General features: G+C 39.7%; 57 protein-coding genes, 3 tRNA genes and 1 riboswitch (1 of these 61 running past the window's edge). Of the genes, 33 read left to right on the forward strand and 27 right to left on the reverse strand.

Annotation, left to right across the window (positions count from 1 at the left end; genetic code table 11):
• Nucleotides 1-148 precede the first annotated feature (148 nt).
• From BLQ05_RS00005 to rlmF, 7 genes are all read left to right on the forward strand, one after another.
• Nucleotides 149-790: a hypothetical protein gene (locus tag BLQ05_RS00005; protein WP_023575102.1), complete on the forward strand. Its 642-nt coding sequence runs from the start codon at nucleotides 149-151 to the stop codon at nucleotides 788-790.
• 100 nt (nucleotides 791-890) lie between these two features.
• The gene (gene thrS, locus BLQ05_RS00010) at nucleotides 891-2831 is read left to right on the forward strand and encodes a threonine--tRNA ligase (protein ID WP_023575103.1); all 1941 of its coding nucleotides are present in this window, start codon (nucleotides 891-893) and stop codon (nucleotides 2829-2831) included.
• Nucleotides 2832-2860: 29 nt separating this feature from the next.
• Nucleotides 2861-3409 carry a translation initiation factor IF-3 gene (gene infC, locus BLQ05_RS00015; protein ID WP_035653723.1) on the forward strand — a complete coding sequence of 183 codons (549 nt, stop codon included), beginning with the start codon at nucleotides 2861-2863 and terminating at the stop codon, nucleotides 3407-3409.
• A gap of 80 nt (nucleotides 3410-3489) precedes the next feature.
• Nucleotides 3490-3687, forward strand: coding sequence for a 50S ribosomal protein L35 (gene rpmI, locus BLQ05_RS00020; RefSeq protein ID WP_035653725.1), 198 nt, complete (start codon nucleotides 3490-3492; stop codon nucleotides 3685-3687).
• A gap of 182 nt (nucleotides 3688-3869) precedes the next feature.
• Complete coding sequence (gene rplT, locus BLQ05_RS00025) at nucleotides 3870-4214, forward strand: 50S ribosomal protein L20 (protein ID WP_023575105.1); 345 nt, start codon at nucleotides 3870-3872, stop codon at nucleotides 4212-4214.
• Nucleotides 4215-4314: 100 nt separating this feature from the next.
• Nucleotides 4315-4887, forward strand: a complete 573-nt coding sequence (locus BLQ05_RS00030; RefSeq protein WP_023575106.1) for a hypothetical protein — start codon at nucleotides 4315-4317, stop codon at nucleotides 4885-4887.
• Nucleotides 4888-5022: 135 nt separating this feature from the next.
• The gene (gene rlmF / locus BLQ05_RS00035) at nucleotides 5023-5937 is read left to right on the forward strand and encodes a 23S rRNA (adenine(1618)-N(6))-methyltransferase RlmF (RefSeq protein ID WP_023575107.1); all 915 of its coding nucleotides are present in this window, start codon (nucleotides 5023-5025) and stop codon (nucleotides 5935-5937) included.
• Here rlmF and BLQ05_RS00040 read toward each other — a convergent pair whose 3' ends face one another.
• From BLQ05_RS00040 to BLQ05_RS00050, 3 genes are read right to left on the reverse strand one after another with little or no spacing between them, the layout of a single operon-like run.
• Nucleotides 5938-6849, reverse strand: coding sequence for a glutaminase (locus tag BLQ05_RS00040; protein WP_023575108.1), 912 nt, complete (start codon nucleotides 6847-6849; stop codon nucleotides 5938-5940).
• A 15-nt stretch (nucleotides 6850-6864) separates the two neighbouring features.
• Nucleotides 6865-7707, reverse strand: a complete 843-nt coding sequence (locus BLQ05_RS00045; RefSeq protein WP_023575109.1) for an isoaspartyl peptidase/L-asparaginase — start codon at nucleotides 7705-7707, stop codon at nucleotides 6865-6867.
• 1 nt (nucleotide 7708) lies between these two features.
• Nucleotides 7709-8581, reverse strand: a complete 873-nt coding sequence (locus BLQ05_RS00050) for a cyanophycinase (protein WP_035653762.1) — start codon at nucleotides 8579-8581, stop codon at nucleotides 7709-7711.
• Nucleotides 8582-8919: 338 nt separating this feature from the next.
• Here BLQ05_RS00050 and cphA point away from each other — a divergent pair, with 338 nt between their 5' ends.
• Entirely contained in the window at nucleotides 8920-11544 is a 2625-nt protein-coding gene (cphA, locus tag BLQ05_RS00055; protein WP_023575111.1) for a cyanophycin synthetase, read from the forward strand.
• A gap of 61 nt (nucleotides 11545-11605) precedes the next feature.
• Here cphA and BLQ05_RS00060 read toward each other — a convergent pair whose 3' ends face one another.
• The 7 genes from BLQ05_RS00060 to tgt form a co-directional block, all read right to left on the reverse strand.
• The gene (locus BLQ05_RS00060) at nucleotides 11606-12868 is read right to left on the reverse strand and encodes a hypothetical protein (protein WP_023575112.1); all 1263 of its coding nucleotides are present in this window, start codon (nucleotides 12866-12868) and stop codon (nucleotides 11606-11608) included.
• Between the two features lie 417 nt (nucleotides 12869-13285).
• Nucleotides 13286-14026, reverse strand: coding sequence for a hypothetical protein (locus BLQ05_RS00065; RefSeq protein WP_035653728.1), 741 nt, complete (start codon nucleotides 14024-14026; stop codon nucleotides 13286-13288).
• Between the two features lie 698 nt (nucleotides 14027-14724).
• Complete coding sequence (gene dnaB, locus BLQ05_RS00070; RefSeq protein ID WP_023575115.1) at nucleotides 14725-16269, reverse strand: replicative DNA helicase; 1545 nt, start codon at nucleotides 16267-16269, stop codon at nucleotides 14725-14727.
• 143 nt (nucleotides 16270-16412) lie between these two features.
• The gene (locus tag BLQ05_RS00075) at nucleotides 16413-17366 is read right to left on the reverse strand and encodes an acetyl-CoA carboxylase carboxyltransferase subunit alpha (protein ID WP_035653763.1); all 954 of its coding nucleotides are present in this window, start codon (nucleotides 17364-17366) and stop codon (nucleotides 16413-16415) included.
• Nucleotides 17367-17443: 77 nt separating this feature from the next.
• On the reverse strand, nucleotides 17444-18328 hold the full coding sequence (locus tag BLQ05_RS00080) for a DMT family transporter (RefSeq protein ID WP_035653732.1): 885 nt from the start codon (nucleotides 18326-18328) through the stop codon (nucleotides 17444-17446).
• On the reverse strand, nucleotides 18315-19391 hold the full coding sequence (locus tag BLQ05_RS00085; RefSeq protein ID WP_023575118.1) for an LptF/LptG family permease: 1077 nt from the start codon (nucleotides 19389-19391) through the stop codon (nucleotides 18315-18317). The genes BLQ05_RS00080 and BLQ05_RS00085 overlap by 14 nt, the downstream gene beginning before the upstream one ends.
• A 73-nt stretch (nucleotides 19392-19464) precedes the next feature.
• Nucleotides 19465-20595, reverse strand: a complete 1131-nt coding sequence (gene tgt, locus BLQ05_RS00090) for a tRNA guanosine(34) transglycosylase Tgt (RefSeq protein ID WP_023575119.1) — start codon at nucleotides 20593-20595, stop codon at nucleotides 19465-19467.
• A 165-nt stretch (nucleotides 20596-20760) separates the two neighbouring features.
• On the opposite strand from tgt, the gene BLQ05_RS00095 reads away from it, so the two are divergent.
• Both BLQ05_RS00095 and BLQ05_RS00100 read left to right on the forward strand, forming a co-directional pair.
• Nucleotides 20761-21612, forward strand: a complete 852-nt coding sequence (locus BLQ05_RS00095; RefSeq protein ID WP_023575120.1) for a transketolase — start codon at nucleotides 20761-20763, stop codon at nucleotides 21610-21612.
• A 95-nt stretch (nucleotides 21613-21707) separates the two neighbouring features.
• Nucleotides 21708-22661 (forward strand): transketolase family protein, encoded by a 954-nt coding sequence (locus BLQ05_RS00100; RefSeq protein WP_023575121.1) that lies wholly within the window; start codon nucleotides 21708-21710, stop codon nucleotides 22659-22661.
• 62 nt (nucleotides 22662-22723) lie between these two features.
• On the opposite strand, the gene BLQ05_RS00105 is transcribed toward BLQ05_RS00100, so the two are convergent.
• Nucleotides 22724-23779 carry an FKBP-type peptidyl-prolyl cis-trans isomerase gene (locus tag BLQ05_RS00105; protein WP_023575122.1) on the reverse strand — a complete coding sequence of 352 codons (1056 nt, stop codon included), beginning with the start codon at nucleotides 23777-23779 and terminating at the stop codon, nucleotides 22724-22726.
• 81 nt (nucleotides 23780-23860) lie between these two features.
• Here BLQ05_RS00105 and BLQ05_RS00110 point away from each other — a divergent pair, with 81 nt between their 5' ends.
• The 3 genes from BLQ05_RS00110 (at nucleotide 23861) to BLQ05_RS00120 (ending at nucleotide 25424) form a co-directional block, all read left to right on the forward strand.
• Entirely contained in the window at nucleotides 23861-24253 is a 393-nt protein-coding gene (locus BLQ05_RS00110) for an RNA-binding S4 domain-containing protein (protein ID WP_023575123.1), read from the forward strand.
• Entirely contained in the window at nucleotides 24234-24821 is a 588-nt protein-coding gene (locus BLQ05_RS00115) for a methyltransferase domain-containing protein (RefSeq protein WP_035653735.1), read from the forward strand. The genes BLQ05_RS00110 and BLQ05_RS00115 overlap by 20 nt, the downstream gene beginning before the upstream one ends.
• A gap of 108 nt (nucleotides 24822-24929) precedes the next feature.
• Nucleotides 24930-25424, forward strand: a complete 495-nt coding sequence (locus tag BLQ05_RS00120) for a phosphoribosyltransferase family protein (RefSeq protein ID WP_023575124.1) — start codon at nucleotides 24930-24932, stop codon at nucleotides 25422-25424.
• On the opposite strand, the gene BLQ05_RS00125 is transcribed toward BLQ05_RS00120, so the two are convergent.
• Nucleotides 25416-25934, reverse strand: a complete 519-nt coding sequence (locus BLQ05_RS00125) for a shikimate kinase (protein WP_023575125.1) — start codon at nucleotides 25932-25934, stop codon at nucleotides 25416-25418. The two genes, BLQ05_RS00120 and BLQ05_RS00125, sit on opposite strands and share 9 nt — an antisense overlap.
• 128 nt (nucleotides 25935-26062) lie before the next feature.
• Between BLQ05_RS00125 and BLQ05_RS00130 the strand changes: the two genes are divergently transcribed.
• The 3 genes from BLQ05_RS00130 to BLQ05_RS00140 all read left to right on the forward strand — a co-directional run bounded on the left by BLQ05_RS00130 (nucleotide 26063) and on the right by BLQ05_RS00140 (nucleotide 26366).
• A tRNA-Lys gene (locus tag BLQ05_RS00130) sits at nucleotides 26063-26135 on the forward strand.
• A 33-nt stretch (nucleotides 26136-26168) separates the two neighbouring features.
• A tRNA-Lys gene (locus tag BLQ05_RS00135) sits at nucleotides 26169-26241 on the forward strand.
• Nucleotides 26242-26284: 43 nt separating this feature from the next.
• A tRNA-Leu gene (locus tag BLQ05_RS00140) sits at nucleotides 26285-26366 on the forward strand.
• 199 nt (nucleotides 26367-26565) lie between these two features.
• Here BLQ05_RS00140 and BLQ05_RS00145 read toward each other — a convergent pair.
• Nucleotides 26566-27714, reverse strand: coding sequence for a lycopene cyclase family protein (locus tag BLQ05_RS00145; protein ID WP_023575126.1), 1149 nt, complete (start codon nucleotides 27712-27714; stop codon nucleotides 26566-26568).
• Nucleotides 27715-27791: 77 nt separating this feature from the next.
• Here BLQ05_RS00145 and BLQ05_RS00150 point away from each other — a divergent pair, with 77 nt between their 5' ends.
• The 4 genes from BLQ05_RS00150 to BLQ05_RS00165 are packed head-to-tail and all read left to right on the forward strand — an operon-like array spanning nucleotide 27792 to nucleotide 31523.
• Nucleotides 27792-28697: a MerR family transcriptional regulator gene (locus tag BLQ05_RS00150; RefSeq protein ID WP_035653737.1), complete on the forward strand. Its 906-nt coding sequence runs from the start codon at nucleotides 27792-27794 to the stop codon at nucleotides 28695-28697.
• A 52-nt stretch (nucleotides 28698-28749) separates the two neighbouring features.
• Nucleotides 28750-30231: a phytoene desaturase family protein gene (locus BLQ05_RS00155; protein WP_023575128.1), complete on the forward strand. Its 1482-nt coding sequence runs from the start codon at nucleotides 28750-28752 to the stop codon at nucleotides 30229-30231.
• Nucleotides 30228-31067, forward strand: coding sequence for a phytoene/squalene synthase family protein (locus BLQ05_RS00160; protein WP_035653740.1), 840 nt, complete (start codon nucleotides 30228-30230; stop codon nucleotides 31065-31067). The genes BLQ05_RS00155 and BLQ05_RS00160 overlap by 4 nt, the downstream gene beginning before the upstream one ends.
• Before the next feature lie 12 nt (nucleotides 31068-31079).
• Nucleotides 31080-31523: a sterol desaturase family protein gene (locus BLQ05_RS00165; RefSeq protein WP_035653743.1), complete on the forward strand. Its 444-nt coding sequence runs from the start codon at nucleotides 31080-31082 to the stop codon at nucleotides 31521-31523.
• A gap of 31 nt (nucleotides 31524-31554) precedes the next feature.
• Here the strand turns inward: BLQ05_RS00165 and BLQ05_RS00170 are convergent, their stop codons facing one another.
• The 5 genes from BLQ05_RS00170 to BLQ05_RS00190 all read right to left on the reverse strand — a co-directional run bounded on the left by BLQ05_RS00170 (nucleotide 31555) and on the right by BLQ05_RS00190 (nucleotide 35668).
• Nucleotides 31555-32091 carry a DUF4252 domain-containing protein gene (locus tag BLQ05_RS00170; RefSeq protein ID WP_023575131.1) on the reverse strand — a complete coding sequence of 179 codons (537 nt, stop codon included), beginning with the start codon at nucleotides 32089-32091 and terminating at the stop codon, nucleotides 31555-31557.
• A 2-nt stretch (nucleotides 32092-32093) separates the two neighbouring features.
• Nucleotides 32094-32618, reverse strand: coding sequence for a DUF4252 domain-containing protein (locus BLQ05_RS00175; protein WP_023575132.1), 525 nt, complete (start codon nucleotides 32616-32618; stop codon nucleotides 32094-32096).
• A 7-nt stretch (nucleotides 32619-32625) separates the two neighbouring features.
• Entirely contained in the window at nucleotides 32626-33066 is a 441-nt protein-coding gene (locus BLQ05_RS00180; protein WP_035653746.1) for a hypothetical protein, read from the reverse strand.
• Complete coding sequence (locus BLQ05_RS00185; RefSeq protein WP_023575133.1) at nucleotides 33047-33562, reverse strand: RNA polymerase sigma factor; 516 nt, start codon at nucleotides 33560-33562, stop codon at nucleotides 33047-33049. The genes BLQ05_RS00180 and BLQ05_RS00185 overlap by 20 nt, the downstream gene beginning before the upstream one ends.
• A gap of 153 nt (nucleotides 33563-33715) precedes the next feature.
• Nucleotides 33716-35668: a TonB-dependent receptor plug domain-containing protein gene (locus tag BLQ05_RS00190; protein WP_023575134.1), complete on the reverse strand. Its 1953-nt coding sequence runs from the start codon at nucleotides 35666-35668 to the stop codon at nucleotides 33716-33718.
• Between the two features lie 79 nt (nucleotides 35669-35747).
• Nucleotides 35748-35949, reverse strand: a riboswitch (cobalamin riboswitch).
• A 108-nt stretch (nucleotides 35950-36057) separates the two neighbouring features.
• On the opposite strand from BLQ05_RS00190, the gene BLQ05_RS00195 reads away from it, so the two are divergent.
• The 4 genes from BLQ05_RS00195 to BLQ05_RS00210 all read left to right on the forward strand — a co-directional run bounded on the left by BLQ05_RS00195 (nucleotide 36058) and on the right by BLQ05_RS00210 (nucleotide 39901).
• Complete coding sequence (locus tag BLQ05_RS00195; RefSeq protein WP_023575135.1) at nucleotides 36058-37194, forward strand: ABC transporter substrate-binding protein; 1137 nt, start codon at nucleotides 36058-36060, stop codon at nucleotides 37192-37194.
• 1 nt (nucleotide 37195) lies between these two features.
• The gene (locus BLQ05_RS00200; RefSeq protein WP_023575136.1) at nucleotides 37196-38227 is read left to right on the forward strand and encodes an iron ABC transporter permease; all 1032 of its coding nucleotides are present in this window, start codon (nucleotides 37196-37198) and stop codon (nucleotides 38225-38227) included.
• A 68-nt stretch (nucleotides 38228-38295) separates the two neighbouring features.
• Entirely contained in the window at nucleotides 38296-39075 is a 780-nt protein-coding gene (locus tag BLQ05_RS00205) for an ABC transporter ATP-binding protein (RefSeq protein WP_023575137.1), read from the forward strand.
• A 52-nt stretch (nucleotides 39076-39127) separates the two neighbouring features.
• Nucleotides 39128-39901, forward strand: coding sequence for a dienelactone hydrolase family protein (locus BLQ05_RS00210; RefSeq protein ID WP_023575138.1), 774 nt, complete (start codon nucleotides 39128-39130; stop codon nucleotides 39899-39901).
• Nucleotides 39902-39945: 44 nt separating this feature from the next.
• Here BLQ05_RS00210 and BLQ05_RS00215 read toward each other — a convergent pair whose 3' ends face one another.
• On the reverse strand, nucleotides 39946-40371 hold the full coding sequence (locus BLQ05_RS00215) for a VOC family protein (protein ID WP_023575139.1): 426 nt from the start codon (nucleotides 40369-40371) through the stop codon (nucleotides 39946-39948).
• Nucleotides 40372-40584: 213 nt separating this feature from the next.
• Here BLQ05_RS00215 and BLQ05_RS00220 point away from each other — a divergent pair, with 213 nt between their 5' ends.
• On the forward strand, nucleotides 40585-41394 hold the full coding sequence (locus tag BLQ05_RS00220) for a DUF5602 domain-containing protein (protein WP_143000885.1): 810 nt from the start codon (nucleotides 40585-40587) through the stop codon (nucleotides 41392-41394).
• Between the two features lie 54 nt (nucleotides 41395-41448).
• Here BLQ05_RS00220 and BLQ05_RS00225 read toward each other — a convergent pair whose 3' ends face one another.
• The 3 genes from BLQ05_RS00225 to BLQ05_RS00235 are packed head-to-tail and all read right to left on the reverse strand — an operon-like array spanning nucleotide 41449 to nucleotide 43460.
• Nucleotides 41449-42417, reverse strand: coding sequence for an acyltransferase family protein (locus BLQ05_RS00225; protein WP_035653750.1), 969 nt, complete (start codon nucleotides 42415-42417; stop codon nucleotides 41449-41451).
• A gap of 9 nt (nucleotides 42418-42426) precedes the next feature.
• A complete protein-coding gene (locus BLQ05_RS00230) occupies nucleotides 42427-42882 on the reverse strand; it encodes a tRNA (cytidine(34)-2'-O)-methyltransferase (RefSeq protein ID WP_023575142.1) in 456 nt (151 codons plus the stop codon).
• A gap of 2 nt (nucleotides 42883-42884) precedes the next feature.
• Complete coding sequence (locus tag BLQ05_RS00235; RefSeq protein ID WP_023575143.1) at nucleotides 42885-43460, reverse strand: pseudouridine synthase; 576 nt, start codon at nucleotides 43458-43460, stop codon at nucleotides 42885-42887.
• A gap of 106 nt (nucleotides 43461-43566) precedes the next feature.
• Here BLQ05_RS00235 and BLQ05_RS00240 point away from each other — a divergent pair, with 106 nt between their 5' ends.
• The 5 genes from BLQ05_RS00240 to BLQ05_RS00260 all read left to right on the forward strand — a co-directional run bounded on the left by BLQ05_RS00240 (nucleotide 43567) and on the right by BLQ05_RS00260 (nucleotide 47194).
• Nucleotides 43567-43992: an SRPBCC family protein gene (locus tag BLQ05_RS00240; protein ID WP_023575144.1), complete on the forward strand. Its 426-nt coding sequence runs from the start codon at nucleotides 43567-43569 to the stop codon at nucleotides 43990-43992.
• A gap of 17 nt (nucleotides 43993-44009) precedes the next feature.
• The gene (locus tag BLQ05_RS00245; RefSeq protein ID WP_023575145.1) at nucleotides 44010-44417 is read left to right on the forward strand and encodes a VOC family protein; all 408 of its coding nucleotides are present in this window, start codon (nucleotides 44010-44012) and stop codon (nucleotides 44415-44417) included.
• A gap of 15 nt (nucleotides 44418-44432) precedes the next feature.
• Nucleotides 44433-45272 carry a VOC family protein gene (locus BLQ05_RS00250; protein WP_023575146.1) on the forward strand — a complete coding sequence of 280 codons (840 nt, stop codon included), beginning with the start codon at nucleotides 44433-44435 and terminating at the stop codon, nucleotides 45270-45272.
• A gap of 118 nt (nucleotides 45273-45390) precedes the next feature.
• Nucleotides 45391-46815: a sensor histidine kinase gene (locus tag BLQ05_RS00255; protein WP_023575147.1), complete on the forward strand. Its 1425-nt coding sequence runs from the start codon at nucleotides 45391-45393 to the stop codon at nucleotides 46813-46815.
• Complete coding sequence (locus BLQ05_RS00260) at nucleotides 46805-47194, forward strand: response regulator (RefSeq protein ID WP_035653752.1); 390 nt, start codon at nucleotides 46805-46807, stop codon at nucleotides 47192-47194. Before BLQ05_RS00255 ends, BLQ05_RS00260 begins: the two co-directional genes overlap by 11 nt.
• A 49-nt stretch (nucleotides 47195-47243) precedes the next feature.
• Here the strand turns inward: BLQ05_RS00260 and BLQ05_RS00265 are convergent, their stop codons facing one another.
• The 5 genes from BLQ05_RS00265 to BLQ05_RS00285 all read right to left on the reverse strand — a co-directional run bounded on the left by BLQ05_RS00265 (nucleotide 47244) and on the right by BLQ05_RS00285 (nucleotide 53290).
• Entirely contained in the window at nucleotides 47244-49430 is a 2187-nt protein-coding gene (locus BLQ05_RS00265) for a multicopper oxidase domain-containing protein (RefSeq protein ID WP_023575149.1), read from the reverse strand.
• 11 nt (nucleotides 49431-49441) lie between these two features.
• The gene (locus tag BLQ05_RS00270) at nucleotides 49442-49912 is read right to left on the reverse strand and encodes a DUF3347 domain-containing protein (protein ID WP_023575150.1); all 471 of its coding nucleotides are present in this window, start codon (nucleotides 49910-49912) and stop codon (nucleotides 49442-49444) included.
• Between the two features lie 3 nt (nucleotides 49913-49915).
• Nucleotides 49916-50137 carry a heavy-metal-associated domain-containing protein gene (locus BLQ05_RS00275; RefSeq protein WP_023575151.1) on the reverse strand — a complete coding sequence of 74 codons (222 nt, stop codon included), beginning with the start codon at nucleotides 50135-50137 and terminating at the stop codon, nucleotides 49916-49918.
• Between the two features lie 95 nt (nucleotides 50138-50232).
• Complete coding sequence (locus BLQ05_RS00280; protein ID WP_023575152.1) at nucleotides 50233-52647, reverse strand: heavy metal translocating P-type ATPase; 2415 nt, start codon at nucleotides 52645-52647, stop codon at nucleotides 50233-50235.
• Between the two features lie 82 nt (nucleotides 52648-52729).
• A complete protein-coding gene (locus BLQ05_RS00285; protein WP_023575153.1) occupies nucleotides 52730-53290 on the reverse strand; it encodes a helix-turn-helix domain-containing protein in 561 nt (186 codons plus the stop codon).
• Between the two features lie 1307 nt (nucleotides 53291-54597).
• On the opposite strand from BLQ05_RS00285, the gene BLQ05_RS00290 reads away from it, so the two are divergent.
• From BLQ05_RS00290 to BLQ05_RS00300, 3 genes are all read left to right on the forward strand, one after another.
• Nucleotides 54598-55965 (forward strand): RCC1 domain-containing protein, encoded by a 1368-nt coding sequence (locus BLQ05_RS00290; protein ID WP_023575156.1) that lies wholly within the window; start codon nucleotides 54598-54600, stop codon nucleotides 55963-55965.
• Between the two features lie 26 nt (nucleotides 55966-55991).
• Nucleotides 55992-57164: an MFS transporter gene (locus BLQ05_RS00295; protein WP_035653754.1), complete on the forward strand. Its 1173-nt coding sequence runs from the start codon at nucleotides 55992-55994 to the stop codon at nucleotides 57162-57164.
• A gap of 65 nt (nucleotides 57165-57229) precedes the next feature.
• A protein-coding gene (locus tag BLQ05_RS00300; RefSeq protein ID WP_023575158.1) for a DNA recombination protein RmuC crosses the window boundary here: on the forward strand, nucleotides 57230-57671 show its beginning. Its footprint extends 929 nt past the window's final position; 442 of the gene's 1371 nt are visible here — the first part of the coding sequence; its start codon is at nucleotides 57230-57232; its stop codon lies off the right edge, out of view.

Raw genomic sequence — 57671 nt, forward strand, 5'->3', positions numbered from 1 at the left:
ATCCCGGCTTTGGGAGATTGCAGCGCAAGCTCGCAAGGACGGATTGTAACGGAAAGCGGGAATATGGTCCGAAAAAAAGCCCGGAACTTTCGCTCTTAACACTTGTTTTCTATAAAAAAACAGTAAATTGCAGTAAAACCAATTGGAAATGCTATTAGGATTCGCCATCAGCCTCATTGGCTTGTTTTTATTATTACGCAATGTCCTGCTTTTTGCATTGGGACTAAAAGAGAAAAACAAAAAGGAACAGCTAATTACTGTTTATCTCACCCTATTATTTGTAGTCGAATTGTTTTGTCATATTATAGGATGGACAAATCCCGGTAACAATTTATTTCTTTCTCATTATTATTTCAATTCGCAATTTATCATCCTTAGCGTAGTTTTCTACCAATTACTCGAAAACAAAATTTTTAGAAAAATCATACTTTTCAATCTTTTCGCAATTTCCGGCGCAGTCCTATATAGTTATATTGAAGATCCAAGTCTTTACTACAGGTTCAACATAATTGAAGTCTCACTGACATCAGCTGCCTTATCATTATATTCCATACTGTACCTAATAAAAACGTTACGTCAGTCGGAGTCATTTTATTATTTCAACACAGGTCTTCTTTTATACCTTACCAATAGCTTGTTTATCTTCTTAAGCGGAAATACGGAAACGGTTTTCATTGAAGATCCTTATATCGATATCTGGATTTTCAATTCTCTTTTTTACATCCTATATCAGGCATTTATTTACAAAAACTGGAAGCTTATTAAAGATTCGAAAAAAGCCAACTTGTAAATACTTCAACACAAAAGCACAAAAGAGTTAACTTTCTCTGCTGTTTCTTTGCTAAACAGTTTTTCAAATGTTATATATTTGCATCTTATAATTTATAAATATGATAAAGATTACTTTACCGGACGGTTCGGTTAAGGAGTTTGCACAAGGTGTGACTCCTATGGATGTTGCGAAAAGCATCAGTGAGGGTTTGGCCAGAAATGTTATTTCGGCATCTTTTAATGGGACAACCATTGAAACGACCACCACGTTAACCACGGACGGCGCTCTTATATTATATACCTGGAACGATGCAGATGGCAAAAAAGCGTTCTGGCACTCGACTTCGCACGTGATGGCGCAAGCCCTGGAGGAAATGTATCCGGGAATTAAACTGACTATTGGTCCGGCGATTGATAACGGATTTTATTATGACGTTGATTTCGGAGATAAAAAAATCACCGATGCCGATTTCAAAGCCATAGAAGACCGCGTATTAGAAATCGCCAGAGAGAAACACGAATTCAAAATGCGTTCGGCTACCAAAGCGGAAGCCTTGGAACTATATAAAGGTAACGAATACAAAACGGAACTCATCCAGAACCTGGAAGACGGAACGATTACTTTCTGTGACCATGCCACTTTTACCGATTTATGCCGCGGTGGCCACATTCCGAATACCGGAATCATTAAAGCGATGAAAATCTTATCGGTAGCCGGAGCGTATTGGAGAGGTGACGAAAATAACAAACAGCTAACCCGTGTGTACGGAATCTCGTTCCCGAAACAAAAAGACTTAACGGATTACCTTGAATTACTGGAAGAAGCAAAACGACGCGACCACCGAAAACTGGGCAAGGAATTGGATTTGTTCCATTTCTCACAAAAAGTCGGACAAGGTTTACCATTATGGTTACCAAAAGGCGCTGCTTTACGTGATCGTTTGGAGCAGTTTCTAAAAAAAGCACAAAAGAAAGCCGGTTACGAGCAAGTGGTTACACCACACATCGGACAAAAAGAATTATACGTGACTTCCGGTCACTACGCAAAATACGGAGCAGACAGTTTCCAACCGATTAAAACGCCGGCAGAAGGCGAAGAGTTTTTATTAAAACCGATGAACTGCCCTCACCACTGTGAGATTTACAATGCAAGACCTTGGAGTTATAAAGACTTACCGAAGCGTTATGCGGAATTCGGAACTGTTTACCGTTATGAGCAATCAGGTGAACTACACGGTTTAACACGTGTAAGAGGATTTACTCAGGATGATGCACACATTTTCTGTACACCGGATCAATTGGATGCAGAATTTAAAAATGTAATCGACCTGGTATTATACGTATTCGGTTCGTTAGGATTTGAAAACTTCACGGCTCAGGTTTCTGTACGTGATTTGAACAATCCTGACAAATACATCGGATCGGTTGAAAACTGGGAGAAAGCAGAGCAAGCGATTATCAGCGCGGCAAAAGACAAAGGTCTGAACTATGTAATCGAAGCCGGAGAAGCCGCATTTTACGGTCCGAAACTGGATTTCATGGTAAAAGACGCTTTGGGTAGAAGTTGGCAGTTGGGAACGATTCAGGTAGATTACAACTTACCGGAGCGTTTTGAATTGTCGTACAAAGGTTCTGATAACGAATTACACCGTCCGGTAATGATTCACCGTGCGCCTTTCGGTTCGATGGAGCGCTTTATCGCTATCTTACTGGAACATACAGGCGGAAACTTCCCACTTTGGCTGATGCCGGAGCAGGCTATTATCCTGTCTTTGAGCGAGAAATATGAAAATTATGCCAAAAAAGTTTCAGAATTGCTGGAAATTCACGAAATTCGCGCCCTAATTGACAACCGAAACGAGACGATTGGTAAAAAAATCAGGGAGGCTGAAGTACAAAAACTCCCATTTATGCTGATTGTTGGTGAGGAAGAAGAAAAGAACGGAACGATTTCGGTTCGCCGTCACGGTGATGCCGGAAAGTCCAACGAAACGATGTCAGTTGAGCAATTCGCTTCTTTAGTGAAAGAAGAAATCAATAAAACATTAAAACAATTCTAAGTTTAACTTAAAATTTTAAAGCCATAGCAATAAGAAACAACAGAGGTTACCAGCCTCGAGTAGAAAAAAAAGATGCACACAGAATAAACAATCTTATTCGTGTACCTGAAGTACGTCTTGTGGGCGACAATGTAGAGCCGGGAGTTTTTAAAACTGCGGATGCTTTACGGTTAGCCGATCAATTGGAATTGGATTTGGTTGAAATTTCGCCAAATGCAGAACCACCGGTTTGTAAGATCATGGACTATAAAAAGTTCCTGTACGAGCAAAAAAGACGTGAAAAAGAGCTAAAAGCGAAATCGACACAGATTACCATTAAAGAAATTCGTTTCGGACCTCAAACCGATGAGCACGATTATGAATTCAAAAAGAAAAATGCGGAAAAATTCCTGAAGGAAGGTTCCAAATTAAAAGCTTTCGTATTCTTTAAAGGACGTTCGATTATTTATAAAGAACAAGGACAAATCTTGTTGCTTCGTTTAGCACAGGATTTGGAAGATTACGGTAAAGTGGAAGCGATGCCGGTATTGGAAGGTAAACGTATGATTATGTTTATCGCTCCGAAGAAGAAAAAATAAGCGCAAAGCTGACAGCTATTAGCTAACAGCAGAAAGCTTCAAAAATAGTAAGTAAGATAAATCTAATACCTAGGAAGAAAATGCCTAAAATGAAAACTAAATCTAGTGCCAAGAAACGTTTTAAAGTTACTGGTTCTGGAAAAATCAAAAGAAAGCACGCTTTTAAAAGTCACATTTTGACTAAAAAATCTAAAAAGCGTAAATTAGCTTTAACTCACTCAACTTTGGTTCACCCAACAGATGAGAAGAGTATCAAACAACAATTAAGACTTATCTAATCGGTAATTTTTAATTACCAATTAATCATTAATCGACAATTTTCAATTGTCAATTATTCCTTAATCGTTGTCGGTTAAAACAATTTAATAACCCTGGAGTGGGCCTTTTTAAATTCAGAAATTAGAATTTAGAAATTAGAAGTACTGAAAAGTCGCCTTACTGCAAAAAACAATTTAAAATTATGCCAAGATCGGTAAATTCAGTTGCTAAAAGAGCAAGAAGAAAAAGAGTATTAAAACAAGCCAAAGGTTTCTTTGGAAGACGTAAAAACGTTTGGACAGTAGCGAAAAACGCGGTAGAAAAAGCAATGCAATATGCTTACCGTGGAAGAAAGCAAAAAAAGAGAAACTTCCGTGCCTTATGGATCATGCGTATCAACGCTGGTGCACGTCTACACGGAATGAGTTATTCTCAATTCATGGGTAAAATAAAAGCTAACAATATCGAATTGAACCGTAAAGTTCTTGCCGATTTAGCAATGAACCACCCTGCAGCTTTCACAGCTATCGTGAATAAAGTGAAATAAGAAAAACGTTTGTTAAACACATATTTATCTTACTTACTACAAAACCCATTCGCAAGAGTGGGTTTTTTATTTCAAAAAAACTTTATATATTTCATAAAAAATGAAACACCTGATTACCTTATTGTTCTTCACCGGAATCGTTCAGGCGCAAGACATCATAAAAACAACATACAAAGCCAACTTAAACGTAAAAGTGCTTGCTGTTGACCAAACCATCGCCTATAAAACGGATGTAAATTCAGCAACAATATATTACATTGCAAAGAGTGAAGTGGATGAAATCCTTTACGAGAATGGTACATCTACAAAAATTGACCATCCGGTACTAACACTTGAAGAGGCAAAAAACAATTTGATAACACTGATTAATGCCTACGCCTACAGCACCGACTCACGGGATAAATTATCCGCAACCTTTGAAGAGAACAAACTTAAATTATCATCGAAGTCCGGCGCCAATGCTCGCTACAATATTGCCGTGGTAACACGATTTGATCAAATATCTTATAGAAAGGACAACCTTGCTTTTGTCAATTTTTGGACTGTCAAAGATAACAGGGGCAATTGGGAGAAGACAAAACTGATACTTAAAACACAAAATTTCGAACAGGCAACACTTCTTTTAGATGCTTTTATCCAATTAAATAAAGCATTCCGACGTGAAAAAAGCTAATCTTTTTTTGCACTAATACAATATTTCTTGACAGTGAATTGTTCGGAAAACATTTTGAAAGTCCTTTTTACAATCCCGAGTTTCCAAGTCTTTCAAGTATCCTTTCCAAACTGTCATTAAATCAATTCCAACTCCATGAAAAATATAAAAAACGATACGCCTCAAAAGAGCCTGCATCCGCGAAACAAACACAACGGCAATTACGATTTCAAAACATTAATCGAGACTTTACCCGAGTTGAAACCATTCGTAGGTCCAAACAAATTCGGAAACGAAAGTATCGATTTTGCCAATCCGGATGCTGTTCGTGCTTTGAACAAAGCCTTACTGAAACAGTTCTACAACATCAGTTATTGGGAATTACCCAAAACCAACCTCTGTCCACCCATTCCCGGACGTGCGGATTATATTCACTACATCGCCGATATACTGGCCGAAAACAATAATGGTGAAATCCCAACAGGAAAAAATGTTCGTATTCTCGATATAGGTGTCGGTGCGAATTGTATTTATCCCATCATCGGACATCAGGAATACGGTTGGGAATTCGTAGGAACCGAAGTGGACAAACCCGCAAAACATACTGCAGAAACCATCATCAGTAAAAATCCGGAACTGAACGGAGCGATTACTGTTCGTCTTCAACAAAGCAAACGCCAAATTTTCAAAGGCATCATCCAACCCGAAGAGCAATTTGATTTTACCATTTGCAATCCGCCGTTTCACAACTCCAAAGAAGAAGCCACAAAAGGAACCAATCGAAAACTGAAAAATTTAGGAAAAGCGGTGGAAAGAAAACCAATTCTGAACTTCAGCGGACAAAATAACGAACTCTGGTACGAAGGCGGCGAATTGGCTTTTATCACCAATATGATTTACGAAAGTGTGCATTTCAAAACACAATGCAAATGGTTTTCTTCCTTGGTTTCCAAAAAGGAGAATCTGAAACCGTTCTATACCATCTTAAAAAAGGTAAATGCCAAAGAGGTAAAAACGATTGAAATGGAACAAGGCAATAAAGTAAGTCGGATTCTGGTTTGGCGTTTTTAATTAAAAAATCGACATTCCGGTTTTGGTGGTCAGTTGTTCCAACGCATACATTCCCATTTCGGAATTTCCTTTTTCGTTCAAACGCGGACTCCACGTAGCCACCGAAAAATGCTGCGGAAACAAAGCACCGATACCACCACCGATACCACTTTTTCCGGGCAATCCCACCTTATACGTAAACTCGCCCGATTCATCATAAAACCCGCAAGTTTGCATTAAAGCGTTGAGTCGCTTTACTTGACTTCGGGTTAAAATCTGTTGGCCGCTTTTGGTTTTTCCTTCATTGGCAAAAAAGAAAAAGGAATGTGCCAGTTCCTTACAGGTCATTTCCAATGAGCATTGGTGGAAATAAAAATCCAAAACAACCTCCACATCATTCTCAATATTGCCGAACGACTTTAAAAAATTAGCCAAAGCCGCATTCCGGAATCCGGTATCTTTTTCCGATTGTGCCACTTTCAGGTTATAGGTAATGGTATCACAACCTGAAATCGTTCGGATAAAATCTAAAAAATCTTCTTTGGGATGTTCTAAATGGGTTACCAGCATGTCGGCAATCACCAATGCGCCGGCATTAATAAACGGATTGCGCGGAATCCCTTTTTCGTATTCCAACTGCACCAACGAATTAAAAGGATTTCCTGAAGGCTCCACACCTACCCGTTCCCAGACTTTTTCCCCTAAAAAAGAAAAAGCCAAGGTAACTGTCAGGGCTTTGGAAACCGATTGTATGGAAAATTTTTCGTTACTGTCACCAATCCCGAAATCCTGTCCGTCAATTGTCGTAAGGTGCATTCCGAATTTATTGGAATCAACATTCGCTAATTCCGGAATCGTCGAAGCCACATTTCCGATAACCGGAAGTGCTTTGGTCTCCTGATGGATTTCCTGTAAAATAGCGTTGTAATTCATCTTGAAAATTTTATTCTAATTGAAAACTTCTTCGTTTTCACCATCAAAACTGGCAAAAACCATACTTGGATGCGAATCCTGATGGAACATATTTCCGTCCTTATCAATCGCAATCGCTCCGGCAAAACCATCATACGGTTGCAATTCGCTGAACGTTTTCGCAAAAGCTTCCTGTAAGGAAAAACCATCGGTAACGCGGGTTACAATTTTGGCGGCGGTGGCATTACTCACAATATCTTCGCCTACGCCGGTTAAACTCACCCCGCAAAATGCATTAGCATAATTTCCGGCCACGGTAGCCGAATCCGAAATACGCCCCGGAATCTCAAATCCTTTTCCTCCGGTGGAAGTGGCTACCGCTATTTTTCCGTTGGTATCCAAAGCCACACAACCTACGGTTCCAGTGCCAAGGGATTTTACTTTCGCTTCATACTCGGCTCTTCGTTGCGGAATTTCAGTTGAAAACGGTTTGAAACCGTGCTTTCTTGCGAAATTCGTGGCGCCGCTTCCGCCTAAAATTCGGTCATCCACTTGCATCAAAACCTGAGCCACCTGAATCGGGTTTTTGGTTTCTTCAATATTGATAACACCACTCATCTTCTGTGTTTCACCATCCATTAAAGACGCACTCATTCTTATTTTTCCGTCACTCTGAATCTGCGATCCGATTCCGGCATTGAACAATTCGTCGTCTTCCAACTGCGAAACGGCAAAAACCACCGTTTCCAAAGCCGAATGTGTTTTCAGATAATCATACGAATCTTTTACAATGCGCAACAATGCCTGCTGTTTGGCTATTTTCGTTTCATTATTGGTTGATGATTCCGAAAAAAATCCACCGTGAATAATTACCTTCATCTTAAACGTATTGCGAATCGTGAATGCTCATTTTATGGGTGTGCAAATCAAATTTATCAAACTGACTCATCACGTGGGTTACCAAATGGCTGATAGAAATCGGTTGCCCTATTTCCACCTGAGTTAAATTGGTATCTTTTATTTCTCTTCCGTCAACGATAATCACCAATCCGGAGCCAATTGCTTCCATGTTCGTATTGTTCGTGATCAGCAAACCGGTATCTTCACCCAGTCCGATTCCCAATACTTTCGGATTCCCCACAACTGCCTGAAACAAACGTCCGATGCGCCCGCGCTGAACAAAGTGGGTATCGATAACCACATCATCAATCAGTCCTAAACCGGAAGTGATTTTCACCTCACCCTTCAGCAACGCTTCGTGACTGCTTCCCTGATAAATCATGTTATTGGAAGCGGCCGCTGCACCTGCCGAGGTTCCCGCATAAATAAAATCTTCGTTACGGTATTTGTCGAGTAAAATATCATGAAATGGTGTTCCTCCTAAAATAGACGTCAATCGCAACTGATCGCCACCGGTAAACATAACAATATCCGCAGCACGCAAACGGTCTAAAACTTCCTGTTCCATCGCCTGCTCGCGCTTTTCAAGATACAATACGTCTACATTTTTAGCATTCAGGTATTCGAACGCTCTGGCATATTCCGGTCCCACTTCACGCGGAATCTTAGACGCCGTCGTAATAATTTCAATTCTTGAATTCTCTTTATGTTTTGATTCGGTTATGATGCGTTTTAAAATCCCTTTCTCAAAAAAATTCAGATTATTTTCCACTTTTGCATCAAAACTGTTTTCTGTAAAACTCCCTTTATCAACAGCTCCTCCTATAATAACTAATTTTCCGTGTATTTTCATGTCGTAAAAGTAGCAAAAAGATAAAAAAAACCAAGTTATTTTCTGTTTTTGAAGCGAAGGGACAGTGATTATTTGGTCACCCTGTTCCCGCTTTCCGTTCCAATCTGTCATTGCGAGCTTGTACACAAGCTCACAAAGTCAGGATTTCCTCTACAATCGGGGCTAAAGAGGAAGGCCATACCTTTTTGAAAGTTCAGTAAAAATTTGAAAATCAGCACAAAAAATAATAGAAACACTACAATTTAAAAGGCTTTTATTATTTCTCTTAAAAAAATTGCGGCTATAAAATAAATATTGCTATTTTTAACAAAATCAGTAGAACCTTTTCAAAGAATAAAATGAAAATATTAAAAATCCAAGCCTTACGCGGCCCAAACATTTGGAGTGTACAACGAAAGAAATTAATCCAAATGCGATTGGACCTTGAAGAAATGGAACAATTCCCCACCAATAAAATAGAAGGATTCCGTGAACGTATCGAAGCCATGTTTCCTACGATGATAGAACACCGCTGTTCCGAAGGCACCCGTGGCGGCTTCTTTTCCCGCATTGAACGCGGCACCTGGATGGGACACGTTATCGAACACATTGCCTTGGAGATACAAACTTTGGCCGGCATGGAAACCGGTTTCGGAAGAACCCGTGAGACCAAAACCCCCGGAACCTACAACGTGGTTTTCAGCTATACGGAAGAAAACGTAGGTCTTTTTGCGGCCGAAAGTGCCGTAGCCATAGCCGAAGCTTTAATCGCCGGAACACCTTATGATGTCGATGCCGATATCCAGAAAATGCGTGAAATCCGAGAGCGCGTTCGTCTTGGTCCTTCCACCGGAAGTATTGTGGATGAAGCCGTTGCCCGCGATATTCCGTGGATTCGCTTAGGCACCAATTCCTTAGTACAGTTAGGGTACGGAGTAAATCAGATGCGTTTTCAGGCGACCATTACCTGTAAAACGAGTAACATCGCCGTTGATATTGCCTGTAACAAAGAAGAAACCAAACGAATGCTGGACTTAGCGTCCATCCCAGTGGCCAGTGGCAGTATTTGTGTGGATGAAGACGATTTGCAAAGCACCATCAAAAAAATCGGGTATCCTATCGTTTTAAAACCATTGGACGGTAACCACGGAAAAGGGGCTTCTATTAATGTAACCAATTATGAGGATGCTGTCGCCGGATTGGCCTACGCCCAAAAATACAGCCGAAGAGTCATCGTGGAAAAATTCATTACCGGTTATGATTTTCGAGTACTGGTAATCGACAATAAACTGGTGGCTGCCGCAAAACGCGAACCCGCACATGTGAAAGGTGATGGCAAACAAACCATCCAACAACTAATTGACGAAACGAATAAAGATCCGCGTCGTGGATACGGACATGAAAATGTATTAACGCAAATCGATGTCGACAGAGATACCACGGATTTACTGGATAAATTAGGTTACACTTTGGAAACGGTTCCGAAAGAAGACGAAATTGTTTATTTAAAATCGACGGCAAACCTTAGCACCGGCGGGACTTCAATAGATGTTACCGACATGATGCACCCCGAAAATATTTTCCTTTGCGAACGAATTTCACGCGTCATCGGATTGGATGTTTGCGGAGTCGATATCATGGCCGAAAACCTGACACAACCCTTAAAAGAAAACGGCGGTTGTATTCTGGAAGTGAATGCGGCTCCCGGTTTCCGTATGCACTTGGCTCCTTCTGAAGGTTTACCAAGAAACGTTGCAGCGCCGGTAATCGATATGTTGTATCCTCCGGGAAAACCAAGCCGTATTCCTATAATCGCGGTTACAGGAACCAACGGAAAAACCACCACGACCCGACTTTTAGCACATATCGTAAAAAATAACGGATTCAAAGTTGGTTTCACAACCTCAGACGGGATTTATGTTCAGAACCACATGATGGAAAAAGGCGACACGACCGGACCCATTTCTGCAGAATACATTTTAAAAGATCCAACTGTGGAATTTGCGGTTCTGGAAACAGCTCGTGGCGGAATTCTTCGCGCTGGCTTGGGTTTCAGTCGTTGTGATATCGCGGTGGTGACCAACATTCAGGAGGACCATTTGGGCTTAAACGATATTGACACGCTGGATGATTTAGCGCGTGTAAAAAGTACGGTGGCCCGAAGTGTGAAAAAAGACGGTTGGGTTATCCTTAATGCCGAAGACGAATACTGTCTGAAAATCGCAAAAGAAGTCAACTGCAACATTGCCTATTTCAGCATGACAGAAGACAATCCGACGATTCAGCAATTTGCGAAAGAAGGAAAAATTGTGGCGGTTTACGAAAACGGTTTCATCACCATCAAAAAAGGAGAATGGAAAATCCGCATCGAAAGAGCCACACACGTTCCTTTAACCTTGGGTGGAAAAGCGAAATTCATGATTGCAAACGTTTTGGCAGCTACCTTAGCGAGTTACCTTTGGGGTTTCAAAACAGAAGACATCAGTTTGTCGTTGCAGACATTCATTCCGAGTGCCGCGCAAACTCCGGGGCGTATGAACATTTTTGAATTCAAAAAATTCAAGGTATTGATTGATTTTGCGCACAATCCATCCGGATATAAAGGTGTGGAAGAATATTTGAGCAGTGTGGAAGCCACCAAAAAAATCGGAATTATTGCCGGTGTGGGTGACCGACGTGATGAAGACATCCGGGAATGCGCCACGATTGCCGCCCGAATGTTCGATCATATTATCATTCGTCAGGAAAAACATCTGAGAGGCAGAACCGAAGAGGAAATCATTGGTTTGATTCTGGAAGGTATTGCGGCATCGGGCAGAAACGTGACGCACGAAATCATAACCAAAGAAGTCGAAGCCATCAAACATGCTATCAACAGCGCGGAAGAAGGCAGTTTCATTACCGCTTTAAGTGACGTTATCACCAATGCGATTGACATAGTTCAGGAATATCTGGACAAGGAAAATGAAGAAAATCTGATTTAAAATCTCAGAATTAAAACTAAAAAAAGACGAAAGCAAATTCACTTTCGTCTTTTTTATTGTATTATGTTTTCAGTTTTTTCTTTCTGGCTGCCGGGAACAAGACGTTGTTTAAGATCAATCGGTAGCCCGGTGAATTTGGGTGCAGATCCAAAACGGTTGGCGCATCGCCCACTTTATGCTGATAATCTTCGGGATCGTGACCGCCGTAATAAGTGAACATTCCTTTTCCTTTGGTACCGTGAATGTAACGTGCTTCTCCGTTTTGCTTGTTTTCGCCCATTACCAAAATGTTTGATTTAATTAACTCCGCATTGAAAGCCGTAGTCTGTCCCATAAAACCTTTTATCAATTGTGTATGATTCTGGCATAACATGGTCGGAATCGGATCCCATTTTGCCGAATATTCCATCAGGGTAAAATAATCCACATCCGGTAAAACTCTTCTTGTATTGGTTACATCAATATTGGAAAACTCATACGCCATCGGATTGCGTTCCAGAATATAATCCTTAAATGCAAAAGTATTGTTGTAATCTATTTTGGTTTGGTAATTCGCATCGCTTTCATCGCCGTCAAACATCGGTTCACAAATATCCACCCCTTCTGCCGAAAGTGCAATATCGAAACTGTCGGTTGCGGAACACATGGCAAACATGAAGCCGCCTCCTATAACAAAGTTTCGGATTTTAGTCGCTACTGCCAACTTTTCCTCAGACACTTTACTGTATCCTAATTTTGCAGCTAAAGCTTCCGCTTCTTTTTTCTGTTCGATATACCAAGGGGCATTTCTGTAAGCGCCAAAGAATTTTCCGTATTGTCCGGTAAAATCCTCATGGTGTAAATGCAGCCAATCGTATAACAATAGGGCATCGTTCAAAACTTCCTCATCGTAAATCGGCGTAAACGGAATCTCCGCGTAGGTTAATACCAAGGTCACCGCGTCATCCCAAGGCTGTTTTCCTTTCGGAGTATAGACTGCTATCTTGGGGGCTTTTTCCAACACTACCGTTTCCATGTTTTGTGAAGGCGAACTGATTTCGTCCAAAATTCCGTTAGCGGCACCATCGGATAGCACTTCGAAACTCACCCCGCGAATCTGACATTCCTTACGGATTTCGGGAGCATCGGGCAATAAAAAGGAACCGCCACGATAATTCAGCAACCAACTTACTTTGTATTGTTTGTCCAAAGCCCAATACGTGATTCCGTATGCTTTTAAGTGATTTTGCTGTGTTTCGGGATCCATTGGTAATAATACAAACGAAGCTTTTGCCGATAGCGATATCAGAAACAGAACGATATATAGTGTCTTTTTGAGTTGCATTCCGAAAAATTTATTCTCAAAGATAAGTGATTTTAATGTGAAGATAATGATAAAAAAACAGGTAAAAAGCCTCGGTATCCAGAGTATATTGAATTCCAAATACGCCTAACCAAAAAACCAATAACCAGTCAAAGTGCTTTCCCTTGATAGATACTCATTCAGAGATTCAAATAAAAAGCGCAACAAAGCAAATTTAAGTATAAAATAAAATGAGACAGGAATAAATTATTGAAAGTCAATACCACATAAAACGTACTTCAATTTGAATCCAAAAAATTGGTAATCAAATAAATAACAGTCAGAAATCAAAAAGCTTTTCCTTTTTGGAAAAGCTTTTTGAAAACAATATCATATTAAGTAATAAATTAAACAACCTAAGTCTGAATATCACTAATAACAATTTTACAAAGTTTAAAATCAATCATAACAATTTTTTGGGCATGGAACTGTATGATCAAAAATAGATGGCGAATTAACACCTTCATTGGCAGAAAAAATAATACTTCTGTTTTCATTTAACCCCAACATTACAGTAGTTAGTTTTCCTTCAGGATTAACACCTAAAACAACACCTAAATATTTAAAATTAGGCAAATGACTCAGGTTATCCATTACTTCTCTTTCAATACTGAAATGATTGATCCTCATATTGTCATAGGAAATAACATCGTTTAAATCTCCATTTCCGGCCAATATTATATTCCACTTATTAATATAAGCATAGGCAGTTTCCGGATTTAAGATATGTTTACTGATAATTTCATCGTCACTCCTAAATTGTATTGCTGACGATGACAAACTATTAATTTGACTGTCGAAATTTTCATCCTCAATAATTGTCGAATTAATCATTCCAAGTTGCATTCCGTCACCATTAACTCCGACAGTTCTTAAATCCAATCTACTTTCAGTAAACCCTAAAACAAATCGAAACTTGTTCAATTGCTCATTTTCCAACAACTGAACCAATTCTTCCTTTGCAAACAGGTAACAAACTGTATTCTTATCGGATTTACTTATAACGGAATCCAATTTGGAATTTAACCACTCATTTTTAAAAGACGTTAAATTTGCAGCAGCATTTTTATCACCACCTTCTTCCTTCTGACAAGAAATCAGGACCAGCGCCATTAAAATTGTAAAAATTTTTTGTTTCATAATATAAATATAAAGGGTTTTTAGTTTTTAATGTTACCTAAATTTTCTTATAGCAAAAGTATCATATTTTTAAAATTTAACAAAAAAAATACTAATTATTTGATTTAAAAATAATAAATCAGAAATGTATCTCCTTAAAAAAACAAACCATTACACAATAATCACCTCTTAACACTAAAACTTCAATTTAAAAAAATGGCATTTACACTTATAAAAATGATAAAAACGGTTTTTAAACTTAAAACATTCAAATCGAGAACCAAAGTGGTATTTTATTAACCTTAAATTATACATCATGACGGAATCAAATTTACTAAATGAGGTTACAACAGCTCAATCTGTTCCTTTTCGAGCAACTTTCTCATTAGTCTTAAATCATTTGTAAAAGGGAACTCAACCGTTTATTCCTAATGCCAATTGTGTATTTTACTATTCCTGGAAATTCGGGGACAATTAGATTTTATATCTGATGCGTCTCCAACACCAGTAGTAATAGACGGACAAAGAGTGGTGTTAAACCGCATTATCTTAAACATTGAATTCGTCAACAACAAGAACAGCGGTGGTATCAAGTTCAATAAAACGTTAGCTACATAAAAACGACGGACAATTTTAATAATGAAAAGGCTTAGTTCTAATTACTTTGCTTTACTATTAAATAAAAAAAGCCTACAAAATGCAGGCTTAAAAGATTCTGATTAGAACGGAACATCGCTGTCGTCGTCAAAACTGTTCATATTACTTCCGAAAGCTTCGTTGGCAGAGGGAAGATTTTTGGTGATAAACGGATTATCATCCCTGTTCATACTGGAAGGCATTGCTTCAAATGGCGAATGGTGATCGTCTAAGTTATCAAATTTACCCAGATTACCGATGAATTTCAATCGGATGTTGTCCAAGCCACCGTTACGGTGTTTCGCTACGATAAATTCGGCCTGACCTTGCGTTGGTGAACGCTCTTCGTCATCCCATTCGTCAATTTTATAGTATTCCGGACGGTAGATGAACGATACAATATCGGCATCCTGCTCGATTGCACCCGATTCACGTAAGTCGGATAACAACGGACGCTTGCTCGCACCTCGCGTTTCCACGGCACGCGACAACTGCGACAGTGCAATAACCGGAACACCCAATTCTTTTGCTAAGGCTTTTAAATTTCGGGAAATCGTTGAAATCTCCTGCTCACGGTTTCCGCCACCTTTTCCGTTTCCTCCGGCGGTCATCAGCTGAAGGTAGTCGATTACAATCATCTTGATGCCGTACTGCGAGGCCAAACGACGGGCTTTCGCACGCAAATCGAAAATCGAAAGCGACGGGGTGTCGTCAATATATAACGGCGCTTTTTCTAAGTCTTTTACTTTAATGGAAAGTTGTTCCCATTCGTGTTTTTCCAGTTTTCCGGTACGCAGTTTTTCCGAAGACAAACCGGTTTCCGAAGAAATCAAACGGGTAATTAGCTGTACCGAAGACATCTCCAGAGAGAACAAGGCTACCGGAGCACCCGCATCAATAGCCATGTTTCGGGCCATCGACAATACGAAGGCGGTTTTACCCATACCCGGACGCGCTGCAATAATAATCAAATCCGAAGGCTGCCAACCCGAGGTTAGTTTGTCCAAATCGTGAAACCCGGTTGGGATTCCGCTCAGACCTTCTTTATTGGCAATTTCTTCAATTCGTTTTTTCGCCTGAATTACCAAACTTTGTGCTGTTTCCGAACTACGTTTGATATTTCCCTGCGTCACTTCATATAATTTGGATTCGGCTTTGTCAAGCAAATCGAAAACATCCGTCGTTTCATCATAGGATTCTTCAATAATTTCAGAAGAAATCCGGATCAGACTGCGTTGAATGTATTTCTGAAGAATAATGCGGGAGTGAAATTCGATATGTGCCGAAGACGATATCTTTTGCGTAAGCTGAATCAGATAAAAATCCCCTCCGGACAAGTCTAATTTCGCGTTCTTCTTTAGTTGGGCCGAAACTGTTAATAAGTCAATCGGCTGGGTATCATTGAATAGCTGAACGATTGCTTCGAAGATGTATTTGTGGGCATCCTTGTAAAAAGCTTCAGGGCTCAATATATCGATAACCTCATCAACACCTTTTTTGTCAATCATCATGGCGCCAAGCACCGCCTCTTCCAGGTCCAGCGCCTGTGGTGGCAGCTTCCCTTTTTCGAGATTGATGATAGCGGTTTTATCCACTTTGTAAGGGTTTATATTTTTAAGGTTTTCCATGTTGCTAAGGTAACCAATTTTTAGAAAAAATAATTTCGAGTTGTTAATAAGACCGTGTTAATAACTCGGCTTTCAATGTTAATAAGTCAAAAAAAATCCGAAGCGGTAAGGCCTCGGATGATTTATTCTGCGAACAAGTGAATTTACTCTTTAAATTCACCCATTTTACTGTATTTATCCATTCTCTGAGCCACTAATTCCTCTGTTGATAAGTCTTTCAGTTCATTAAAAGCTTTCATTACATATTTTTCAACGTTTTTGAAAGTCGTTTCTCTGTCATAGTGTGCGCCACCAAGTGGTTCAGGAATAATGTCGTCTACTAATTTCTGTTTTTTCATGTCGGCAGACGTCAGTTTCAATGCTTCGGCAGCCTGTTCTTTGTATTCCCAGCTTTTCCAAAGGATGGACGAACAGGATTCCGGTGAAATTACGGAGTACCAGGTGTTTTCCATCATTAATACACGGTCACCCACACCTATTCCCAATGCGCCACCTGAAGCTCCTTCACCTACAATTACGGAGATGATAGGCACTTTTAAACGGATCATTTCAAAGATATTACGGGCAATTGCTTCCCCTTGTCCTCTTTCTTCTGCTTCCAATCCCGGATAGGCTCCCGGAGTGTCGATTAAAGTAAGAACCGGAATTCCGAATTTCTCTGCCATTTTCATTAAACGAAGCGCTTTACGGTATCCTTCCGGGTTGGCCATTCCGAAATTACGGAACTGACGTGTTTTGGTATTGTACCCTTTTTGCTGCCCCACAATCATGAACGATTGTCCGTCGATTTTTCCAAGACCACCAATCATCGCTTTATCATCTTTTACGCCTCTGTCTCCAAAAAGCTCTAAGAAGGTTTCGCCGCACAATGCTCTCACGTGATCCATCGTATAAGGACGGTTTGGATGCCTTGAAAGCTGCACACGTTGCCATGCCGTAAGGTTCTTATATATATCTTTCTTGGTCTCTTCTAATTTTTTCTCGATTTGCTTGCAGGTATTGGAAACATCTACATCCGACTCCTGTCCAATAATCTGGCATTTATCCAATTGATCTTCAAGCTCTTTAATCGGAAGTTCAAAATCTAAGTATTCCATTTTGTTTGTTTCTTTTGATTTTAGTTTGGACGACAAAGATAAAATTTTCATTTTACAATGCAGAAACTATTTAATAATTAGTTTTTAACTTTCTTATAATTCTTAATTACCCCGTTTAAAATTACGGTTAACACTATAATCGAGGCGCCGATATAAAACTCAGGGCTCATTTTTTCACTTTCGCTGAATACCAAAATACCCAATATGATTCCGTAAATCGGTTCCAGATTAATGGTCAGCATTACCGTGTAGGGCGTTAAATATTTCATCACTTTTACTGAGGCCAGAAAAGCATAAGCCGTACAAACAGATCCCAGAACAAACAACCAAAGTAAATCATTGGTTGAAATCCGGAAAAAATCTTCGGTAAAACTTCCGGAGAACAGCAAGTAGATGGAAAAGAATCCAACACCGCCTAAAAGCTCGTAAAAAGTAATAACCGCGGCATCATTGTATTGGGCAAATTTTCCGTTGATAACCGAAAACATCGCTGATAAGAACGCGGAAGTCAGGGCTAACAGAATCCCTTCGATATAATTCCCTTCCACATTGAATATGATTCCCAATCCGAAAACCACAAACAATCCGAAAAGGACTTCGTAGAATACGATTTTTTTACCATAGAAAATAGGTTCCAGAATGGAGGCAAATAAAGCTCCGGTCGACAAGCAAGCTAAGGTTACCGATATATTTGAAACCTTAATCGCCTGAAAAAAAGTAAACCAGTGCATGGCAATAACCAATCCGGAAAATAAAAACCCGAACATCAGCCGCTTGGAAACGACCAAAGGAATCTTGCTGACTTTAATATAAAGGAAAATAATGGAAACCGCAATTAACATCCGGTACCAAACCAACGGGAGTGCGTCAAGAGAAATCAGTTTTCCCAATACGGCAGTGAATCCCCATATGAAAACGATAAAATGGAGATGGAAGTAACTTTTCAGTTTATCGCTTGGCATTTCTGAGTAAATAAATTGCTAAAATTCCAAAGATAAAGTTTGGAAACCAAACCGCTACAAAAGGGGGGATACTGGAAGCCTCCGCCAAAACTCCGAAAATCTTTTCGAAGAAAATAAAGGTAAACGCAAGGGCAATTCCAAGCGCCAGGTTGACTCCCATTCCTCCTCTACGCTTCATCGCCGATACTGCCACAGCGATAATCGTTAATATGAACGCGGAAACCGGCAAACTGAATTTTCGGTATTTCACTACCATATAGGTATTAATATTCGAGGATCCTCTGGCTTTTTCTTTTTCGATAAACTTGTTTAACTCGCCTAAAGTCATGGTCTCGGCAATATACACCACCGGCGTCAAATCGTCTATATCGAAATCCAATTTCATTTTTCGTTGTTCTGCTGCAATCAACTGATCGTCAAGCTCGCCAACGGTTCTTTTTTTGAACCCGTATAAGGTATAGGTACTGTCGGCTTCGTTCCATTTGATACGATTGGCAATTATCTTATAATCCAGTTTGTCGCCTTTAAATTTCTCCAATGAAAAATTAAAGCCCATTTTAGACATGTAATTAAAATTGCTCACATAGATGAATTCGTCCTTACTGATTTGTCTGTATACATCCTGATTTTCACGAACTTTAGGATTGTTTTTCAGATAGGTGTATCTGAAATCATTATACCCTTTACTTGCGTTGGGCACTAAAACAAAAGCCATCAGCAGGGCAAACAAAGAAACCAAAGTGGCTCCAATGATATAAGGCCGAAGAAAACGGGTGAATGAAATTCCGGAACTTAAAATGGCGATAATCTCGGTATTGTTAGCCAGTTTGGAAGTGAACCAGATGACCGATAAGAATAAGAATATCGGAAAAAGCATGTTGGCGAAATAAATCGTAAAATCAAGATAATATTTGGCAATTTCAACAAAAGGAACTTTGTTTTCGATCATTTTATTGACCTTCTCGGACACGTCGACTACAATCCCAATAGGAATAAACAACAGTAACATCACCGAAAAAGTTCCCAGATATCGCTTTAAAATGTATTTATCGATTATTTTCATTTATTGAATTTAGAGTTTAGAACTTAGAATTTAGAACAGAAAAACTTCTTATCTCAAATTTCTAATTTCACAATTACAATCTCTGACTCATGTTTTTTACCATCATCTCTTTCCATTCGCGGAAATCTCCCGCTAAGATATGTTTTCTTGCTTCACGAACCAACCACATGTAAAACCCTAAATTGTGAATCGTCGCAATTTGTTTCCCAAGGTATTCGTTGGCGGCAAAGAGGTGACGTAAATAGGCTTTGGTATATTCGGTATCCACAAAAGTGTGTCCCATCTCATCAATCGGGGAAAAATCAGCTTCCCATTTTTTATTTTTGATGTTGATGGTGCCGTTTGCGGTGAACAGCATTCCGTTTCGTGCATTACGCGTAGGCATAACACAATCGAACATGTCAATGCCCAATGCGATATTTTCAAGAATGTTGATTGGTGTTCCGACACCCATTAAATAACGGGGTTTGTCTTCCGGTAAGATGGCCGTAACCACTTCGGTCATGGCGTACATCTCCTCCGCCGGCTCCCCTACTGACAATCCGCCGATAGCGTTACCCTGCGCACCGGCATTGGCGATATATTCCGCCGATTGCTCACGCAAATCCTTATAGGTACTTCCCTGAACAATAGGGAAAAACGTTTGTTCGTAACCGTATTTGAAAGGCAGTTTTTCCAGATGATTGATACAACGATCCAACCAACGGTGTGTCATTTTCATCGATTTTTGCGCATAACGGTAATCGCATGGATAGGGCGTACATTCGTCGAAAGCCATGATGATATCGGCACCGATTGTACGTTGGATTTCCATAACGTTTTCGGGAGAAAAGAAATGGTACGATCCGTCAATATGCGATTTAAATTTAACCCCTTCTTCTTTGATTTTTCTATTGGAAGAAAGCGAATACACCTGATAACCACCCGAATCGGTCAGGATATTTCTGTCCCAGTTCATGAATTTATGCAATCCTCCGGCTTTTTCAAGAATCTCCGTCTGCGGACGAAGGTATAAATGATAGGTATTCCCTAAAATAATATCCGGATTGATATCGTCTTTTAACTCTCTTTGGTGTACTCCTTTAACGGAAGCAACGGTTCCAACGGGCATAAAAATAGGGGTTTCAATTACGCCGTGATCGGTAGTAATGGATCCTGCTCTGGCCTTGGTTTGTGGGTCTTTAAGTAATAAATCGAACTTCATATATACATTTTACAATCGGCAAAGATAAAAGAATTGTGAGTTATGAATTATGAATTATGGATTTAATTAACATCCGCTAAACATTTCTAAAAATCCGATAATCTAATCTTCTGAAAAATCCAATTATCTGATTATCTTTGCGGCAGTTTAACTTTTACATATAAAATGAAGCGTAACACACAACAATTAAGCAATTTAACGATTCAGGTAAGAAGAGACATTCTTCGTATGGTACACGCTGTAAATTCTGGTCACCCGGGAGGTTCTTTGGGTTGTACCGAATTTTTAGTGGTTTTATACCAAAACATCATGGAACGCAAACCCGGTTTTGACATGAACGGTATCGGAGAAGACCTTTTCTTCTTATCGAACGGACATATTTCTCCGGTTTTCTACAGCGTTCTGGCCAGAAGCGGCTACTTCCCGGTTTCAGAATTGGCTACTTTCAGAAAATTAAATTCGAGATTACAAGGACATCCAACCACTCACGAAGGTTTACCGGGTGTGAGAATGGCTTCCGGCTCCTTAGGACAGGGGTTATCAGTTGCCATCGGAGCGGCTCAGGCTAAAAAACTGAACAACGACAATCATACTGTATATGCTTTATTGGGTGACGGAGAACTTCAGGAAGGTCAAAACTGGGAAGCTATCATGTATGCTTCTGCAAAAAAAGTGGACAACCTGATTGCTACTATCGATTTAAACGGAAAGCAAATTGACGGAACTACGGATGAAGTTTTAAACATGGGAAGTGTGAAAGCTAAGTTTGTAGCGTTCGACTGGGATGTTGTTGAAATCAAAGAAGGAAACAACATTGAAGATATTATCGCAGGTTTGAATCACGCCAAATCACTTTCAGGAAAAGGAAAACCGGTTTGTATCTTGTTACATACTGAGATGGGACATGGTGTTGATTTCATGATGCATACCCATGCTTGGCACGGAAAAGCACCAAACGATGAACAATTGGCAACTGCTTTAGCCCAAAATTATTCTGAAGACGAAGTGGATTATTAATTTAGTGATCCTTCGCAGCATTCAGCGAATTCGATTACTGATTTTAAAACCTTAGCGCCTTTGGCCATAGTAGCTCTAAACCTTAAAAGAAAACAATGAAAAAATATACAAATACAGGAAGTAAAGATACCCGTTCGGGCTTTGGAGCGGGAATGACCGAATTGGGTCAGAAAAACGAAAATGTGGTAGCCCTTTGTGCGGACTTAATCGGATCGTTAAAATTTGACGATTTCAAAAAGAACCACCCGGAGCGTTTCTTCCAAATCGGAATTGCTGAGGCAAACATGATTGGAATTGCAGCCGGCTTAACTGTTGGCGGAAAAATTCCTTTTACAGGAACTTTTGCTAACTTTTCAACCGGTCGTGTTTACGATCAGATTCGTCAGTCGGTTGCTTATTCTGACAAGAACGTAAAAATATGTGCTTCACACGCAGGATTAACCCTTGGTGAAGACGGTGCCACCCACCAGATTTTAGAAGATATCGGTTTGATGAAAATGTTACCCGGAATGACGGTTATCAACACGTGTGATTACAACCAGACCAAAGCGGCTACGTTAGCGCTAGCGGATCACCATGGACCGGCTTATTTGCGTTTCGGACGCCCCGTAGTGCCTAACTTCACTCCGGCAGACGAACCATTCGTAATCGGAAAAGCGATCATGCTAAACGAAGGAACCGATGTTACGATTATCGCTACAGGTCACTTGGTTTGGGAAGCGTTGGTTGCTGCGGAAGCTTTGGAAGCGAAAGGCATTTCTGCGGAAGTCATCAACATTCACACGATTAAACCTTTGGATGAAGAAGCGATTTTAAAATCGGTTGCCAAAACAGGTTGTGTGGTTACCGCTGAGGAACATAACATCTTAGGAGGTTTGGGAGAAAGCGTGGCGAGAACACTGGCTTTAAACAACCCGAAACCACAGGAATTTGTTGCGGTTCAGGACAGTTTTGGAGAATCCGGAACCCCAGAGCAATTGATGGAAAAATACAAGTTAAACAATCAGGCGATTGTGGAAGCTGTTGAAAGAGTGATTAAAAGAAAATAATCTTTCATTTTACATATAAAAAAATCCCGCTCAATGAGCGGGATTTTTTTGTTTTTATTTCATTAGTAATCCGTATACGGAGGTTTTGCCGTACGGTCAAGATGTCTTCTCAAACGGGTTGTTGTTGTTCCGTCTCCGGAAGCATCAGGAATTCCCTTAGGTTCTGTTTCATCCACATCAACTGTAGCCGGATCATCAACCATAGGATTAAAAGGGTAGAATGCACTGGTTCCCTGACCTGCCAATATAGGTGTAGGCTTCTTAATCTCGTCTTTTGTCAAATACCCATCATTATCGTCATCAGCATCAAATACATTCGGAATCCCATCGCCATCCGTATCCAATAATGTTCCATCAGCATTTAAAATATATTCATAACGGGATGGAATTTTATCATTATCCAAGTCAGTATAAGTAACCGCATGAAGATTGAATGTAAAGATTAATGGTGCATACTGCGGAATATTTCCGAAAGATTGATTGTAATACCCTAACCCGGAAGGTAAAAACATCACTCCCGAACCGTAATTTTCAGAATTTAATGTCCCGTCACCATTTAAAGGATCCAAATAACCAGCTCTAAATTCCGGAAAAATATATTCCCACCCCTTAGTGGCCACATCCGCCAATCCGATCTGAGTAGGGTTAGGTGCATAATCAAATTGTTGCGTCGCCAAATCATACTGATTTGTAATCGCATTAAAGGTACGTGTCAATGAAATCCCTCTGTAGCTCGTTAAAACAACATCAACACCACAAGGTTTATCTCCATCAGCATCCGTATCTCCTTTGCCATCAAACTTCAGATAATAAACTTTAAAATCAACGCCAAATCGTTTAACAATCTTATACAACAAAGGATATTCTGTCTGATCCCAAATCGAAACGGTATGGGTAGCGTCAAGCGGATTCATAACCACACTAGTCACATCACCATCTACATCTTTGGTAACTTCAACATAATATTTATGCAAATAATCCTCAATCTTAACTAAATCTTCCGGGTACACTTCAGGATGTGGTCTTGCCTCAACGGGTCCGACACCATCATCTTTCTGACAGTTAGCAAACAGTACCGCTATGGCGAAAACACTAAATATCTTAAAAATTCTATTCATTATTCGTACATTTTAATGGCCGCAAGATACAATTTTCATTTATTTTTGTACTCCTATTAACAATGATTTTAACGAATTCGTATGAGAATCGATAAATATTTGTGGTGTGTTCGTTATTACAAAACCCGAAGTATCGCCACTGAAGCCTGTAAAAAAGGACAGATTACCGTAAACGGACAGGACGCAAAGCCTTCCCGCGAAGTATTTCCTACCGATAAAATCACGCTTCGAAAAGACCAGATTAGGTATGTTTTGACCGTATTGGACATTCCCGCAAATCGTGTCGGACCGAAATTGGTGGATATTTACCGGAAAGACGAAACGCCGGCCGAAGCATTCGAACATCTGGAATTGTTGAAATTATCCAAAGAGCATTATCGCACCAAAGGACAAGGCCGACCAACCAAAAAGGACCGAAGAGACATTGACGATTACACCATAGAGCCGGAAGAAGATGAAAAAACAACTGAATAAAGACTATTGGGAAAACCGCTACGAAGCAAACGAAACCGGTTGGGATGTTGGTGAAATCACCACACCACTGAAAGAATACATCGATCAGATTGAAAACAAAAATCTCAAAATACTGATTCCGGGTGCCGGAAACGGTTATGAGTTGGATTATCTCCTATCCAAGGGATTCAAAAACGTTTTTGTTGTCGATTTAGCAGAAGCACCATTGCAAAACATCAAAAAAAGGATTCCGGAATTCCCTGAAAATCAACTCATAAAAAGCGATTTCTTCGAGCTCGAAGGAAACTACGATTTGATATTGGAACAAACGTTCTTTTGCGCTTTAACTCCGGAATTGCGCGAGAAATACGTTTCCAAAATGCATTCCTTACTTTCCGGAAACGGCAAACTGTTCGGACTGCTGTTTGATTTCCCGTTAACCGAAGAAGGCCCTCCCTTCGGAGGCAGTAAAGCGGAATACCTAAATCTGTTTTCAGAAAAATTCAACATTAAAACATTGGAAACCGCTTATAATTCTATCAAACCGAGAGCCGAAAGAGAGTTATTCTTTATATTTCTTCCTAAATGATAATTAGAACCTAAGGAAGAAGTGACCTTATTAAAAATTCATTATTTTTGGTTGCATTTTAAACAATGCCTTTTTAAGACGTTTTGAAGCAAAACAACAACACAACAAATGAAAAATATTATTTTAACACAAAGCCAAATTCAACATAAAACCAAACGTATCGCCTATCAGATTTACGAAACTTTTGTGGATGAAAACGAAGTGGTTTTAGCCGGAATTGCAAACAGCGGTTACATTTTCGCCCAAAAAATCGCAGCCGAACTGGAAAAAATATCCGATTTGAAGGTGATACTGTGTGAAGTGAAAATCAACAAGAACAATCCCCAGGATCAAATAACCACTTCCTTAAAAACGGAAGACTATGAAAATAAAGGATTAGTTCTGGTTGATGACGTTCTGAATTCGGGCACGACCTTAATTTATGGCGTGAAGTATTTTTTAGATGTTCCCCTGAAGAAATTCAAAACGGCGGTGCTGGTTGACCGTAATCATAAAAAATATCCCGTAAAAGCTGATTTTAAAGGCATTTCACTTTCCACGTCGTTATTAGAACACATACAAGTGGTTTTTGAGGAAAATGACGAATACGCCTATTTAAGTTAAAAGCGTATTTATCTCCTGAACAATCTCGTCTGGCGTTTTAGCGTCAACCGAAACCACATGCTTGGCCTGATTGTAAAAGTAACTTCTCTCGAACAGGTGTTTGGCAATGAATTCCTGAAATTCGTCACCTTCCTTCGAAGCCAGTAAAGGACGGTGCGCTTTTTCAGCTGACAATCGTTTGATCAATTCCGGTAAGGATGCTTTTAAATAAACCGATGTTATGCCTTCTTTTTGCAGTTGCAGATGATTATTTGCATAACAAGGCGTACCTCCTCCCAAACTGAGAATGAAATCGATTTGTGTTGCCAAAAAGTGATTCAGTGTTTCGTGTTCCAATTTTCGGAATCTGATTTCTCCCAGTTCCAAAAACAATTCCGAAATGGTTTTTTGCATATTTTTTTCGATGATTTCATCCAGATCAAAAAAAGGAATTCCTGTTTTTTCAGACATTATTTTCCCCACCGTGGTCTTTCCGGAACCCATATAGCCCAATAAAACGATTTTCTTCATACCAATAAAACCTTATAAACTAAGCGCTTAAGAAAGCAGATTAAAAAAAAGTCAAATTTATAATAAATTTCCCTTGGAAAATAAATAATACGCCTTATATTTGCACCCGCAATCAGGAAATGATTACAGACTCGGTAGCTCAGCTGGTAGAGCACATCACTTTTAATGATGGGGTCCTGGGTTCGAATCCCAGCCGGGTCACAAAAATGACCAAATTCATTTCCTGAAAGCAACGACTCGGTAGCTCAGCTGGTAGAGCACATCACTTTTAATGATGGGGTCCTGGGTTCGAATCCCAGCCGGGTCACGAAAAGTTAAGCACATTGCTTAACTTTTTTTGTTTACAGCAAGGCCACGTGGAGAAATTGGTAGACTCGCCATCTTGAGGGGGTGGTGCTGCAAGGCGTATGGGTTCGAATCCCATCGTGGTCACGAATAAACAGAAAGAGTAAAATTCAAATAGTAAAGCTCGCTTTAAAAATTTGATTTTTACTCTTTCTGCTTTCAAAGCGTAGCTTTGTTGGGAAAGTAAAATCAATCCCATCGCGGTCAAAAAATGAAAAATCCGAATAACAGACAATTTCGTTATTCGGATTTTTCATATCGGTTTCTTTCGCTTTCTAAACAGGTTTTAAACCCCAAACACTTTTCTGATTAATGCTTTTATAAAAGGAAGCTTCGGACAGCTTAAAATCACCTTTACATCTTCCGTGAACGCGGTATCCTCATCCAAAAACCTAAAAACCGTTTCGGGTTTTACCTTAGAAAACATGCTGCCGAACAAATGGTACCCCAAATGATTCTCCCGAAACAAAACATCCACAAACAAACTGTCATAAAAAGTAAAACGATTTGACTTATACAATGGAGAGAAATCCGTTGCGTTTCTCTTCAAATGCGCGACAACTTTTTTAGACAGTTTAACCGAATTTTTAAATGTATACCCGGTACTGGCCTTCGTCCATCCTCCCGCCGAACCGATATTAAGCACTCGTTTCGAATTTTTTTTCCAAAAAGGATAGGCTGTCATCGGAATAACGCCTTTCTCTTTTCGGAGGATTTCATAATCAGCGATATCCTTTTGTTTCAGATATTCCACAATGGCATTTTCATACGCTTCGTTTTCGAGTATTTCCGCAGAAAACAAGGTATATTCCACCAAAGCCTCCGTAGTCGAAATCGGCAACACATACATAAATCGCGTATTCCCTTTTTGCTCCACCGAGAAATCCATAAAAGTAGCACTGTTCAAATCAAAAACAGGAACAGGGGTTTTCACAAACCAACCCTGAAAATGCTGCAACAATAAAGGGTACTTTTTGTGATTTCGTAACTGGTTCAAATCTAAAACACTGTTCAAGATCACTTCTCCATGATACGATGTCACATCCGTGGTAACCACAACTTCCGACGGACGCTCAACATAGTGCATCACCCGCTCTTTTTTCCAAACCAAGTTGGGATACGCCTTTAATTCACTTAACACTTTCCTATAAAACAACGACGACTCAATCATTTTGTATTTCATTCCGGAGCTGAAACACTCGATTGTCTTTTCATTGTTGATAAAAAAGCCACTCTTCCATTCTTTCGTAACTACCGCATCCCATTCACCTTCCCCGTGTTCCCAGAAACACCAGGTACGGTCATTGTGTTCTTTTTCGGAGGGTTCCAACAACAAAATCTTCTTGCTTTTCAATACATCAGCCACCATCATTTCATGCAAAACCATCAAGCCTGCCAAGCCTACTCCCGCGAAAATATAATCGTATCGGATCATTTATGAAATATTTTTAACAAATGTAACCATTCGGAATAAATAAACCCGTAATTTTGTTTAACGAAATCAAGAAAAAGATGAACGTAGTAAAAAGTGTTTTCAGCATAAAAGATCTGGAAAATCTCTCCGGCATTAAAGCGCACACCATTCGTATTTGGGAAAAAAGATATAACATTCTGGAACCAATGCGAACCGACACCAATATCAGAAGTTACGACCTGACAAACCTTCAGAAGCTCCTGAATATTTGCCTGCTGATTCAACACGGGTATAAAATATCAAGAATCTCCACGTTTTCCAATGAAAAGATTGCCGGAATGGTTAATGAGATTTCCTCAGAGAAAAACACAAAAAGTCATGCCATCAGCGCTTTTAAAATAGCCATGATGAATTTTGATCAAACTGCTTTTCTTAAAACCTATGACGAATTACTCAACGAGAAAAAATTCAGCACCGTTTTTTACGATGTGTTCATCCCTCTCTTGGAAGAATTGGGATTGTTATGGCAAACAGCCACTATCAGTCCGGCACACGAACATTTCATCAGCCATCTGATCAAACAGAAATTATTAATCAACATTGAAAAGCTGCAACGTACCAATTCTGAAAAATCAGACCGTGTTTTTGTACTTTACCTACCCTCAAATGAAATTCACGAGTTGGGACTGCTTTACCTCAACTATGAAATTCTGCACAACGGTTATAAAACCATTTTTCTTGGATCCAGTATTCCGACCGAATGCCTTTTGGATGTGAAAAAATACTTCAATAACATCACTTTTGTAACCTACATAACGGTAGAACCGAACCCGGAACATGTAAACGACTACATACAAACCGTAAACGATACCGTGTTAAATGACTCCGATTCCAAGTTGTATGTATTGGGCAGAATGACCGAATTCGTTGACAATCATCGCCTTTCAGAAAAGACACGTGTCTTCCAAACCATTGGAGAGCTTTCCAAAGAATTAAAAATATAAAAAAGAGTATTTGTTTTTTGTTTAATTTTTCAATACATTTGTTAAACAAAATATGAAAACAACTATCCAAATTATCGGTTCCGGCTTTTCTTCCTTAGCTGCCGCCTGTTACCTTGCCAAAGAAGGTAACAATGTCTGCGTTTACGAAAAAAACAACACCATCGGAGGGCGTGCGAGACAATTAAAAAAGGAAGGCTTCACATTTGACATTGGTCCGACCTGGTATTGGATGCCCGATGTCTTTGAACGTTTCTTTTCCGATTTCAGCAAAAAACCTTCCGACTATTACGAACTCATTAAACTGAGTCCGGCGTATCAGGTGTATTTTGACACCAATGACTTCGTAACTATTGCCGATAATTTGGACGAAATAATCGCCACTTTTGAAAGCATCGAAGAGGGAAGCGGAAAAAAACTGGCCGCCTTCATGAAAGAAGCGCAAAGCAACTACAACATTGCGATTAAGGATTTAGTGTATCGTCCGGGAGAATCTCCATTGGAATTGGTTACGCCGGAAACGGCTTTGAAAGTCGGACAATTCTTCAGTAACATTTCAAGAGACATCCGAAAACAGTTTAAAAATAAAAGGTTGGTTCAGATTCTGGAATTTCCGGTATTGTTCTTGGGTGCTAAACCGTCAGACACGCCGTCATTTTACAGTTTCATGAATTTTGCCGATTTTGGTCTCGGTACCTGGCATCCGAAAAACGGCATGTACAGTGTTATTCTGGCCATGGAAAGCCTAGCACGGGAACTCGGCGTGGAAATTCATACCGATGCTGCTGTGGAAAAGATCATAGTGGAAAACGGAAAAGCAATAGGAATACAAGTTAATGGCAAGAAAATCTATGCCGACATTGTTTTAAGCGGTGCCGATTATCATCACTCCGAAACCTTATTGGATGAAAAACACCGCATGTATTCTGAAAACTATTGGGACAAGAAGACCTTTGCGCCTTCTTCTCTACTGTTTTATGTCGGTTTCGATAAAAAAATTCAGAACACAGAACACCATTCATTGTTTTTTGATGTGGATTTTGATACGCATGCCGCGGACATATACGACAATCCGAAATGGCCGGAAAACCCGCTTTTCTATGCCAGTTTCCCATCCAAAACCGATAGCAATTCGGCACCGGACGGAAAAGAAGCCGGTATTTTTCTGATTCCGTTGGCACCCGGAATTGAAGACACACCGGAATTGCGGGAACGCTACTTCGACAAAATCATTACCCGATTGGAGAAACTAACGAATCAGTCGGTAAAAGAGAACATCCTTTTCAAGGAGTCGTTTTGTGTGAACGATTTCATAAAAGATTACAATTCATACAAAGGGAATGCATACGGCATGGCCAACACGCTGCTGCAAACCGCTTTTTTACGCCCCAAACTGAAAAGCAAAAAGGTGAAAAACCTTTACTTTACAGGACAACTTACCGTTCCCGGCCCCGGTGTTCCGCCATCATTGATTTCAGGGAAATTAGTATCCGATTTGATTAAAAAGCACTACAAACCCGAAAAACAACTCCTATGAAAGCACTTTTTGACCAAGTTTCGTTTGAATGCAGTAAGAATGTGACCAAAGCGTACAGTACGTCGTTTTCGAGTGCCGTAAAAATGCTGGCGCCCTCTATCCGACAGGACATCTATAACATATATGGTTTTGTTCGCTTTGCCGATGAGATTGTAGACACGTTTCATGAGTATGATAAAGAACAACTTTTCCTGCTTTTTGAGGAAGATTTGGAAAAGGCATTGGAAAATAAAATCAGCCTGAATCCGGTATTGAACTCCTTTCAGCATACGGTTAACAAATATGCTATCCCAAAAGAACTGATTACAGCTTTCATGAAAAGTATGAAATTGGATTTGTACAAAAACGAATACACCACTTTCGATGAATACAACGAATACATTTACGGGTCGGCCGATGTGGTGGGATTAATGTGCTTAAAGGTTTTTGTGAACGGAAACGATGTAAAATACGAGGAATTGAAAGAAGGCGCCATGCGATTAGGTTCGGCGTTTCAGAAAGTGAATTTTTTGAGGGATCTGAAGGCCGATCATGACGATTTGAACCGAACCTATTTCCCTAATACGGATTTGTCACGTTTGGATGAAGCTTCAAAACAACAGATTATCCAGGAAATCGAAACCGATTTTGAAGCGGGATTTCAGGGCATCATCAAGCTGCCGTTGGAAGCAAAATTCGGAGTATATACGGCTTATGTGTATTACAAAAAATTGCTTTCCAAACTTAAAAAGACACCTTCTTTGGAAATTAAAAACACGCGAATTCGGGTACCCGATTATGAAAAAGTAGGGCTTTTAGCCAAATGTTATCTGAATTATCGCTTAAATTTAATCTAAAAAACAAACACCATGTGGTTACATATTTTAGTTTTTGTACTTACTTTCTGTTTTATGGAATTCATGGCTTGGTTTAGTCACAAGTACATAATGCACGGTTTTTTGTGGTCGCTACATGCCGATCATCATAAAAAAGATCACGATTCGTGGTTTGAAAGAAACGATGCCTTCTTTATATTTTATGCTGTAATCAGTATTGGTTTCTTTTTACTTTGGAAAAATGATATTCTGGAAATAGGATTGGCTATCGGGTTGGGTATATTCGCTTATGGTTTGGCCTATTTCATGGTTCATGATATTTTCATTCACCAACGTTTCAAATGGTTTCGCAATGCCAACGGCCGTTATGCCAAAGCAGTTCGCAGAGCCCATAAAATGCATCACAAACACATTGGAAAAGAAGACGGCGAATGTTTCGGCATGTTACTGTTCCCTAAAAAATATTTCAAACAATAAAAAAGCCCCGATGTGTATCGGGACTTTTTTATTAAGGTTGCATCAACGCCTGTAACGGTTTGAGTTGTTCCATATCGACATTTGCTTTCTGCATCAGACTCATCAGGTTCATCACGTGAGTCGGATTCATATCCTCACCCAAAACCCTAACGACGGCAAAACCATTTTCTTTTTTATTGGCAAACAGCACAAACTCTTCGATGTGTTCGTCTTCCCCAACAAAATAGATCGCACCGCCTTCTTTTCCGGATCCCACTTTCATCAGTTCCTGATAGCTTTTGTCTTTCAGAATAGTGCTGATCTTCGTACGTTCGGCATCAAACTCTTTCTGATTGGTCGAATCGGCTTTAAAGGCCAGCACATTGATTTTTTTGAAAGATTCCAGTGCGGCTTTTTCTTCTCCGGTTAAAGTCACCTTGTCCACATTGATAAAGCTTGGCGCGATATCTACAGCGACGAATTCCTTATTTTCGGTGTTCTCTACAAAATATTTCTGCAGCGACGGTTTTTGTTCGCAGCCTGCAAGAAGCAATGCGGAAACAAGTCCTATGAATAGATAGCGCTTCATGATTATTTTTTAGAGGCTTTTTTCAAAGAATCACCACCCGGTAATTTCATTTTTTCGGTCAAAGCGGAGATTTCATCCAAATCGAAGTTCCCGGTTAACGAAAGTAAAACTGTTTCGTTTTTGGTATTGGCACCTTCAATGAACATTAAAAGTTCTTTTACCTGATTGCTGGTTGCTCCTGATTTTACATAAATTTTCACGTTTTTACCGCCATCGTTCACACGCATTAATTCGTCTAACGGATTGGATTTCAAATAACTGGTAACCGTTGATTTCATTTCCGAAGCCGGTTTCGCACTGTTTGTGGTAAACACCTTCAGGTTGTCTAATTTTTTTAGCAATCCCATGTAGGCCTGCGCCTGCTTATCGGAAGCATCCACTTTCACTTTGCTCATTAATTCGAACATTTTCTTGTTTACGATTACTGAGGTTACGCTTTCCTGACCGTCGAATTTGTCGAAAGCGGTCTGTGCGAATAAGGTTGTTGAAAATAGTGCTATTACTAATGTTAAAAATAATTTGTTCATTTTTTGATTATTTAAAGATTGTTTTTGTTGTTTGATTGTACTCGTTAACGTAGTCGATACTTTTTACGCCTTGATTCACATTTTCCGAAACCATTTCCAAGGCTTTCTGCGTTTCCTGGAAAGCCAATTCCGGGTTGTCAAAAGTACCTAAATCCTGAGGTTGCTCCGGTTTCTGATTAAAAATGTAAAACGTACCTAACAAAACTGCCACACTTGCCGCAACGGAAATCCACGCTACATAACTGCGTTTTCTGGGTTGTAGTGGAACCGTTTTAGTGAATTGTTCTTGTTTTGCCTGACGGAAGTAACCAAAAACTGCACGGTATTGTTCCAAATGGGGCGCCACATCTGGAGATGAAAAGTAGCTTTTCAACTGCTTCTCTTCGGCAATACTGGTTTCTCCTGAAAAGTATTTTTCTACTAGTTTTTCAATTGTATGTAATTCCATAATTATGCTTTTTAACCAATTGTTCTCTTATTTCTTTTCTTGCTCTGGAAAGGGCGACTCTAACCGCCGTTTCACTCATTTCCATAATTTTTGCAATTTCTGCAAATTCATATTCTTCCACGTCCCGCATCTGAATAATCAACCGTTGTTGTTCGGGTAAGGTTTCCATTATTTTTTCCACCCAGTCCCAACTGTCTTTGTCTTCAATTTGCCGTTGAACACTTGCGGTCCGGTCGGAATAATTACTGTGGACTATCTGCAAATTAGATGCCCTTTTCGATTTTAACTGATCGAGGCAGTAATTTTTGGTCATCGTCATCGCAAATGCTTCCACACTGGAATAATTTGAAAGAACATTATTATTTTTCCACAATTTCACCAAAACTTCCTGTGTTGCGTCTTCGGCTTCTTCGGTGCTCACGAGCAACCTTTTTGCCATCCGAAACAACTTGTCTTTAAAAGGAGAAATTAAATTTACAAACTCCTGTTGATTCATGATTTCATTGGTTTGGTGTTGGTTTATACAATCAAGACGAACTACTCTTCTCTTTGTTACAAGGTACGATAAAAATTTTCAACCCTTTTTAAAAATAAAAACCCCGACTCTTTCGAATCAGGGTTTTACATACCTTAAAAAATATAATTACTATTAAAAAAGTATGTTCAATCCTATTTTGAAGTTTCTTCCACGCGTACTGTAACCTACCGTTTCCACAAAATCTTCATTGAAAATATTGGTAACTGCTCCGAAAACAGTCATTCTGTTTTTAATCAGTTCGTGTTTTACCGTGAAGTTTAACAATTGATAGGCGTCTAATTTTACCGGAACTGTCGCAAAGGTTCCGCCGTCAAAGTAAGCATCGCTTCGGTCACCGATATATTGGTAATTCAGATTTAAAAACAATCTTGCTGATGCCTGAAAATCAACGGAAGCGTTTCCTTTGTGTTTTGAAATTAGACGACTTAACTTTTCCTCGGGTTGTGTAAAGGTGTAATTGGCATTCAGTCTTACTTTATCGGTCACGGAATAACTCACTGCCGATTCTACCCCTTTCACATTGTATTTTCCTTCCACATTAATATAGTACGATTCCCATGTCGCCATGTCGGTGAAGAACCCCATTGAATTTTTCTCTTCCCTATGAAAGGCCACGGCATTCAGGGTCACTTTTTTATTTAACAACGTGGTTTCAAAACCGGCTTCAACGGTAGCATTTTCTTCCGGGGTCAATTTTAAATTTCCGTAAGGCGAATACAATTGGTACAAACTTGGCGTAATATAAGCTGTACTGTAGGATGCCACAACTTTTAAAGGAAATCCGGAAAAATTGTACGAGGGGTTAATATTGTAAACCAAATGACTGTCATAAACACTGTGCATGTTGTAACGCGCACCGGCATTGATATTCAATCCGAAGTTGGAATTGTAAACTGCTGTTAAATAAGGGTCAACCGTATTGAACTTGGCCGTTTCTTTTTCAATGACATCGTAAGGAGTTTCGGAATTCATTTCATGAAACTGAAACTGTCCTCCGGCTACTACAAAAAACTGATTAGTGATTGCATATTTATTGAACGCATCCACATTAACACTTCTGGATTTGTAATCGCTTTCGTCCATCCCTGAGGTCCAACTGTTGAAGGTATTGTAATTTCGTTCTATGGTATTGAAAGCCGAATTCAGAACAAATTCTCCTTTATTGTATTTGTATTTCGGGGAAAATCCAAATCGGAATTGCTCTGAAGTGGAAACGTTAAACGGCGAATCCGGATTGGAGAAATTATCAAAACTACCGTCAAATGTATTCTTCACTCTGTCGTAATTAGCAAAGAAGTCCAACGCCAGTTTTTGTGTTGGTGTAAAACCTAACTTAACCAAGGAATTCACTCTTGAAAAACGATCGTCTTCATATGTTGCCGACTGTGGAACTGCCGCTTCCGAAATCCCTTTGGTTTCCGTGCTGTTCAAAGACGCATAGTAATTGAATTTACGCAATGTTCCGTTCACGGCGAATCCCTGATTGAAATCCTGCGGATTGTATTTCACTTTATCGGCAGTCATTTGCGTTCCCATGCTCATATAGGCATTTCCTGCAATTTCCTTTTTAGCCGCTTTTTTAAGGGTGATATTGATTACTCCTGTAGCCGCACCGGTTCCGTATAACGTACTGGAAGCGCCTTTCATGATTTCAATGCTTTCCACCTGTTCTACCGGAATCAATCGCAAATCGTATTCCAAATTAATTCCGGAAGCATCGGTTACCGGAATTCCGTCAATCATAATTAACGTCTGGCGGTTACGTCCACCCCTGATGTAATACCCAAGGTTTTTACCTGCCCCACTCTGGTTACCGTTAACCTCAACACCTGTTACACTGCTTAATACCGTGGCTACAGATTGTCCGGACTTTTTCTCTAACTCTTCTTTGGTGATTTTTACAATCACTTTTCCGGATTTCTCTTTAGGTAAAGCAAATTTCGAATCGGAAATTACTACCTCATCCAATTGTTTTGATTTGGTAATACTGTCGTTTTCCTGCGCAAAAGCACAAATACTCCACAATAGGGATACTGCACCAAAGCGAACTGTTTTTTTGTTCATTTTAGTTAAAAAATACTTTTAATAATGTGGGAGAAAAGCATAGAATTTACCCATACCCAAACCTTTTTTCCCGAAAGTTTGTTACTCGTTGTATTAGGCAGGTCTCCTGGCTTGCGTCCTGTTATCTCACCTTCCCATCGCGCTTTAGCGGACAGTGGCATGAAGAATAACAACAGGCTTTTTAGCTTACAGTTGCGGGTACAGCTTAGGTATTGCACCTAATTCCCTTTTAATACGTCCCGATAAAATCGGGAGCATAACCTCAATACGGTGGCAAATATACTTCGAAGATTGAAATAATCTAATAAAATTTAAAGAAATAGTATTAATACGTCATAAAAAACTGTAGAAATAAATTTAACTTTGCACTTTATTCAATAAGGCAAAAAATGAAAAATCAGTTTTCTGTAGCGTTGCTATCCTTTATTTTCTTATTTCTTTCCTGTAAAAAAGAACAGCCACAAACAACTGTTGCCGAAAAAACCGAAAACAGCATCAGGCATGCAAAAGGATTGGAAATTTACAATTACAACGGCTATTCGGTTGTAAAAGTGAAGCATCCGTGGCCCAAATCCGAAAACGGTTTTACTTACATCTTAAAAGAAAAAAACGGAATTGTCCCGGACAGTCTTCAAAAATATACCACCGTTTCCGTTCCGGTACAATCGATTATTGTGACTTCGACTACTCATATCCCTTCTCTGGAAATGTTGGGTGTCGAAAATACTTTGGTTGGATTTCCGCATACCGATTTCATTTCTTCCGAAAAAACCCGTGCGTTGATTGATGCCGGAAAAGTGAAAAACCTGGGACAGAATGAAAGCATCAATACCGAAGTGGCCATTGATTTGTCTCCCGAAGTGATTGTGGGATTCAGTATCGACAGTAACAACAAAACGTTCAACAATCTGGAAAAAGCAGGAATGAAAATTCTTTATAATGGCGACTGGACCGAACAGACACCGCTGGGAAAATCCGAATGGATCAAATTTTTCGGTGCGCTGTACGGGAAAAACAAAGAAGCCGAGGAAGTTTTCAAAAAGATTGAAAAAGACTATACTGATGCTGTCGTTTTAGCACAAAAAGCAACGAACCGCCCTACGGCTTTAAGCGGCGGAATGTATCAGGATACCTGGAATTTACCGCAAGGCGACAGTTGGGCTGCCTTATTTTTAAGAGATGCTAATATTCATTATTTATGGAAAGACACCAAAGGCATCGGGAGTTTGGCTTTGAGCTTTGAAAAGGTATTGGAAAAAGCACAAAATGCCGAGTACTGGTTTGGTCCCGGACAGTTTTCAACGTTGAAAGAGCTTTTGGATTCGAATCCGCATTATGCTCAATTTAAAGCCTTTAAAAATAAAAACGTATATTCGTTTACAACCAAAACTGGTGCTAAAGGCGGCGTGATTTATTACGAACAGGCAGCCAACCGTCCGGATTTGGTTTTAAAAGATCTGATTAAAATCACAAACCCCGAGGTCTTACCCGATTACCAATTGTATTTCTTTCAAAAACTGAAGTAATTTGCCAAATACCAAACGAAATACGTTCCTTTTTGCGTCACTCTTCATTGGGTTGCTCTTGTTGTTTTTCATCAACATCAGCCTGGGTTCGGTAACCATTCCGTTTAAGCAGGTTTTCAACAGTTTAACCGGCGGAGAGGTTTCCAAACAGGCATGGGAATACATCATTATCAATTACCGTTTACCTAAAGCCCTTACCGCAATTTTAACCGGTATGGGCCTTGCAACCAGTGGTTTGTTAATGCAAACATTATTCCGAAATCCGCTTGCCGGTCCCGATGTTTTGGGATTGAGCTCGGGTGCCAGTTTAGGGGTGGCGTTTGTGATTTTGGGAGCGGGTTTTCTTCCTGCTTTTTTAAGTGACGTCGTACTGTCTTCTTACGGAATCGTATTGGCTTCGACATTGGGAAGTTTCGTGGTTTTATTACTGGTTTTACTGGTTTCACAACGATTACGGGATACCATTGCGATATTGATTGTCGGTCTGATGTTCGGAAGTTTTACCAGTGCGTTTGTGGGGATACTAACCTATTTCAGTACGGCGGAACAATTACAGAAATTCACCTTCTGGTCGTTGGGAAGTTTAGGCAATTTATCGTGGCCTTCCATCGGAATACTGTCGGTTTGCGTGGGATTGGGATTATTGATGAGTGTTTTCAGCATAAAACCACTGAATGCTTTGTTGCTGGGTGAAAATTACGCCCGAAGTATGGGAATGAATTTTCAGAAAACCCGACTGGTTATCATATTAGCCACCAGTATTTTAGCAGGTAGCATTACTGCCTTTGTGGGACCAATCGCATTCATCGGAATTGCCGTTCCGCATATTGCTAAACTGCTGTTTCAAACGAGCAACCACGTAATTTTATATTGGAGTACGCTATTACTCGGTGCGGCGATCATGTTGTTTTGCGATGTGATTTCACAAATGCCGGGCGGAGATGTTACCTTACCCATCAATGCCATTACATCGATTATCGGGGCACCGGTAGTGATTTGGCTTTTGGTCCGAAAAAGAAAAATGATGAATTGAGAGAGTTCACAGTGTTCAGATTGCAGATTGCAGAAAACAGCATTTAGTATTCAGAATGATTTAATCCAATGACAAAAACAGTCTTACATACCGATAATCTTTCCATTGGCTATACCTCCAAAGCCGGAAAAACAGTCATTGCCAAAAATCTGAATCTGACATTAGCCGAAGGGAAACTGATTGCCTTAATCGGAGCCAACGGTATTGGAAAATCGACATTACTGCGAACCATTACCGGAATTCAGAAACCATTGGAAGGAAACGTTTTCCTAAATGACAAAAAAACAACGGGTTACGAACCTTTGGAACTTGCCCAAAACCTCAGTGTAGTGCTGACCGACAAACTTCCTCCAAGCAATCTGACCGTTTTTGAACTGGTGGCTTTGGGTCGTCAACCCTATACCAACTGGATCGGAACATTATCCGAAAATGATATAGAAAAAATACGGGAAGCCATTAACCTTACGCATATTAATCACCTTTCCGATAAAAAACATTACGAAATCAGTGACGGACAATTACAGAATGTTCTGGTAGCAAGGGCTTTAGCACAAGACACTCCGCTTATTATTCTGGATGAACCCACCACCCATTTGGATTTGGTACACAAAGTGGCACTTTTCAAACTGCTGAAAAAACTAACGCACGAAACCGGAAAATGCATTCTATTTTCCACACATGATGTTGATCTGGCCATTCAGCTGAGCGATGAAATGATTGTGATGACCTCTGAAAAAACGGTTCAAAACGATCCGTGTACTTTAATTTCGGAAGGTACCTTTAATACCTTATTTGAAGACGAACATATTTTCTTTGATGCCGAAAAAGGCAAATTTATCATTCGGTAAACTCGTAATATACAGCAGTTCTTCGTAACTTTAGGCTTCAAAAATTCAAGTTATGAAAACGAACTATTTTTTTGCAGTAATTGTTAGTAGCTTATCGATAATGACAGCACAATCGCAATTTAAAACAGTACCTTATACTGACGGCAATCAGAAATTAGAAGGCCTTGCAGCAAATCCGAAAAAAGCAAATCCGAAAAAAGCAGGTGTTTTGATACTTCCTGCCTGGATGGGTATTGATGCACATTCCAAAGAAAGTGCTCAGGAACTTTCCAAGTTGGGTTATTATGTTTTCGTAGCCGATATCTATGGTGTTGGTAACAGACCGGTAAATACACAGGAAGCAGGACAAAAAGCAGGTTACTTTAAAAACAACTATAAAGAATATCAAAAACGGATTCAACTCGCTTTAGACCAACTAATAAAATCGGGAGCCAACCCCAATGAGATTGCTGTGATTGGCTATTGTTTTGGTGGCAGTGGTGCTTTGGAAGCCGCCAGAGGTAATTTTAATGTTAAGGGTGTCGTCTCTTTTCACGGTGGTTTAGGACGGGATGCCGCAAGATCCATCGAACCAATAAAACCAAAAGTACTGGTGCTTCACGGTGCCGATGATTTTTATGTTCCGGAAACCGAAATAAAAGCCTTTCAGGAGGAAATGCGTACTTCCAAAGCGGATTGGCAAATGGTGTATTATGCCGATGCCGTTCATGCCTTCACCCATAAAGATGCCGGAAATGATAAAAGTAAAGGCGTAGCCTATAACGAGAAAGCCGACAAACGTTCGTGGAGAGCCATGAAGGATTTTTTTAATGAACTTTTTAAATAATAAAGACCCGAAGTATCGGGCCTTTTATCGTATAATTGAAAAATTTATTTTTGTTCGTAATCGTAATTGACCATCCAGTTGATTCCGAATTTATCCGTGAACATTCCAAACAAAGCACCCCAAAATGTTTTATCCAAAGGCATGGTGACTTTTCCGCCTGCTGAAAGTGCGTTAAAGATTCGCATGGCTTCCTCTTCACTGTCGGTATTAATGGAAACCGAAAAATTATCCCCGATTTTCGGAATACCGCCAAAACCTTCGACCGCATCGCTCCCCATTAAAACAGTATTCCCGATGGGTAATGAAATGTGCATGATTTTGTTTTTCTCCGATTCAGCAATCGGGTATTCTGAAGGCATGTCGTTAAATTTTCCGGCATAAGGAAATTCGCCGCCAAAAACGGATTTGTAAAAATTAAACGCCTCTTCACAAGTTCCATTGAACGTTAAATAAGGATGTACTGTTGCCATATTTTTTTTATTGGTTAATAAACAAATATAAACGAAAAAAGTAACAGCATGAATTATTATGCTTCATGAATTTTGATTTTATTATTTTTAACATCATTAAAATCAATTGATTACAATTAAAACGTAACTTTGTATACTAAAGTTTCCAAAAACATTTTTCCCCTTCCTACACCACTAATTTAATTATAAATGATTATGAAAAAAAGTAACCTATTGGGAAAAATTCTCATGGTCGGTCTTCTATTTATTTTTTTTTCATGTAATAAGGATGAATTTATAAATGATAATTCCGACAAAAGTATCCTTGTTTCGGATATTGGAGATGAAAACAACAGGATAGCGACCTTCGTTGGTCCTAAAGTTGTAATGGGGAATGGATATGCTTTTTCCTGGATACGTATCATAGACGATAATACCCCTTTGGAAATAGGTATCGAAATGACTCCGGAAGTTCTTAACAATCTTCCAAAAGACTCGGGTTTCAAGGATCCGGTAATAATTCCTTTACCTGAAATTGCAACAGAAACCACGCCGTTTTATCATATTGTCATCACTTGGAATCCGGAAGGCTTCTCAAACATTGAAAACTTCAAAGAAGCCCATTTCAATTTTTATTTTTATACCATTCCGCTAGGCGACAGGTTAACAATTCCTGCATGGTCTGAAGAAACAGATGTACATTTCAGTACCTATCCTCCAAAAAATTATATGCCGGCAGATTATTTCCCTATGATAAAAGATATCGGATCATATGCTGAAACAGGAAGACATTGGCTTCTCGGGGATCCGAAAAACTATTCGCCTCTTTCACACACCTTGACTTATGGAACTTACGAAGGTAAAATAGTTTTTATGAATCCGATAGCGACTTTCGCATTAGTAAAATCAGGGGTAGAAACAAAAAACAATATTTCACAACCTCTTTATTACCAGGTAAATAAACCGTATCCGAAAGAATACACTATAACACTCAACAAAAATGACCAATATACCGTTTACTTAACAAATTTTATCCGTCGTTAAACTGAAATCCTGTGAAAGCCGCCCGCTCCTTTTACAGGATTTCTTATATCCTTTTCAGAAAAAATAAGGCAGTTTTTTGTTTATACGAGCTATAAGAAACCAAAACAAAATGGCTAAAAAACATATCAAAACATACTTCAGCGCTATGAATTCCAGTGATCGTTGCGGTAAGTATTCGTAAACCAAACGAATGGCATAAGGATGACACAAATAAATTCCTAAAGAAAAAGTCGGACTGATTTGAAGTTCGGATTTCGATTGGCTTTCGGCAGCTAAAGCAAACAGTAGCATGCTAACAGGTATAATCATGATGTAAAAATCCAAAGCGCCAATTTTTAAAGTGTAATAGCCGTAGGATTCCAAAAGCAAAAACGCCACAAAAGGCAACAGCAGAACACGGATTTTAGAAACGGTAGTTTTCCAATACTCGTATAAAGTACCGAGCAGCAAAAAAGGATACCCCATAAAAAGAAAATTGCGCGTGGTTCCCATGCCGTCATAAAGTAATTTACTTGCCGGAAAATCATTTAAAATACCCGTTTTGTGTAAGAGTTGGTAAAAGTATCCGAGAAGGAATAAGAAACAAAACGATACAAATTTATTTCGGACGGAAATCGCTCTGAAACAATACAAAAGTACCACGGCACCTACTGTAGCCAAAAGGTACCACAAATGCCAATATCCGAAAATGAGTTTTAGAATCGCATCTGAAGTGGTGAAGCGCCCCAAACGGTAAAACCGAATCAGATCCGGCAGATAAATCAGTTGCCATACGAAATACAGTACCAAAATACGTTTCGCATATTTCAGGAGATAGGTTGTATCCTCCAGTTTATTACGAAGAAAATAACCCGAAATGATGAAGAAAGTCGGCACCGCTATTCTAGTAATTCCGTTGGCGATTTCATAGGATATGAGTCCCTGAAACCCCTTCATTCCCGAAACCGGAAAAATATGCAACGCCACAATCAGAAAGGCCAAACCTAGTTTTAATACATCGATGCCCGGATTGCGACTTGCCATACAATATTCTTATTTTTTTAACCCGATTTGACGTTTCGCTTCACCGATTACAAAGGCAACGGAGTTGGCGATATTGTAACTTCTGATTTTATCCGACATTGGAATGGTAAGGTGATTTTCGAATTGACGCAACACGGCATCACTCAATCCTACACTTTCTTTTCCGAAAACCAGCCAGTCGCCGTCCTGAAAGTCGGTTTCAAGATACGACTTTTCGGCGTGGGAACTCATCAGAAAAACGCGTGATAAATCAGGTATCTGCGCTTTCCATTCGGCTACATTCTGATATTGATGCCAGTCCAGATGCACCCAATAATCCAGTCCGGAACGTTTCAGGTTCTTATCCGTAATTTCAAACCCAAAGGGATGAATCAGATGCAGACGGCTTTCGGTTCCTACACACAAACGGCCAATATTTCCGGTATTATTTGGAATTTCCGGTTCCACTAAAACAATATTTAACATATTTAGTATTCGGTTATCTGAAAATCAGGAACTTCTAAAACGTCCCCTGCTTTTAAATTCTGTAAATTAATCGTTCCCACCCTAACGCGAACAAGACGCAAAGTTGGCAGGCCCACCGCTGCAGTCATTTTGCGCACCTGACGAAATTTGCCTTCGGTTAACGTGACGGAAAGCCAACTCGTGGGACCATGCCGTTCATCGCGAATGCGTCTGCCCTCTCCGATGCAATCCGGCAACGTGGTAATCATTTTGGCTTCACATTTTTTTGTGGTGTATCGGATGCCTTTAAAACCAATCTCCACACCCTTTTTCAATTGAGCAATCGCTTCTTCCGTTACGATGCCGTCCACTTGGGCAAAATACTCTTTTTCCACCGTTTTGCTTCGGACGATTTCACTCATCATGCCATCCGTAGTGAGTAACAACAACCCTTCCGAATCCTCATCCAAACGTCCTATCGCCATAGTGTTTTCAGGAAAAGCATACAACTCTCCCAACAACTTCTTGTGCCGCTTCTTTTCATAAATGAACTGACTTAAATAACCATGCGGCTTGTGAAGTAAGAAATGACGATGCATTGGCTGCTTTTTTGTGTAAAAATACATTTTTACTTTATCGCTTGGCAAAAGTATCGTAATTTTATGTTTGCACTTTTGGCAACTATTTAACTACAACAAAAAGAAAATGACAACTACAACAAAAACACCCATTACCGTTAAAGCTACCATAAATGCCCCTTTGGATAAAGTGTGGAAATGCTGGACAAACCCCGAACACATCATCCATTGGAACTATGCCTCCGACGATTGGCATACTCCAAAAGCAATCAACGATTTACGACCGAACGGAAAATTCAATTACCGGATGGAAGCCAAAGACGGAAGTTTCGGATTTGATTTCGAAGGCACGTACACTACGGTTAAAAACAACGAATTGATCGAATATTTCCTTGACGATGGGAGAAAAGTAGAAATCCGTTTCGATGCAAATGACGATACAACTGTAGTAACCGAAACCTTTGATCCGGAAAACGAAAACTCCTTGGAATTACAACAAAATGGCTGGCAGGCGATACTGAACAACTTCAAAAAATATACGGAAACCGTTTAACAACAAATCCATTCGATATGAAATCACAAATTTTCATCAATCTTCCGGTAAAAGACCTTGCAAAAGCGATGGCTTTTTATGCCCACATCGGGTTTACCAACAATCCGCAGTTTACGGATGAAACCGCAGCCTGCATGATAATCAGTGACGAGATATTCGTAATGTTGCTTACACACGACAAGTTTAAACAGTTCATCACAAAACAAATAGCCGACACTACCAAAACAACAGCTGTTATCAATTCCCTTTCGTTGGAAAGCGTTGCCAAAATGAACGAAATGATGACCAAAGTGCTTGCTGCCGGAGGTAACGAATATTCGGACGCCAAAGATTACGGTTTCATGCAGCAACGAAGTTTTGAGGATTTAGACGGACACTGTTGGGAAGTTTTTTATATGGACGTGAGCAAATTTCCGCAACAGTAAAAACAAAAAAGTCACATGAAAAATCCAATTTACCCGTGTCTTTGGTTTGACGGAAAAGCCAAAGAAGCTGCCGAATTTTACTGCTCCGTTTTCAAAGATTCGAAAATTACGACCGAGAACCCCATGGTGGTTACTTTCGCATCATCCGGGCAAAAATTCATGTGTCTGAATGGCGGCCCTCAATTTCAGATGAATCCTTCCGCCTCCTTTTTTGTAGTTTGTGAAACCGAAGCGGAAATTGACGCGGCATGGGACATCCTTTCAAAAGAAGGTTCAATTTTAATGGCGTTGGACAAATACGAATGGAGTGAAAAATACGGCTGGGTTCAGGATAAATATGGAGTAAACTGGCAATTATCGTTTGGCAAAATGACAGCTGTTGGGCAGAAATTCACCCCTACGCTGATGTTTACCGAAAACGTACACGGAAAAGCAGAAGAAGCCATCAGTTTCTATACATCGGTATTTAAAAATTCAGACATCGTGGGCATTTTGCGATATACCGAAGACGATCATGATGTGGCAGGAACGGTAAAACACGCACAGTTCCGTCTCAATAACAATGTATTTATGGCTATGGACAGCGGTCTTGCGAAAGGTTTTGGTTTTAATGAAGCCCTTTCCTTCGTAGTTGAATGTGAAAATCAACAGGAAATTGACTACTTCTGGGGCAAATTAACCGACGGCGGAGAAGAAAGCAGGTGTGGCTGGCTTAAAGACAAATACGGTGTTTCCTGGCAGATTATTCCTGAAATCCTTACCGAATTAATGAACGATTCCGAAAAAGCACCACGAGTTGTTCAGGCCTTTATGCAAATGAAAAAGTTTAACATTGATACATTACTAAAGGCTTAAAAATCAATTGCAACCGTAAACAATCACACCAAATCATAAAATTCCTACTTTGCTATTTCTTTTTAAAAAAAATCATTAACTTAGGAGAGTTATACTATCCACTTTTAATTGAAACAATATGAACAAGAGGGGAATTATTGAGAAATTAAAGTTGTCCAATGTTTTCGCTCTTTTACTTATCGTGTTATTATCATGTGCCTCTTTGATTGTAATAAATTACTATACGATTAAAATTTTATCGGTAAACAGAGCCTACATTAACGGAGAATCCCATTATTCCAAAGGACAGAAAGAAGCTGTTCGCCACCTGACGGCCTATCTCTACACTCAGGATGAAAAACTTTGGGAATTGTTTCAGGAAGAATTGAAAATTCCGAAAGGAGATGGTATTGCAAGAGAGGCATTACTGAACAATGGTGATGAAACCATCATAAAAGAAGGCTTACGAGCAGGTGGAAATAACGAAAAAGATCTGGATGGCATGATTTTGTTGTTCAAAAAATTTCATACGGTATCCTTTTTCAAAAAAGCGGTAGACGAATGGGAAAAAGGAGACAGACTAATCAACCAATTGGAAGTTATCGGAAATGAAGCCCATCAGAAAATTAAAACTTCGGGGTTAAATTCACAGGAAAGAGAAATAATCCTTTCCCAAATCAGTCGTGTGAGTGATGTGCTTTCCAAAGTCCAAAGAAATTATTCCAACACCCTGAGCGATGGAACCCGAAAAATTGAGGCTTACCTCATCTACACCAATATTTTCTTTATCCTGATTATTATCAGTTCATTGACGTTTTATCATTCTGCAATGATTAAGAAACTCATGCTTTCCAAAAAAGAGGTTGAGGTTCATAATGAGAATCTGACCATCGCTAACAGTGAACTTGACAAATTTGTATACAGCGCTTCCCATGATTTACGGTCGCCCATAACATCTTTGAAAGGTCTAATTGAAATCGCACAGGATGAAAATGATTTGGCCCAAATAAAAGAATACATGCGGCTGATGCATGAAAGTCTGACCAAACAAGACCAATTCATAAGTGATATTATCGATTATTCAAGGAACAAAAGAAAACAATTGGTTGTTGAAATGGTTAGCCTGGATAAACTCATTGACGATGCCATTAGCCAGCACCAACATCTTAAGGATGCCGACAATATCGTCATTAAAAAAAATATTGCCGTGAATGAGATTCACAGTGACAGTCTGCGATTGAAAATCATTTTAAACAACCTGATTTCCAATGCTATAAAATATTCCGACAATAAAAAGAAAGAAAAACACATTGTGATTAAAACCGATGAAGCAAACGGTTTTTATACGATTGAAGTCAATGACAACGGTATCGGAATCAAAGACGAATTCAAAAATAAAATTTTCGAGATGTTTTTTGTCACCAATAATAATGTGGGTTCCGGATTAGGTCTTTACATTGCCAAAGAAGCGGCTGAAAACCTTAACGGCAGCATTTCGGTAAGCACAAAAATCAATGAAGGAAGCACGTTTACAGTAAACCTACCCAAATTGTATGGAATTTAATTTTTTACTAATCGAAGACAATGTGATTGATCAATTGGTCACCACGCAGCTATTGAAGAAAAATTTTGATTTGACCGAGATAATCATTGCTAATAACGGTAAAGAAGGAATGCAATGGCTTCACGACCACGAAATTGGCCTCGACGATCCGTTAATTATTCTTTTGGACATACGAATGCCCGAAATGGATGGCTTTGAATTCCTTTCCGAATATGAAAAACTACCGGATACATTCAAGAGAAAAACGCAAATCTTCATGCTTTCCTCCACCTTGGATTCCGAAGATATTCAACGGGCCGAAAACAATACTTATGTGCAACGTCTATTAGGAAAACCATTCCCGGTTAAAGAATTTAAGAAAATTATTTTTCATGACTAATTGAATTTTAGAAGAAATATTAAAATCAATTTTCAAACAGTTATATCATTTAATACTGAAAAGTGACTCCCGCTCCCCAAAGCATATCACTGTCGTAATGTGTGGAAAGGGCCCAATATTTCGTAAGGATGTATTTCGCTCCTACCGACCATTCCTTATCCGTATTCCACATCCCACGCAAACGCAGGCGTTCGGTTACCGGAATATCATCACGGGAAAACAATACCCTGATTTTTCCATCGGTATCAACACGGGCATCGGTTACAACAAACCAAGGCAGCGTGTATTGCAATCCTAAGGAAAACACACTTCGCTTGTCTTTGGTACTGGCCTGATTGAATAGATTGGTTTCGGCTTCTCCTCCCGGTCGGTATCGGAAATCCCAACCCACATAGGGCATCAAAAATTGATTTTTACCTAGAAAACGTCCGGCACGAAGTTCGTTTTCATACCCATATTCTTTTTTAAATCCGGCATGCCATTCGCCTTGCAGCATCCATCGTGTATTACTGTAACGGATTTCCCCATCACTGCTGTTGCTTTCGATTCCGATTTCGGCTCCTAAAAAGAAACGGCGGTCGTCGGCATATACTTTTTTCAATGCTTTTTTCGGATCACCCAATTCCGGGTTTACCGGAGAGTTTTCATAACTGAAAATTTTACCCATACCCGACATCATGTGGTACAGAATATGACAATGAAAATACCAATCGCCATAATCTTCCGAAGCATGGAACTCGATTACATTGGTTTCCATTGGCATGATATCCATTACGTTTTTTAATGGCGAATAGTCGCCAAATTGGTTTACGATTCTGAAAAAATGACCGTGCAAGTGCATCGGATGGCGCATCATCGAATTGTTTTTCAGCACAATACGAATGTTTTCACCTTTCTTAATCAGGATTTTATCGGTTTCGGATATGGTTTTGTTGTCCATCGTCCAAACGTAGCGGTTCATGTTTCCGGTTAATTCAAACGTAAATTCGCGAAAAGGCACATCCGGTAATGTTGATTTGGTTACCGATTGCAGCATATTGTAATTTAAAGTCACTTTTTCTTCATCTCCCATTTCCATATCACCATGATGCTGATGTTCTGAAGAAGCCTCTTTTTCCGGAGCTATTTCTGTCATTTCCGGATACATTACAGCATTCATGTCCATTTGTTGCAGACTCATGTTCATGCCCATATCGTTCATTTTTCCGCCAACGGTCATCATGTCGTTCATCATTTTCATGCCTTCGAAATACTTGAGACGTTCCATCGGCTGCATCGGTTTTTTATCTCCATTGCCTAGCCAAAGCGATACGGAACCAGTTCGGTCTTCGGAAGTGGCTGAAAATTCATAGCTTCCTTTTTCGGGTATCGTAATCAAAATATCATACGATTCGGAAACCCCTACTATCAAACGGTCAACCGAAACTGGTTTTACATCGGCACCGTCACTGGCAACCACTTCCATTTTCCCACCGGAAAACTGCAACCAAAAATAGGTGGAGGCACTGCCGTTAATGACCCGCAAGCGAATTTTCTCTCCGGGATTCAAATCGGAAACCGCATCGGAAAGTCGGCCGTTCATCAGGAACTTTTCGTAATAGACATCACTAACATCCATCGCCATCATACGCTTCCATTCGTTTTCCAACTTGGTGGAAAAATGACCTTCTTTAATGGCCTGAACATAATTTTGAGTAGCGCCTTTTTTTATCGCATACCAATCGGTCGCCTGATGCAGGGAACGTTCAATCTGATTCGGATTTTCATCACTCCAGTCACTTAACAAAACGACTTTCTCTTTAACAACAGAAGGTTCTTTTTTATGAATGATAAAAGCGCCGTACATTCCAATCTGTTCCTGCAACATCGTATGCGAATGGTACCAATACGTTCCGTTTTGCACTATCGGAAACCGATACACTGCTTCCGAATGAGGCTTGATGGGCGCCGTTGTTAAATAAGGTACACCGTCCATTTCGTTGGGCAAAATCAGTCCGTGCCAATGCAACGACGTTTCATGATGCATGTGATTGTGCACGTGAATTTCGGCAATATCTCCTTCGGTAAATTCCAATGTAGGAGCGGGAATCTGACCGTTAATGGCTATTCCGGGTTTCGTTTTTCCGGTGAAGTTTACCAACGTATCCTTGATGTGCAAATCGTAGCGTTTTACCGTTTGTCCGATTGCACTAAATGGAAAATACGCCAAAAACAGTAACAGAAATAACCTTTTCATGATTCTTCTTTTTAGTTAATCGTTTTCTTAACGCTTCCGCAAGTCAGCATCGCTTTGCCATAATAGGGATTCTTAACGTCTTTGGTGTCGTCGAGCCAACTGGTTTTTTTCATTGGACAATACATAACATACAAGGCTTCGGCACCAAATACTTTCTGTTCCGCCAGAGCAATCATGGATCCGGATATTTTTTCAAATCGGGTTCTGATATCCTCCAAGGAAGTGGCTTTACCGGCTACCTCGAGATAAGCCGTCAAAAATTTCAACTCTTTTTGGTGCGCTTTACCCGCTGCGTCAGGCTGTAATTGTTTCACTTCCTTTTGCATTTTTGCTATGGCCTCTTTGGCTTCGTCTGGGTTTGAAGCTACCAAAGCATCTTCAAGTTTCAGATAATCGTTTAGCAATTGATTCCAATCTTTGTTTTGTGCCTGAGCCGACATCAGTCCGACCCAACTCAGCACTATTAAAAAAAATGTTTTCATCGTTTATTGATTTTGCGTTAATGATTCGATTTTAAATCCGGCGCTTTTAACCTGTTCTACCAGTGATTTTTCATCCAGATTTTCTAATGCAACGGTTAAAATTTTGTCTTTGTGAGTCGTATTGACTTCCCATTGATTTTCCCCTAACAACGGATTTAAAACAGGCGTTACTTTGGCCACACAGCCTGAACAGTTTATATTGGTTTTGAATTGCTTTGTTTTCATTGTCGTATGTTTTAATGATTATTGTTATACAAATTTCGGATTTCTTTGCAGCGTTGTTGTTACACTATTACATTCAGGTTTTGTAACATTTACAGTTATTTTTTGAGCTTCAGACGCAAGCTGTTACCTACTACACTTACAGAACTCAATGCCATCGCTGCACCGGCAATCATCGGACTCAGTAAAAATCCGTTAACGGGATACAGGATGCCGGCAGCAATCGGGATTCCGATGACATTATAAATGAATGCCCAGAACAAATTTTGTTTGATGGTCGCCACCGTTTGTTTGGAAAGCAGAATGGCCTGCGGTACTTTCATTAAATCCGACGAAATAATGGTCATGTGCGCCACATCCATCGCTATATCTGATCCTTTCCCCATAGCTATACTCACATTAGCCTGAGCCAAAGCCGCGCTGTCATTGATTCCGTCACCAACCATCGCTACGATTTTCCCTTCCGATTGCAAGGTTTTGATGAAAGCCAATTTATCTTCGGGTAACACACTTGCTTTGAATCGGTTCAATCCCACGGTTTTGGCTACCGAAGCGGCCGTTTCCTCATTATCACCGGTAAGCATAATGACTTCAATACCTTGTTTTTGGAGTTCCGAAACTGCAGCAATCGACGTTTCCTTAATTTTATCGGCTACAGCCAATATCGCTAAAAGAGTATTTCCTTTGGCAAAATACAATAACGTGTGCGCCAATTCGGCGTGCTTCGCAATAAACTCGGCATAATGCGTGTCTATGGTAATAGTGTTCTCGTTTAATAAACGTTTATTGCCCACAAAATAAATTTCGCCGTCAATAGTGGCTTTCACCCCGAATCCGGTGATACTTTCAAAATCCGAAACCGGTTGCGGCATGGTTCCCGAATACTGAGCGACAACCGCTTCCGCCAATGGGTGTTCCGATTGCAATTCGATGGAATACAAAGCTGCGATATGATTGGGCTGCGCCTCTTTCCATAACGAAGCTACAACAGAAGGTTTTCCTTCGGTGATTGTTCCGGTTTTGTCAAAAATAACGGTGTCTACTTTTTTTGCAAGTTCGAGACTTTCGGCGTCTTTTATCAGAATTCCTTTTTCGGCACCTTTCCCTACTCCAACCATTATGGCGGTTGGTGTGGCCAATCCCAAAGCACACGGACAAGCGATTACCAAAACCGTAACCATAGCCAGCAATCCGTGAGTTAAGCCGTTTTCGCCCCCAAAAATTACCCAAACCAATAACGTCAGGATTGAAATTACCAATACGATTGGCACAAAGATTCCGGCAATTTTATCGACCAGTTTCTGAACCGGCGCCTTACTGCCCTGCGCATTTTGAACCATGGTGATGATTTGGGCTAACAAGGTTTCCGAACCTATTTTTTGAGCCGTATACTGCAAACTTCCTTTCTGATTGATGGTTCCGGCAAAAACGGTATCGTTGGGGTTTTTGGCTACCGGAATGGGTTCACCGGAAATCATGCTTTCATCTACAAAAGAACTTCCCGACAGTACCTTTCCGTCTACCGCGATTTTTTCACCGGGTTTCGCTAAAAGCACGTCGCCCAAAATCACGGAACTGATTTTCACTTCTTCCTGTTGTCCGTCTTTCATTAATCGGATTACGGTTTTAGGTTGTAATCCCACCAGTTTTTTGATGGCCGATGCTGTATTTCCTTTGGCGCGTTCTTCCAATACTTTTCCGAGAAGGATAAAGGTAATTACCACCGTTGCCGCTTCAAAATACACGTGAGCATGCAATCCCCGGCTATGCCAAAACTCAGGATTCAACGTATTGAATACACTGAAAAGATAGGCAATACCCGTACTTAGCGCCACTAGGGTATCCATATTGGCTTTGCGGTGTTTCAGCTGTTTACAGGCGTTGATGAAAAAACTTTTTCCGAACCAAAACAAAACCGGAGTGGAAAATACCCACATGATCCAATTTCCATAAGGCATGTCCATAAAAAACATTCCGATGACAAAAACCGGTAAGGTAAACACGGCTGCGGCAATGGTTCTTCTCTTTAAAGCGGTAAACTGTTCGTTGTGCCGTTCGGCGATTTCATCCTCCTGGCTTTCCGATTCGGTAATAATTAAATCGTAACCGATACTTTGAATCGCTTTTTTGAAATTTTCAGGTTTGGCAATTCCGGGAACATATTCGACTGTTGCGGTAGCGTTGGCATAATTTACTACCGAGGAAATAATCCCTTCTTCAAAAGAAAGAATGCTTTCCACACTCACGGCACAGGAAGCACAAGTCATGCCTTCTACCGGAAAACTTTTTTTCACCGTCGTAATGTCATAACCCAAATCACGAATTGTACTGGTGAGTTGAGCTAATTTAAATTGTTTGGGATCTACCTCTATTTTTGCCTGTTGGTTGTTGAGTTCCACCTTGTGTGTTACAACGCCATCGGTTTTGGCAAGAGTATCATCCACAATGAGCGCGCAATGTTCGCTATGTACACCTTCGAGAGGGATGGTAAGTATTTTAGAATTCGTTTCCATAATCTCTTATTGTTTGATGATACAAAGTTCCGTCAGATAACAAGAGAAAATATTACAGGATTCTCATTACGAGTTGTAACTTTTACAGATGATCCAGCGGTACCCGTTTTTGCTGCCCTATGGATTTGAAATGCGAAGGGGTCAGTCCGGTTACTTTTTTAAACTGATTGCTCAGATAGGCCACACTACTGTACCCCAATTGATTGGCGATTTCTTTTAATGACAGTTCATCATATACAATCAGTTCTTTTACTTTTTCGATTTTTTGCAAAATCACATACTTTTCGATGGTGGTTCCTTCGACTTCCGAAAATAAATTACTCAGATAATTGTATTCGTAACCCAATTCGGAGGCTAAAAAATCAGACAAATTCGTTTTTAGGAGTTCTTTATCGTGATGGATAAACTGCACGATATGATTTTTAATCCGTTCTATCAACTGATGTTTTTTATCATCGATAAGTTCAAATCCGATTAGCTGCAGTTGTTCCGAAAGTTTTACCCTGTCTGCATCCTGCAATGGGTTTTGAAACTCGATTTCTCCCAAAGTAATCGTTTTATAGCTCAGATTCAGCGTATTCAGGATAGTTTCCACAGCCAAAACACAGCGATGGCAAACCATATTTTTAATGTATAATTTCATCGTAATTCGTATTAGGTTAAAATTACGATTTTTATTGATACCATATCAAGGGAAGGAATTGTAATCGAACTATCAGAAAAAAATTGAACAAAAAAAGAGGCCTTTTAACGGGCCTCTCTTACAGTATTCTGATTTACTATTGTCTATTACTATTCAAGCACATCGACATTCAAATACATTCTCTTTTCACGGAAGAATAAATTCAAATAACAAATCAAAATCCGTTTAGTAAATGTACAACTTATTTTGATACAAAGCATTGATATCCAAAATTTTAACTTTTAAAAAAAAGGAGGCCCGTTAGACCTCCCTATGTATGTTTTGATTCATTACGTTGAATTCATACCTCTATTTAGGCAGAACTTACGACTGAACATTCTTTTGTCGTTGGACTTGGATCTGTTCAATAACCAATCAAAACCACATTCAAATTTACGTATTTTAAAATCACAAAACACTAACTACCAAAACTTTATCACAAAAAAAGAGGCCTTTTAACGGGCCTCTCTTACAGTATTCTGATTTACTATTGTCTTTTTACTATGAAAGTAAACCGACATTCAAATAAACTCTCTTTTCACGGAAGAATAAATTCAAATAACAAATCAAAAACCGTTCAGTAAATGTACAACTTATTTTAATACAACATACTATTAATCAATAATTTAACATTATAAAACACTAAAAACCCTCTGACTCCTTTTTATCATGTTTTGATCCATTACTTGAATCCTTCTATAGACAGGCCGAGCGAACGACTGAACATTCTTTTGTTCTTGTGTCCGGATTTGTTCAATAACCAATTAAAACTATAGTCCCATTCATGCAATTTTAAAAACATAAAATACTCATTATCAATTTTAAACAAAAAAAGAGGCCTTTTAACAGGCCTCTCTTACAGTATTCTGATTTACTATTATCCTTTCACTATAATAGTGGAAACGACTTTCGAATAGATTCTCTTTTCACGGAAGAATAAATTCAAATAACAAATCAAAAACCGTTCAATAAAGATACGACTTATTTCGACAATTAATACTGAATATCAATATTTTAACACTTAAATACTATTAAGTCCTTAGCTTGAAAACTTGACAGATAATCCGCATCTTGTCTTATGATGAAAATATAACACAATTGCTCTTTAACAAACAATAATTCATGTTAAAATATTATTTAGTGAAAAATAATTACTTTTTTAATTAAATTAAAATAAAATTATTAAATTGTAAACGATTAAGGAAGTATGCCCCAAAAATACTGTTCGCAACACTTTTACAAAAATTTTAAACCAATAAATGCTGTAAATGAAAAAAACGTTACTTCTCGCTTCTGTATTCCTCTGCTCGAATACATTTGCAACAGCCCAGTGTTGGGAATCGATATCAGCAAAAAATGGTCAATCCGCTGCCATTAAAGAAGACGGCACCTTATGGACCTGGGGCTTTAATGGTCAGGGACAATTGGGTGACGGAACAACAGTAAGCCGAAATGTACCCGTATTGATTTCTTCGGACACCAATTGGAAAAAAGTATCTTCGGGTTACAATCATATGGTAGCGTTAAAATATGACAATACCATTTGGTCATGGGGCTCTAACAGCTCGGGACAGTTGGGCAACGGAACCAATATTGACAACCATTTTCCAATGCAGTCCAACCCGGAAACCAATTGGAGCTCCATTGCCAGTGGCGCCAATCATACCTTGGCACTAAAATCAGATGGTACCTTATGGGCCTGGGGTAGTAATTCCTATGGTGCTTTAGGTAACGGCAGCACGATTAATCAAAGTTCACCGATACAAATCGGTTTCGATACCGATTGGCAATGGATCAGTGCAGGAGAAAACAATTCGTTTGCCATAAAAACAAACGGAACACTTTGGGCTTGGGGCGATAATGCCAATGGAAAATTAGGAAACGGAAACACGGCATACCGACTCACTCCCACTCAAATAGGCACCGATACGAATTGGGCAAAAATAAATGAAGGCTATTTACACACGGTTGCCATCAAACAAAACGGCACCTTATGGAGCTGGGGCTGGAATGCTTACGGACAATTAGGAGATAACACATTAACAGACAAATGGATACCTACCCAAATCGGTACCGATACTGATTGGCAAAACGTTAACGCTGGAGGTTATCATACTTTGGCTATAAAAACCAACGGCACTTTATGGGCTTGGGGATACAATACTTTTGGACAATTGGGTATTGGTTCCAACAGTCATAAAATTTACCCAACGTTAGTCGGAACATCAAATAACTGGTCTGACATTGCCTTATCCTTTCAACATACCATTGGTGTAAACACCGGTTCCGAACTGTTTGCCTGGGGATTAAATTCCGATGGCAGATTGGGCATTGGCTCCAATTCAAATCGAAATTACCCAACTAGTGTGATCTGTAGCAATTTAAACAACATAAATTTCAGTCAGATCAGTTCATTCATCCTTTATCCTAACCCTGCAACGGACATGATTTCAATCCAAAATACCGAAAACAAGAATATAGAAACCGTTCTTTTGTATGATATCGTCGGAAAAAAAATCAAAGAGTTAACCGGTAATGTATCACAAATCGATGTTAAGGATTTGCAAAACGGGATGTATCTGGTACACATCAATGCCGACAAACAAAATCATACGTTAAAATTCATAAAACGCTAAACGAAAAGCGGCGAAACACCTAAGGTTTGAAGTACATCACCCGAACAATCTGGATCTTATCCCTGGTTAGTCTGTTTACGGATACTGCGAGCGAAATGTTGTATCCGGTCATGCCAATCTACCTCAAATCGATTGGGTTTTCCATTGTACTGATCGGTATTCTGGAAGGGGTTGCAGAAGCTACAGCCGGGCTAAGTAAAGGGTATTTCGGCAAGCGCTCCGACATTTCAGGAAAAAGGGTTCCGTTTGTTCAGATAGGGTATGCATTAAGCACATTATCCCGACCCATGATGGCTGTTTTCACCTTTCCGGTTTGGATCTTTTTAGCGCGTACTCTTGATCGCTTCGGCAAAGGAATCCGAACGGGAGCCAGAGATGCCATACTTTCAGACGAAGCAACTCCGCAAACCAAGGGTAAAATTTTTGGGTTTCATCGATCCATGGACACTTTCGGCGCCGTTTTGGGCCCCGCACTGGCATTACTTTATTTGTTTTATTATCCGGAAGACTATAAAACACTCTTTTTTGTTGCTTTTCTGCCCGGATTGTGTGCCGTTTTAGCATCGTTACTACTGAAAGACAAAACCACGGCAATTGCTAAACAAAAATCGGCAACTCCTTTTTTTTCCTTTTTGAAATATTGGAAAGTCAGTCCGCCTGCCTATCGCAAATTGGTTTTCGGATTGCTTCTTTTTACCCTGTTTAACAGTTCCGATGTGTTCCTGCTACTGAAAGCCAAGGAAGTGGGTCTTGACGATACCCTGATTATCGGCGTATATATTTTTTACAACCTTATTTATGCGCTATTTGCGTTTCCAATAGGCATCCTTGCTGATAAAATCGGACTGAAAACTATTTTTATTCTCGGACTGATTATATTTGCCACGGTGTATTTCGGAATGGCTTTAAATACCAACCGCTATCTTTTCTTCGGTCTTTTTGCTTTGTACGGAATCTATTCTGCCGCCACCGAAGGAATTTCAAAAGCCTGGATTTCAAACATCAGTGATAAAAAAGATACGGCAACTGCCATCGGAACCTTTTCCGGACTGCAAAGTATTTGTATGATGCTTGCCAGTTCTTTAACCGGGCTGGTTTGGTTTCGGTTTGGCTCTTCAGCAGCTTTCATCACTACCGCAATTGTAACCACAATCGTAATTGTATATTTCCTGAGAATTCCCAAACCGATAACGAATTGATTGCAACTTATGAAAATCGTTTTTGATTTTTCTCTACTTTTACAGTTCTAATTAATCCTTAATCCATGTCACAAACCGTAGTAGTATTAGCCGCATTCATCATTGCCTTAGGAATAGGCATTTTCATTGGAAAAATCGTCTTTTCCGCCAAATCACAGTCCGAAAAATCAGGATTGGAAGAACGCATTAACGGTCTTTTATCACAAATGGAACAACTCAAACAGCAATTTCAGAATGAGCGAATCCATTTCGAAAAGCAATTGCTTCAGGTAAATACCGAGAAAGAAACCATCCGTTCCGAAAAAGAAGCTTTGGCCATCCAGTTATCCAAAAAAGAAACCGATTTCGAAAACCTGTGGGAACGCAATAAAGAACAGAAAGAGGAAGTCAATCAGTTACAGGAGAAATTCACCAAAGAATTCGAAAACCTTGCCAATAAAATCCTGGAAGAAAAAACGAGTAAGTTCACCGAGCAAAACAAGGAGAACCTTAAAAACATCCTGACAC

Origin of the sequence: Flavobacterium saliperosum, assembly GCF_900100625.1 — a bacterium.
GTDB classification, from domain to species: Bacteria; Bacteroidota; Bacteroidia; order Flavobacteriales; family Flavobacteriaceae; genus Flavobacterium; species Flavobacterium saliperosum.

Coding starts and splice junctions, on each gene's coding strand:
- BLQ05_RS00005 (WP_023575102.1), top strand. CDS start 149: ATGCTATTAGGATTCGCCATCAGCCTCATTGGCTTGTTTTTATTATTA.
- thrS (WP_023575103.1), top strand. CDS start 891: ATGATAAAGATTACTTTACCGGACGGTTCGGTTAAGGAGTTTGCACAA.
- rpmI (WP_035653725.1), top strand. CDS start 3,490: ATGCCTAAAATGAAAACTAAATCTAGTGCCAAGAAACGTTTTAAAGTT.
- rplT (WP_023575105.1), top strand. CDS start 3,870: ATGCCAAGATCGGTAAATTCAGTTGCTAAAAGAGCAAGAAGAAAAAGA.
- BLQ05_RS00030 (WP_023575106.1), top strand. CDS start 4,315: ATGAAACACCTGATTACCTTATTGTTCTTCACCGGAATCGTTCAGGCG.
- rlmF (WP_023575107.1), top strand. CDS start 5,023: ATGAAAAATATAAAAAACGATACGCCTCAAAAGAGCCTGCATCCGCGA.
- BLQ05_RS00040 (WP_023575108.1), bottom strand. CDS start 6,849: ATGAATTACAACGCTATTTTACAGGAAATCCATCAGGAGACCAAAGCA.
- BLQ05_RS00045 (WP_023575109.1), bottom strand. CDS start 7,707: ATGAAGGTAATTATTCACGGTGGATTTTTTTCGGAATCATCAACCAAT.
- BLQ05_RS00050 (WP_035653762.1), bottom strand. CDS start 8,581: ATGAAAATACACGGAAAATTAGTTATTATAGGAGGAGCTGTTGATAAA.
- cphA (WP_023575111.1), top strand. CDS start 8,920: ATGAAAATATTAAAAATCCAAGCCTTACGCGGCCCAAACATTTGGAGT.
- BLQ05_RS00060 (WP_023575112.1), bottom strand. CDS start 12,868: ATGCAACTCAAAAAGACACTATATATCGTTCTGTTTCTGATATCGCTA.
- BLQ05_RS00065 (WP_035653728.1), bottom strand. CDS start 14,026: ATGAAACAAAAAATTTTTACAATTTTAATGGCGCTGGTCCTGATTTCT.
- dnaB (WP_023575115.1), bottom strand. CDS start 16,269: ATGGAAAACCTTAAAAATATAAACCCTTACAAAGTGGATAAAACCGCT.
- BLQ05_RS00075 (WP_035653763.1), bottom strand. CDS start 17,366: ATGGAATACTTAGATTTTGAACTTCCGATTAAAGAGCTTGAAGATCAA.
- BLQ05_RS00080 (WP_035653732.1), bottom strand. CDS start 18,328: ATGCCAAGCGATAAACTGAAAAGTTACTTCCATCTCCATTTTATCGTT.
- BLQ05_RS00085 (WP_023575118.1), bottom strand. CDS start 19,391: ATGAAAATAATCGATAAATACATTTTAAAGCGATATCTGGGAACTTTT.
- tgt (WP_023575119.1), bottom strand. CDS start 20,595: ATGAAGTTCGATTTATTACTTAAAGACCCACAAACCAAGGCCAGAGCA.
- BLQ05_RS00095 (WP_023575120.1), top strand. CDS start 20,761: ATGAAGCGTAACACACAACAATTAAGCAATTTAACGATTCAGGTAAGA.
- BLQ05_RS00100 (WP_023575121.1), top strand. CDS start 21,708: ATGAAAAAATATACAAATACAGGAAGTAAAGATACCCGTTCGGGCTTT.
- BLQ05_RS00105 (WP_023575122.1), bottom strand. CDS start 23,779: ATGAATAGAATTTTTAAGATATTTAGTGTTTTCGCCATAGCGGTACTG.
- BLQ05_RS00110 (WP_023575123.1), top strand. CDS start 23,861: ATGAGAATCGATAAATATTTGTGGTGTGTTCGTTATTACAAAACCCGA.
- BLQ05_RS00115 (WP_035653735.1), top strand. CDS start 24,234: ATGAAAAAACAACTGAATAAAGACTATTGGGAAAACCGCTACGAAGCA.
- BLQ05_RS00120 (WP_023575124.1), top strand. CDS start 24,930: ATGAAAAATATTATTTTAACACAAAGCCAAATTCAACATAAAACCAAA.
- BLQ05_RS00125 (WP_023575125.1), bottom strand. CDS start 25,934: ATGAAGAAAATCGTTTTATTGGGCTATATGGGTTCCGGAAAGACCACG.
- BLQ05_RS00145 (WP_023575126.1), bottom strand. CDS start 27,714: ATGATCCGATACGATTATATTTTCGCGGGAGTAGGCTTGGCAGGCTTG.
- BLQ05_RS00150 (WP_035653737.1), top strand. CDS start 27,792: ATGAACGTAGTAAAAAGTGTTTTCAGCATAAAAGATCTGGAAAATCTC.
- BLQ05_RS00155 (WP_023575128.1), top strand. CDS start 28,750: ATGAAAACAACTATCCAAATTATCGGTTCCGGCTTTTCTTCCTTAGCT.
- BLQ05_RS00160 (WP_035653740.1), top strand. CDS start 30,228: ATGAAAGCACTTTTTGACCAAGTTTCGTTTGAATGCAGTAAGAATGTG.
- BLQ05_RS00165 (WP_035653743.1), top strand. CDS start 31,080: ATGTGGTTACATATTTTAGTTTTTGTACTTACTTTCTGTTTTATGGAA.
- BLQ05_RS00170 (WP_023575131.1), bottom strand. CDS start 32,091: ATGAAGCGCTATCTATTCATAGGACTTGTTTCCGCATTGCTTCTTGCA.
- BLQ05_RS00175 (WP_023575132.1), bottom strand. CDS start 32,618: ATGAACAAATTATTTTTAACATTAGTAATAGCACTATTTTCAACAACC.
- BLQ05_RS00180 (WP_035653746.1), bottom strand. CDS start 33,066: ATGGAATTACATACAATTGAAAAACTAGTAGAAAAATACTTTTCAGGA.
- BLQ05_RS00185 (WP_023575133.1), bottom strand. CDS start 33,562: ATGAATCAACAGGAGTTTGTAAATTTAATTTCTCCTTTTAAAGACAAG.
- BLQ05_RS00190 (WP_023575134.1), bottom strand. CDS start 35,668: ATGAACAAAAAAACAGTTCGCTTTGGTGCAGTATCCCTATTGTGGAGT.
- BLQ05_RS00195 (WP_023575135.1), top strand. CDS start 36,058: ATGAAAAATCAGTTTTCTGTAGCGTTGCTATCCTTTATTTTCTTATTT.
- BLQ05_RS00205 (WP_023575137.1), top strand. CDS start 38,296: ATGACAAAAACAGTCTTACATACCGATAATCTTTCCATTGGCTATACC.
- BLQ05_RS00210 (WP_023575138.1), top strand. CDS start 39,128: ATGAAAACGAACTATTTTTTTGCAGTAATTGTTAGTAGCTTATCGATA.
- BLQ05_RS00215 (WP_023575139.1), bottom strand. CDS start 40,371: ATGGCAACAGTACATCCTTATTTAACGTTCAATGGAACTTGTGAAGAG.
- BLQ05_RS00225 (WP_035653750.1), bottom strand. CDS start 42,417: ATGGCAAGTCGCAATCCGGGCATCGATGTATTAAAACTAGGTTTGGCC.
- BLQ05_RS00230 (WP_023575142.1), bottom strand. CDS start 42,882: ATGTTAAATATTGTTTTAGTGGAACCGGAAATTCCAAATAATACCGGA.
- BLQ05_RS00235 (WP_023575143.1), bottom strand. CDS start 43,460: ATGCATCGTCATTTCTTACTTCACAAGCCGCATGGTTATTTAAGTCAG.
- BLQ05_RS00240 (WP_023575144.1), top strand. CDS start 43,567: ATGACAACTACAACAAAAACACCCATTACCGTTAAAGCTACCATAAAT.
- BLQ05_RS00245 (WP_023575145.1), top strand. CDS start 44,010: ATGAAATCACAAATTTTCATCAATCTTCCGGTAAAAGACCTTGCAAAA.
- BLQ05_RS00250 (WP_023575146.1), top strand. CDS start 44,433: ATGAAAAATCCAATTTACCCGTGTCTTTGGTTTGACGGAAAAGCCAAA.
- BLQ05_RS00255 (WP_023575147.1), top strand. CDS start 45,391: ATGAACAAGAGGGGAATTATTGAGAAATTAAAGTTGTCCAATGTTTTC.
- BLQ05_RS00260 (WP_035653752.1), top strand. CDS start 46,805: ATGGAATTTAATTTTTTACTAATCGAAGACAATGTGATTGATCAATTG.
- BLQ05_RS00265 (WP_023575149.1), bottom strand. CDS start 49,430: ATGAAAAGGTTATTTCTGTTACTGTTTTTGGCGTATTTTCCATTTAGT.
- BLQ05_RS00270 (WP_023575150.1), bottom strand. CDS start 49,912: ATGAAAACATTTTTTTTAATAGTGCTGAGTTGGGTCGGACTGATGTCG.
- BLQ05_RS00275 (WP_023575151.1), bottom strand. CDS start 50,137: ATGAAAACAAAGCAATTCAAAACCAATATAAACTGTTCAGGCTGTGTG.
- BLQ05_RS00280 (WP_023575152.1), bottom strand. CDS start 52,647: ATGGAAACGAATTCTAAAATACTTACCATCCCTCTCGAAGGTGTACAT.
- BLQ05_RS00285 (WP_023575153.1), bottom strand. CDS start 53,290: ATGAAATTATACATTAAAAATATGGTTTGCCATCGCTGTGTTTTGGCT.
- BLQ05_RS00290 (WP_023575156.1), top strand. CDS start 54,598: ATGAAAAAAACGTTACTTCTCGCTTCTGTATTCCTCTGCTCGAATACA.